Here is a 56,828-nt window from a genome sequence, read left to right on the forward strand (position 1 = left end):
TTTAATCACATTATCTTTTGTTCCCTACAATATCCAATTGCGGGGGCCCCCCCCCCCGGGGGGGGGGGGGCCGGGGGGGGGGGGGGGCGGGCGGGGGGGGGGGGGGCGGGGGCCCCCCCCCCTCCCGATGCATCGGGCTGGGATCAGCCGTGCGTGGCGGCCTTGCGGCGGCGGAGGACCAGGAGGGTCCCGGCGCCGGCGGCCAGGACGGCCGCGCCGCCGAGGGCGATCGGCAGGGTGTTCGAGTTGGCGCCGGTCTCGGCCAGGTGCGGGCCGCCGGAGGGGGAGGCGGAGGCGGCCGGGGCGGTGGCGGGCGCGGTGGCGGGCGTGGTCGGGGTGGCGGTCGGGGTGGCGCCGCCCGCACCGGCGATGTGGAACTCGCCCTGGTAGTCGTCGAGGAACTGGGTGCAGGCCTGCGGCTTGTTGTTGGCCGGGGTGGGCACCTTGTCGTTGTCGAAGGCGTCCGAGCCGGCCTCGTAGTTCGCGCCGTAGCGGCCGACCGGGGCCTTGGCGGTGGCCGCGATCCGGACCTTGTAGGTGACCTTCTCGCCCTTGGCCAGCTTGAAGTCGGGCACCCGGATGGCGCGGTCGTCGAGCTTGGCGGGCTTCCAGCCGGAGCCGGTGTCCAGCTGGACGTCGAAGAACTCGGTGCTCCACTGGACCGGGCGGTCCCCGTCGAACTCGTCGGTGACGTAGAGGCTGTTGTGGATGACCGGCAGGTCGACGCCGCTGTTGTTCTGCCAGGTCATGGTCATCTCGGCGGCCGGGCCGCCCTTGACCAGGGTGGTGCCGTACAGGCCGGTGCCGGTGACCTTGAGCAGGTTGCTCTGGTAGACGCCGCCGTGGCAGCGGTTGTCGGCCGTCGCGGTCGGGGCCGGCAGGCTCGGCAGGTTGGTCGGCTTGCCGGCGGCCGGGGTCGTCGGGGCCGGGGCGGGGGCCGACGGGGCGGTCGTGGCGGCGCTCGGGGTCGGGCTGACGGCGACGGCGCCGGCGGTGGCGGCGCCGATCGAGGCGCCGAGCGAGAGCGCCACCAGCGTGGACGCGGCCAGAAGGCGGGAAGAGCGCACGGTGAAAGGCTCCCAGTTCGGGTGAAAAGTGGCTGAAAACGGGCGACTTGGGCTGCTGGGCAAGCCATCTGCGCAGGTCGGGACGGCGTACCTTATCGCGCCGCAGTGGCTGGATTTCGACCAGGGGGCGGGCTGCCGCACTCCGGTTGCCGGGGGTGGGGGCCGGTCGGACCATGGGGGGCATGAAGCACCAGATGCGAGCCGAGTACGGCGCCGGCGGCGTGGCCGAGGGGGTGCGGCTGTGGCACGTGGTCCGGGGCGAGGAGAGCGTGGCGATGTGCGGGCGGGAGCTCGACCCGCAGGCGCGGCTGCGGGACGCGGTGGACTGGGGGAAGACCCCGGAGCTGTGCTGCCACACCTGCGGGGCGTACTTCCTGCGCGAGGCGCCGTACCTGGCGGCCGAGCACCCGTAACCCGGCCCGCCGCTCCCGGTACGGCTCCCGCTCCCGGTACGGCTACTGTGCCCGGTATGGATGAACCCCTCGTCCGGCCGCGGTCGTTGACCCGCGAGGCCGCCGGGCTGCGGGCCGGCGAACCGGCGCTGACCGAGTACGTCGACCGGCTCTGCGCGCTGGTCGAGCGGGTGGACCCGCTGATCCACGCCTTCGTGCCGGAGCCCGGGCGGCACCGGCGGCTGCGCGCGCAGGCGCTGGAGACGGCCGAGCGCCACCCGGTGCCGGACGGGCGGCCGCCGCTGTACGGGGTGGCGGTGGGCGTCAAGGACATCGTGCGGGTGGACGGACTGCCCACGCACGCCGGGTCGGCGCTGCCGCCGGGGGTGCTGGCCGGGCCGCAGGCCGTGCTGGTGGACCGGCTGCGGGCGGCGGGCGCCCTGGTCGCGGGCAAGACGGTGACCGCCGAGTTCGCGGCGAGCGCCCCCGGGCCGACCCGCAACCCGCACCACCCGGGCCACACCCCGGGCGGGTCCAGCAGCGGTTCGGCGGCGGCGGTCGCGGCCGGACTGGTCCCGCTGGCGGTCGGCGCCCAGACGGTCGGCTCGGTGATCCGCCCGGCCGCGTACTGCGGGGTGGTGGGATTCCGGCCGACGTACGGGCGGATCCCGACCGACGGCGTGCTCCCGAACGCGCCCAGCTTCGACACCGTGGGGGTGTTCACCGCCGACCTGGCGGGCGCGGCGCTGGCGGCCCCGCTGCTCTGCGACGGCTGGCGGCGCGTGGCGGACGGCCCGGAGCCGGTGCTCGGGGTGCCGGACGGGCCGTACCTGGAGCGGGCCGAACCGGCCGCGCTGCGCGCCTTCGAGGAGCAGGTGGAACGGCTGGCGGCGGCCGGGCTGACGGTACGCCGGGTCGGGCTGTTCCCGGGCTTCGCCGAGGTCGAGCGGCAGTTGCAGACCGTCAACCGGTTCGAGCTGGCCCGCAGCCACGCCGACTGGTTCGCCCGGTTCGGCGGCCTCTACCGGCCGGAGACGGCGGCGGGCATCCGGGCCGGCCAGGGCGTCGCGGCCGGGGATCGGGCGGCGGCGCTGCGGTTCCGGGAGCGGCTGCGCGAGCGGGTGGCCTCGACGGGCGCGGCGGCCGGGGTGGACCTGTGGCTGGCACCCGCGGCGACCGGCGGCGCGCCGGAGGGCCTGCACAGCACGGGCAACGCGGTGATGTCGCTGCCGTGGAGCTTCCTCGGGCGGCCGGCCCTGAGCCTGCCGGCCGGGCGCACCCCGGGCGGGCTGCCGCTGGGGCTCCAGGTGGTCGGTGCGGAGGGCGGGGACGAGTACCTGCTGGCCCGGGCCGCCCTGCTGGAACGGGTCCTGACAGGCCGTTAGGCCAGCGCCGGGTCGGCCGGGTCGGCGGCCTCGGCGCGGAGCAGGCGCAGCAGCAGGCGGCCGGCCCGGTCGTACGGGGCGGCCTCGTCGTGCAGCACGGCCTGCGAGTTGGCCGCCTCCAGGACGGCGATCAGGGCGAAGGCGAGGTCCCCGAGGTCGGTGTCCGGGTGCAGGGCGCCGGCGGCGCGGGCCCCGGCGAGGGCCTCGGTGACCGTGTCGGTCCACTCCCGGGCGCAGCCGGCCAGGGCGTCCCGGACGGCGCCGGGGCGGGCGTCGAACTCGGCGGTGACCTCGTAGAAGAAGCAGCCGCCGGGGAAGACCCGGGCCCGGGAGTAGGCGAGCCAGCTCTCGCAGAGGGCGCGGGCCCGGGCGAGGCCGGGCGGGGTGTCGGCGACCGGGGCGACGACGGCGTCGGCGAAGATCCGCCGGGCGGCGCGGACGGTGGCGAGCTGGAGCTCCTCCTTGGAGCCGAAGCCGGCGAAGACGCCGCTCTTGCTGAGGCCGAGGTCGGTGGCGAGGCGGCCGATGGAGAGGGCGTCCAGGCCCTCGACGGAGGCGATGCCGACGGCGCGGCGCAGGACTGCGCGGCGGGTCTCCTCGCCGCGCAGGACCCGTCCGTCGGTGGTCGGTCCGTCGGTGGTCGGTCCGGCCATCGCCGCTCCCCGGTCTCGTCGGTCTCGTCGCAGTGCGTGGCGTCCAGGGTAGTGCGTGGGGCCGTTCCCCGGTCCATGAAACTGCACGAACGGTCGTGCTAATATCTCGCCGCGAACGCACCCCACCCGGCCCCACCCCGCTCCAGGAACGCCCGTCCGCACCGACAGGGAGACCCGATGGACCCGGCCCAGGCACTGATCCGCACCGTCCTCAACCCCGCCGCCCGCATCGCCCCCGGAGCGGCCGGGCGGGCCGCCTTCGAGCTGTTCGCGCACCCGCTGCGGCGCAGCCGGGTCCGCCCGTCGGAACAGGAGGTCCACCGGCAGGCCGCCACCGAACGGCTCGCCGTGAACGGCAAACCGGTGGTCGGCTACCGCTGGGGCAGCGGCGAGCGGCCCGTCCTGTTGCTGCACGGCTGGCGCTCCCGGGCCTCCCGGTACGCGCCCTACGTGCCCCGGCTGCGCGAACTCGGCTTCAGCGCGATCTCCTTCGACGCCCCCGGCCACGGCGACTCCGGCGGCCGGACCACCAGCGTGCCGGAGTACCGCGAGCTGGCGCTGCGGCTCCAGGAGCGGTACGGGCCGTTCGAGGCCGTCGTCGCGCACTCGCTCGGCGTCTGCGCCGCGTTCGGGGCACTGGCGGACGGCCTGCGGGCGGACCGGCTGGCGGCGGTCTCCGGGGTGTCCTCGGTCGGCTTCTTCCCGGCCGCCTTCTGCGCCGGGCTCGGACTGGACGCCGGGGTCGAACGCGCGCTGCGGGCCAGGATCGAACGGGAGTTGTTCGACGGGGACGCCGGCGGCTGGGAGCGCTACGACGCCGCCCGCCGGACGGAGGCGGTCGACCTGCCGATCCTGGTGGTGCACGACGAGGACGACGACGTCGTCCCGCTCGGCCAGGCGCACCGGCTCCGGAAGGCCTACGGGGAACGGCTCGACCTGGTGGTCACCCGGGGGCTCGGCCACCGCAGGATCATCGCGGAACCGACCGTCGTTGATCAGGTGATCGGATTCCTGTCCGCAGGCCTGGAGGTCGCAGCCGCATGAAACTCATCGAACTGCACGCACGCGCACTGGAGTCGGCCACCGAGGTGGTCGGCGCCGTACGGCCGGAACACCTGGACCTCGCCACCCCGTGCGCGGACTGGACGCTGCGGCGACTGCTGGAGCACGAGACCGGACAGCGCCGGGGCTTCACGGCGGCGGCCCGCGGGGCCGGCCCGGACCTCGCGCTGTTCGCCGACGCCCCGGTCGGCGCGGACCCGGCGGACGCCTTCCGCCGGACCGGCGCCGAACTCACCGCCGCGTTCCGGGAGGCGGCCGAGGCCGAACGGGGGCTCTGGCTGCCCGAGATCCTCACCACCGCCCCGGTCCCGCTCGACCGGGCGGTCGGCTTCCACCTGGTCGACACCCTGGTGCACGGCTGGGACATCGCCGCCGCGCTCGGCACCCCGGACAGGCTGATCACGGCGGTGGAGGCCGACGGGGAACTACTGGCCGTCCTGGAGGCGGTGACCGAGGCCGTCCCGGACACGCCGGAGGCCCGGGCGCCGGGCAAGGCCTTCCGCCCGGGCCTGGTGCCCGGGGACGGCGGCGGCCGGTTCGCGCGCGTCCTGGCGCTGCTGGGCCGCGACCCGGCCTGGAAGGGGTAGTCGGGGGCCGGTCGGGCCGCTCGTCGACGGCCCCGGCCCGGAAGGGTCAGGGCCGGTCGGGCCGCTCGTCGGGGAAGCGCGGCCCGCCGATCATGAACAGCAGGGCGGCGGTCGGGAAGCCGAGCGAGGCGGCCAGCAACACGATGAACTGCCAGAACATCTTCCGCTCCTCGTCAGTCGCAAGCCGCCCGGACCCCGGGGGCGGACCCGAACCGGGCCGCCCCGACCGGCCGGTCCGTCCGGTCACCCTTCGAAGGTATGGCCGAAACGCCGCGGCTGCCACCGGGTGCCGGGCCCGGGCGGCGCCGTACCGGCGCACGGGTCTGTCCGCGGACCGGGGGCGGCGGCCACACTGTCGGGATGCAGCTACAGCTCGCAGGGGAAGCACGGCGGCCCGACCGCGACAGCGAGGACTTCGCGGCGGCCTCGCCGGAGGCACTGGTCCTGCTGGACGGCGCGAGTTCGCCGGCCGGCCTGGACTCCGGATGCCGGCACGGGACGGCCTGGTACGTGCGCCGGCTGGGCGTGCACCTGCTCGCCCGGCTCACCGACCGCGCGGACCGCTCGATCGCCGAGTGCCTCGCCGACGCCATCGTCGAGACGGCCGCGTTGCACGGCGGCCGCTGCGACCTGGCCCATCCCAACACGCCTGCCGCGATGGTGGTCGCGGCCCGGCGGCACGGCGAGGCGCTGGAGTACCTGGTGCTCGGCGACTCGCTGCTGGTGCTGGAGTTCCGGGACGGCCCGCCGAAGGTGATCGGGGACAACCAGCGCTTCCCCGGCGGGGAGGAGCTGCGCCGCCAGGTCTGGTCGACCGTCCCCGGCTCGGCCGAGCGGGCGGCGCTGCACCTGGAGTACGCACTGGCCGTGCGGGCCGCCCGCAACCGGGGCAGCGGCCCGTGGATCGCGGCCGCCAGCCCGCGCGCGGCCGAGCACGCCGAGACCGGCTTCGTCCCGCTGGACCGGCTGCACGCGCTGGCGGCCCTCACCGACGGCGCCTCGCGCTACACCGAGCGCTTCGGGCTGGGCAGTTGGGGCGACGTGCTGCGGCTGCTCGCCGAGTCCGGCCCGGGCGAGCTGATCGCCCAGGTCCGCGCGGTGGAGCGGGCGGACGTGACCTGCGAGCGCTGGCCGCGCGGCAAGACGCACGACGACGCCTCGGCCGTCTACGCGCTGATGTAGTCCAGCGCGCGGGCGGCCGGGGCGTCGTGCCGGGGCGTCGTACGGCGGTTGTCGTGCGGCGGTGCTGTGCGGCGGTTGTTGCACGGCGGTGCTGTGCGGCGGTGCCGCGCGGGGCCCGGCCCCGCGAGGAGGGCCCGGGCTCAGCCCGCGAGCGGGGTCGCCGCCCGGACGACCTCCTCCATCCGGCTGCCCCAGCGCATCCGCAGCCGCACCCGGGGGCCGCCGACACCGGTCGGCTCGACCTTCAGGGTGCGCTCGGCCGTCCAGCCCATGGCGCGGAACTCGCCCTCGCCGAGGTGGACCAGGGCGGCCCGGGGCTCGCCGTCCACGTCCAGCACCAGGCGGTCGCCGTCCACCCGGATCCGGCCCGCGCGGTCCTGGGAGGCGGAGACGGCGTCGGCGGTGTGCTGGTCGTCGGCCGCCGCCAGCTCCTCCGACTCGCCGTACAGGAAGGCGTCCGGAAGGTCGAACTCGCAGCCGAACGTCGGCAGTTCGGCCGGGACGAGCGGCAGTTCCGGGCGGTGGAGCAGCACGTCGGACCAGCGGACGGAGTCGTGGAACTCGGCCGGGAACAGCTCCAGCAGGCCGTGGTTGACGTAGGCGTCGATGACCATGTGGACGCGGCGCTCGGTGCCGTCGTTGCGCACCGAGTGCAGCCGGGAGAAGTCGCCGAACCAGAGCGTGCCGGGCTGCCAGGTGTGGTCCTCGCCGCCGACCGTCAGCACGGCCCGGTCGTTGGTGACCAGCGGGATGTGCAGTCGGACCCAGCCGGCCGGCAGGCCGTACGGGACGTCCCGGTGCTCGTCGACCTCGGCGCCGACGCCCAGCGACATCAGCCGCACCGCGCGCAGCTCGGTCGGCAGCGCGTCCAGGATGGCGGCCATGTACGGCGCCCGGGCCAGCCAGGAGGTGCCGGCGTAGCCGACCAGGCCGAGGCCGCCGGGGTCGGTGCGCTCGTCGCTGCCCTCGGGGCTGCGCAGCGGGAGCACCCGCCAGTCGAGCAGGGTGGCCTCGCCCGGTTCGAGGCTCTCGCCGTACGTGCGCTGGGCGGACCACTGGGTCTGCTCCAGGTCGTGCAGTTCGGCCAGCAGCCGATCGACGTCGTACTCACCCTTGAGCTGTACCGCAGCGAACGCGCCACTGGACATGGGAACCGTCTCTTTCGTGGGTCAGGGGTAGCCGGGGTCGGGTCTTCGAACTCTGCTGTCACGTTATGCGGCGAAATCCGCGTTATGCGGAGGTCCCGGGGGCAGTTTCGGCGGCAGTCGGGGCGGCTGCCGCCACCGCCGCGGGGGCCCGTCCGGCGTCCGACTGATCGTCAGGGGCCTTGTCGCGCACGGCGTCCGGGTCATCGGCCGGACGCCTGGCGTCCAGTTCGCGCCAGTGCGGGCGCAGTGCGGGCAGGACGGTGCTGGCCAGGTAGAGCCCGGCGCAGGCGAACAGCACCGGGACCAGGCCGGCCGCGGTGACGGCGGCACCGGCCAGCATCGGGCCGAGCGGGATGCCGGCCGAGCCGACCGAGTCGGTCAGCGCGGAGACCCGGCCGAGCAGCGGACGCGGGATCCGTTCCAGCATCACCGCGTTGAGGATCGGGTTGACGAAGCCGATCGCCAGGCCGTCGCCGAGCGCGACCACCAGGACCACCCAGAGCGGCAGGTGGAAGGCCATCACCAGGAACCTCGGCGGACCGGCGATCAGGAAGGCGATCACGTACGTCGGACGGCGCTTCAGCTTCGCCGCGAAGGCGGTGGCGAGTGCCGAGCCGCCGACCGCGGCGATGCCGAACACCGAGCCCAGGGCGCCGATCGCGGCCGGACCGCCGCCGATCTCCTTCGCCCAGACCGGGATCAGCAGCGAGCCGTACGCCGCGTCGACCAGGTTGGTGACGCTGAGCATCACCGCGATCGAGCGCAGCAGCCGGTCCTTGCGCAGGAACCGGACGCCCGTCCGGAGCTGGTCGAGGTAGCGCTCCGACCCGCCCTCCGCGTCTTGCTCCCGCGTGCTCTCCTCGGCGCGCCGCAGCCGGCCGCCGCCGCGCGGGCCGGTGAGCGCGATCAGGGCGGCGGAGGCCACGAAGCACAGGGCGTTGGCGGTCATCGCCCACAGCGGGCTGAGCACGGCGATCAGGGCGCCCGCCGCGGCCGGGCCGGCGGTGCCGGCGAGCCGCTCCAGGGTGCCGACCAGTCCGCTGGCCCGCTCCAGTGGGATCCCGGCCTGCTCGGCGACCTCGGGGGTCATGGTGCGCTTGGCGACGTCCCCCGGGCCGCGGGCGACGCCGATGGCCGCCGAGAGGACCAGCAGCACCCCGTACGGCAGGGCGTCCAGCCAGTAGCAGAGCGGGACCAGGCCCACCACGACCGCGCTGACCAGGTCGGCGAAGACCGCGAAGGGGCGGGAGCCGACCTTGTCGATCAGCGGGCCCGCGAGGGCCTTGCCGATCACCAGCGGCACCGCCTCGCAGAAGGCGACCAGCCCGGTCTGGGCGGCGCTGCCGCTGGTCACCAGGACCAGCCAGGGCAGCGCGATCATCGTCAGCCGGGTGCCGAACAGCGAGACGGTGTACGCGGCGAGCAGCCCGTGCAGCGAGGTGCGGCGGCCCTTGGGGGCCGAGGCGTCCGCGGGGGGCTTCCGGGAGGGCATGGCGGTCCTTTCGTCACTCGGGGTGGTGCGAGGAGGCCTGGGCGGACGCCTGGTCGGCGGGTCGGTCGGCCGACTGCTCCGCGCCCGGCTCCGCCGGCCGGTCGACACGGTGGTCGTCGGCACGGTGCTCGTCGGCACAGCGGTCGTCGGCGGGCCGGCCGGCGGGCGGCCCGGTGAGCGCGCCGGGGCGGGGGAAGGCCTGGAGCTGCAGGACGACCGGGGCGGTCTTCGGGTCCTCCTCGGCGGTCTCCGGGTCGGCGCGGTGGTAGCGGCCGATCACCTCGAAGAGGTCGGCGACCAGCGCGGCCAGTTCGTCGGAGGTCAGCCGCAGCGCGAAGTCGCTGGTGCTGCTGGCCTCCCGCCACTCGGCGGGCAGCAGGTGCATCTCGGCCACCGCCGCGCGGGTCTGCTCGGCGTAGTAGTCGGCGACGCTCTGCAGGTAGGCGCCGGCCAGTGCGGCGGACTCGACGTCGGCGAAGTCCTCGGTGTGCAGCCGGGTGGTCTGGTGCGCGGCCCGCCACCAGCGCTCGCGGCCGGACGGGCGCGGGTCGGGCTCGGCGAAGCCGTACGCGGCCAGCTGGCGGACGTGGTAGCTGGCCGAGGCCGTGCTGACCCCCGCGCTCTCCGCCAGCCGGGTGACGGTGGCGGGCCCGTCGCTCCGCAGCAGGCCGAGCAGCTTGACCCGCAGGGGGTGGGCCAGACCGCGCAGGCTGCGCGCGTCCAGGACCACCTCGCCGCCCGGGTTGGGGCCCAGGGGCCAGGGGCGGTCGGCGGGTGCGGGGTGTCGCGCGGCGTTGCTCATGACAGCAGCGTAGGTTCCCAAGACTTCTTTGCCAAGACTTCTTTGCCAAGGAGTCTTGGGAAAGCGTTCGGCTTGTTCCGGAGGGGTGGTACGGGCACGGCGCGCCGCCCCGGCCGCCGTGACGGGCGGGCGGGACGACGCGCCGTGGGGTGCCTTCTCAGGAGGCCAGCAGGGCCGCCTCCCGGGCCAGGTCGCGCAGCCGCGGGTGCTGGTAGACCAGCCGGCTCGGGATCACCACGCCGAGCTGCCGCTTGAGGTTCGCCACCACCCGCAGGGCCATCAGCGAGTGGCCGCCGAGCGCGAAGAAGTCGTCGGTGGCGAGCACCCGCTCGCGGCCCAGTACCTCCTGCCAGGCCTGGGCGACCGTCTCCTCGAACTCGCCCGTCGGCAGCGCCTCGGCGGACTCGCCGCCGTCGGGCACCGCCTCGACGGCCGGGTCCGGCAGCGCCGCCCGGTCCACCTTCCCGCCCACCGCCAGCGGCAGCTCCGCCAGCTCGGTCAGCGAGGGCAGCATGTACGCCGGGAGCCGGGCCGCCAGGTGCTCCCGGAGCCCGACGAGGTCCAGCGCGGCACCCGGGCGCGGGACGGCGTAGCCGGCCAGCGTGGCCCCGGTCGGGTCCGGACGCAGCACCACGACCGCCGCCGCGACCGCCGGGTGGTCCGTCAACGCCGCCTCGATCTCGCCGAGTTCGACCCGGAAGCCGTTCACCTTGACCTGGTGGTCCACCCGGCCGAGGTAGTCCAGGTTGCCGTCCGGGCGGCGGCGCACCCGGTCGCCGGTGCGGTACATCCGGCTGCCGGGCGGGCCGGACGGCGCGGCGACGAAGCGCTCGGCGGTGAGCCCCGGGCGGTTGCGGTAGCCCTGGGCGAGGCCCGCGCCGGTGAGGTACAGCTCGCCCTCCTCGGCGGGCCGCAGCCCGTCGTCCAGCACGTGGGCGCCCACGTTCGGCAGCGGGGTGCCGATGTGCGGGGTGCCGTCGGTGACCCAGCCGGCCGTGGCGTCCACGGTGCACTCGGTGGGGCCGTACAGGTTCACCGCCCGGACGGTGCCCCGCTCGGCGAGGGCCGCCAGGTCCGTCCACATCGCCGGCGGCACGGCCTCGCCGCCGATGAACAGCCGCAGCGGGCGGTCGGCGAGCCGCTCGGCGGCGGCCGCCACCTGGTCGCGCAGGGCGGTCCAGTGCGCCGGGGTGGTGTCCAGGTCGGTGGCGTCGTGCGCCAGCAGGTAGGCGGCCAGCGCCTCCGGCTCGGCGCGCAGCTCGTCGGTGAGCAGCAGCAGTGCGTCGCCGCGGCAGACCCGGGCCCACTGCTGGACGGAGGCGTCGAAGGAGACGCTCGCGTTCCAGGCGACCCGGCCGGGGGTGTCCCGGTAGATCCCGCGCGCCTCCAGGGCGCCCAGCAGCTGGGCGACGCCGCCGCGCGTCACCGTGACGCCCTTGGGGCGGCCGGTGGAGCCCGAGGTGTAGATGACGTACGCCGGGGCGGCGGGCGGCACCGGCACCGGCGGCACCGGGCGCGCGGCGGCGTCCGGCGCCACCACCCGTACCTCCGGCGCCCAGGAGTGCCCGCCCCCGGCGGCGATCACCACGGTGATACCGGCGTCCGCGACCACGTGGTCGAGCCGCTCGGCCGGGTGGGCCGGGTCGAGCGGGACGTACGCGGCGCCGGTGCGCCACACCGCGAGCAGCGCGGCGACCAGTTCGGTGCCGCGGGTCAGGCTGACGCCCACCGCGGTGCCGGGGCGGACCCCGGCGGCGGCCAGCGCGGCGGCCAACCCGCCTGCCCGGCTGTCGAGTTCGGCGAAGGACAGCCGGTCGCCGGCGGGCGTGGTGACCGCGGTGCGCGCCGGGTGGGCGGCGACCGCCTCCAGGAAGCGCAGCAGCGGATCGGTGGTGGCCTCGGGAGCCGGGGCTGCCGGGGCGGCCGCGGCGGCGTCGGTCAGGCCGGTCGAACTCGATTGCATCGAAGGCTCCTTGGACTACAGCGGGGTGGGCTGGAGGGACGCCGCGCCCGCCGGGACGGCCGGATCGCAGTCGGCCAGGGCGACCGGCTCGCCCATCGCGACGACGATCTTCCGGTCGCCGCGGAACGGGTCCCGGCCGTGCGCGGTCAGGATGTTGTCGACCAGCAGCAGGTCGCCCGGCTGCCAGGTCTCGCGCACGGTCGCGCGCTCGTAGGCGGCGTCCATCAGCGCGGCCTCCTCGGCGGTCAGCGGGGTGCCGTCGCCGAGCGAGGTGTTGAAGGGCAGGCCGTCCGGGCCGAACTCGCCGACCAGCACGTCCCGGATGTCCGGGTCCAGCGACCACTCGCTCCAGAACGCGACGTGGTTGAACCAGACCTCCTCGCCGGTGCCGGGGTGGCGGATCAGGGCCGGGCGCAGCTGGCGGGTGCGCAGCGTGCCGTCCTCGTCCCACCGGCAGCTGATCCCGTTGTCGGCGCAGTACTTCTCCACGTCCGCGCGGGAGTCGGTGGCGAAGGTGGTGCGCCAGTCGAGCGAGATGTGCTCGCCGTAGGTGCGGGTGAGCGCCCAGCCCTCGGCGCGGAAGCGGGCCACCAGCTCGGGCGGCAGCTCGGCGAGGACCTTGCGGACGTCGGCCACCGGGGTGGCGCCGCCCTGCTCGGGGGCGGTCAGGCAGCAGAACAGCAGCAGCCCCGGGAAGGTCAGGGTGTAGCTGTTCTCGTTGTGCATCCGGATCGCCTGGGACGGCGGCAGGTCGGTGGAGGAGAAGACGTCGTCGCCGAAGTCGCTGCGCGGGGTGGCCTTCTCCTGGTACTTGGCGCGGGCGGCGAACAGCGCGTCGCGGACGGCGGCGAAGTCGCCGGCGGCGGCGATCGGCAGCCCGTGCACGTACAGCGAACCGTGCCGGGCCAGCACCTCGCGCAGCTCGGCGTGGTGCTCGCGCACCCAGTCGGCGGCCTGCTCGGCGGTGGACAGCCCCTCGACCACGGTCCGCACCGGCCGGCCGGGCGCCTCGGTCCAGTGCAGCGTCATGACCTCTCCTCTCGGGACTCCTGCGATTCCTGCGACTCCTGTGGGACCTGCGACTCCTGCGGGACCTGCGACTCCTGCGGGCGCGGCGCGAACCGCTCGGGCAGCGCCTCCCAGAGCTCCTGGTGGTAGAAGTGGCCGCCGGGCAGCCGGTCCACCCGCAGCTCGCCGCGCACGCAGCGCGCCCACTGCTCGGCGACGGCCGGCTCGATCACCGCGTCGTCCTCGCCGTACAGCACCTGGACGGGCATGCCGACGGAGACGCCGGGGGCGGGCCGGTAGGAGTCCCGGACGACGATGTCGGCGCGCATCAGCTCGACCGCCATCTCGCTCAGGTCGGCGTCCGCCAGGACGTACTCGGGCAGCAGGCCGATCTCCCGCATCCAGTCGAGCAGCCGCCCGTCGGCGTCCTCGATCCGCGGGAAGCGGTCGCGCTCGGTGACGCCGCGGTCGGGGGCGTTGCAGGAGGAGACGATCAGCCGGGCCGGGGCGTGCGCGCCGCGCGCCTCCAGCCGGGCGGCCACGTCGTAGGCCATCCAGCCGCCCATGCTGTGCCCGAACAGGGTGTACGGGCGGCCGTCGGCGGCGCGCAGCACCGACTCGGCGGCGTCCTCGGCGAGTTCGTCCCAGGTGGCGGCGAAGGGCTCGGCGAAGCGGCCCTCCCGGCCCGGGTAGCAGACCAGGGCGAGCTCGGTGGAGCCGTCGACCAGGTCGAGCCAGTTGCGGTACGGTCCGGTCCCCCCGCCGCAGAAGGCGAGGCAGACCAGGGCGTGGCCGGCGTCCGGCAGCGGGGCCGGGCGGACCACCCTCGGGTCCTGCAACAGCTGTGCGCTCATGACTGGTTGGCCACCTCGTCCATCGCGCGGCGCAGGCTCGCCGGGCGCATGTCGGTCCAGGTCCGCTCGATGTACTCCAGGCACGCCGGGCGGCTGTCCACGCCGTGCACCGCGCGCCAGCCCGTCGGCACCGCGATCTGGGCGGGCCACAGGGAGTGCTGGTCCTCGTCGTTGGCGAGGACCAGGTACTGGCCCTCCTCGTTCTCGAAGGGGTTGGCCATCAGTCCGGTCCCTCTCTCGATGGGGTGTCTGGGGATGGGGTGGGCGGGGTGGTTCCGAGCGTAGGAGCGGGCGGCGGCCCGGCCCGGCAGTCGTCCCGGCGGGTGCCGGGCAGTTTCGGGGCCGCCCGGGAGGCCGGCGGGGCGCCGGCGGCGCGCGCCGCGGGCGGCGGGCTCAGGCATCGGCGGGCGGCGGGCGCCGGGGCCTCAGCGGGCGACGGGCTCCGGCAGCCGCTCGGCGCTCCACTGCGCGGCGTCCGGGTGCCAGAGGTCCTCCGGGCCCAGGTCGGCCGGCCGGTACTTGCCCAACGCGCTGGTGAGCAGCCGCAGTTCGAGCGCCATCGCCTGCACCAGCCGCTCCAGCCCGGCCTGCGGGTCCTCGTCCACGGCGAGCAGCGCGGCCCGGCCGAGGCCGACCGCGGTGGCCCCGGCGGCCAGCGCCTTGACGGCGCGCGAGCCCTCCCACATCCGGCCGCTGGCGAGCAGGCACTGCCCCGGTGCCGGGCGGACCCGGCGCAGGCACTCGGCGAGCGGCAGCCCGACCGAGCCGAGGAAGGAGACCGGCGCCCAGCCGGAGCCGCCCTCGGCGCCGTCCACCGTCACCGCGTCGGCGCCGGCAGCCCAGGCGGTCGCGGCGGCCTCCCGGACGTCCCGGGACGGCGGCAGCTTCACCCAGATCCGGGCCCGGGGGAAGTTGTTGCGCATCAGCCGGACCTGGTGGGCCAGGATCTCCTCGGTGAAGGTGCCCGGGCAGCTGGACCGCAGCACCGTGCGCTCGCCGTCCCCGCCGTCCGGCAGCAGGGGCTCCACCGCGTACTGCTGCTCCAGCCGGCGCGCGGACTCCCGGTCCACCAGGGTCATCCCGCCGAGCCCGGGCTTGGCACCCTGCCCGACCTTCAACTCGAAGGCCAGCCGCCCGGATTCGAGCAGCGGCTGGACCGAGGTGTCGCTGTAGATCAGGTTCCAGATCTCCGCGTCGGCGTCCTCGGTGGACTGCTGGACGACGATGCCCCCGCCCGGGCCGGCCAGCTCGTCCTGGTACGCCGCGATCCGGCCGAGCAGGGTCCGGCCCTCCTTCTCGCCGAGCCGCCCGGTGCCGTTGACCGGGCCGACGTTCTCCCCGATCACCATCGGGACGCCCAGCCGGGCGGCCTGCCGGCCGGCCGCGATCCCGAGGTCCCGGCTGGCCACCTGGGTCGAGCCGAACGCCGAGACGTACAGCGGCAGCGCGGAGGAGAACCCGCCGACCGGGGTGGCCAGTTCGACGTCCTGGTAGAGCGGCTCCCGGCCCAGCTCGATCAGCTTCTCCAGGCGCAGCGGCATGAACGCGGGCGGCACCAGCCGGGTGGCGTCCAGCACGTCCCCGCCCTCGCCCGGGGCCGGCTGCGCGGCGCCGAACAGCTCGTGCCCGTAGGCCGCCGCGGGCGGGAACACCTGCCCCGCGCCGTCCCGGGCCCGGGCCCGGACCTGCTCCTGCGGGTACCCGCCGGCGTGCAGCGAACTCATCGAAGTCATCTCCTCGTACGTGTCGCCGGCTACGCGCCGGCCTCGGCGAGCTGTCCCAGGTCCACCCGGGACACCACGTGGTGCAGGGCGTCCAGCAGCCCGCTGCTGGTCAGCGCGGCGGTCGGGCGCGGGGTCACCAGGTGTCCCAGGGGCATCGCCCCGATCGAGCTCCAGGCCAGCCGGCCGCGTTCGTCGATGTAGGTGGCGGTGTTCCCGGCGTTGTCCGGGTGCAGGCAGTACGGGACGTCCAGCCAGCCGCGCGCGAACGCCTCGACCAGCCCGGCCCCGATGTCCTCGCCCAGGCAGAGCACGGCCTCGACCAGCGCCCTGGCCTGCGCGTACACCTCGTTGTCGGTCTCGCCGCGCAGCGCTGGCCGGGGCCGGGTGAGCCGCGCGGTGCGGGCCGAGCCCTCCAGCGCCTCGACGTTGTGGGCGACGGTGGGGATCCGGTACGCCTCGACCGCCGTCTTGACGATCAGCCGCTCGGCGCCGGTGCGCACCGCCAGCCGCACCGCCCGGTCCTGGAGCGCCCGGGCACCGGTGGGGGTGCGCGGGTAGACGCCCATGTAGGTGTAGATGACGACGTGCCAGTCGATCCCGGGCAGCAGCTCGGCGGCCAGTGAGCGCAGCGCCCGCACCGCCTCCTCGTCCTGCTCCTCGTCGATCTGCTGGGCGTAGCTGAGCGAGACGCTGGTCAGCCCGTGCTGGGCGAAGAACAGGCATTCCAGGACGGACAGTGCCACCAGCATCGACGGCGGGCAGAGCTGGCCCATCATGCAGCCGCCGAAGGACTCCAGGTGCGGCCGCTGCCCGGGCGACCCGGCGGCGGCGAGCAGCCGGCAGGACTCCTCCCAGTTGCGGACCGACTCGGCGATCGGGGTGCGGCTGTACGGGAGGCAGTAGGAGACCGGGCCGCCCTCGGTGGCGTGCAGGCCGGAGGCGGCCAGGGCCCTGATGATCTCCTGCGGTGCGGCCGAACCGTGCCGCACCTGGACCGGGAAGTCGGTGGAGACCACGCCGTCCAGCATCTGCCGGGTGGCCTCGGGCCCGTGGGTGACGATGGGGTAGCCGTTGAGGTCCACCCCCTCCTCGACGGCGCGGCGGGCGGAGGCGAGGTCGCCCACCCGGGTGTAGCTGTCCAGGGTCAGGGTGCCCACGGTGGTGGCGTCGGCGCCGCGGGTGGCCAGCAGCCCGTGCCGCATCCTGGCGCGGGTGCCGAAGCCCATCCGCGGCTGGACGACCAGCTCGGGGGCGGCGCGCACGAACGACCCGAAGTCGACCGTCCAGGCCATCAGACCTGCACCCGCGCCGCGAGCCGGTCCACGAAGCCGCGGAACGGCAGGATGCCCTCGCTGTCCTCGAAGACCGCGTCGAAGCCCGCTTCGCGCAGCCGGGGAGCCCAGGCGGAGGCGCTGCCCGCGGTGCCGAGCTTGCCGCCGATCACCGCGGGCAGGGCGGCCAGCTCCGGGACGGCCCGGAACGCGCGGATCAGCCGCAGGCCGTCGTTGGCGCCGTGGCCGTTCACGCTGCTCACCACGAGGAGGTCGGGGCGCAGCCGGGAGCACTCGTCGACCACCAGCCGGTCGGGGACGCAGGCACCGAGGTTGGTCACCTCGTGGCCCCACTCCTTCAGCAGGTGCTCCAGGTAGATGAGGTTCCAGGTGTGCGAGTCGGACGAGGTCGTCGTCACCAGTGTGTGCATCGGGGTTTCCGAATCTCCCGTTGAGGGGGGTCAGTTAGGGGGCGGTGGCCAGGGCGGTGCCCCAGTCGGAGGTGGTGGCGCCGGCGGTCTCGCCGCCGTCGACCACCAGCTCCTGACCGGTGAGGAACCGGGCCTCCGGTGAGGCCAGGTAGTGGAAGGCGGCCGCGATCTCGGTCGGGTCGGCGTGCCGCCCGGCCGGGATCCTGGCGTTGGTGTCGGCGAGCATCTCCCCGGTGTACTCGGCCAGTTGCATCGGGGTGAGGACGGCGCCCGGGCTGACGCAGGCCACCCGGACCAGCGGGGCGAGCTCCATCGCGAAGGTCTGGGTGAGCGCGACGATCCCGGCCTTGGTGGCGTTGTAGTCGGCGTAGCGCGGGTAGCCGCGGCGGCCGTTGACCGAGGCGGTGGCGAGCAGCACGCCGCCGCCCTCGACGGCCATGATCCGGGCGGCGGCCTGCCACAGGCCCAGCACGCCGAGCAGGTTGACGTCGGTGATCCGCCGGGCGTCGGCCTCCTCGATGTCCAGGACGCCGTGCCGGACGCTGATCCCGGCGTTGGCGATCACCACGTCCAGCCGTCCGGTCTCCTCCCGGACCTGCCGCACGGCCGCCTGGACGGCGGCCCAGTCGGCGGTGTCCGCCTTGAGCCAGCGCACCTCGGAGGTCCCGGAGGCCTGCGGTGCCTCCGGCGTCCCCGGGGCCGCGGGGGCTTGCGGAGCGGCGATGTCCAGGTTGAAGACGCGGTCCCCGGAGCGGGCGAAGCGGGCGGCGGTGGCCTGGCCGATGCCGCTGGAGGCGCCGGAGACGATGACGGTACGCAAGCGGAACTCCTGTGTGAGGATGGGAGGTCGGTCGGGGCGGATCAGTACAGGACGCGGTTGCCGCCGGGCAGCAGGCCGGCCGCGCCGGACTGGGCGGCCTTGCGCAGGTCACGGCTGACGATCATGCGCTTGAGCCAGCGGTCGGTGCCGTCGTAGCGGGCCTCGAACGCCTTGCGGCCGTGCACCGCGAGGTAGTTGTCGACGACCAGCACGCTGCCCTGCTCGATCACCACCGAGTGCTGCACCCGCTCCAGCTCGGCCATCAGCGCGTGCAGCGCCTGCTCGGCGCCGGGCCGGTCGGCGGCGCAGCGCATGAACGGCAGGTCGACCCGCAGGTACGGGCGGTCGCGGTCGCCGAACAGCACCGGTACCGCGACCGGGTTGCGCTGCATCTCCTCGGCCCGGGCCAGCGCCGGGTGATCGGGGTGGCGCAGCTTGAGCTGCCGGACGTGCTCGTCGTCCGGCATGATCTGGAAGTCCGGGCGGAACAGCGCCTGCCAGTCCTCCTCGGCGAGCTTCACGTCCCGCACCGAGGCGAGGATGGTCGGCACCCGGTCGTGGTTGCGGACCCCGAACAGCAGCAGGTAGTCGCAGCGGCCCGGGTGGAAGCCGTCCTCGGTGTGGAACTCCAGCAGGGTCTGGCTGCCGTGGCCGCTCTGGCGCACCTCGTCGCCCTGGATCGGCAGGATGTTCTGGATCACGCGGCCGAGCTGGAGGGTGGAGAAGGTGAACGGGTCGCCCAGCGCGGTGCCGCACATGGCGAGGAAGAGCTCCTGCTCCAGGGTGGCCTGCTGGTCGGCCTCCTCCCAGTGCCCCGGGGTGGGGCCGGCGGCGGTGTCGTCCACCGGGAAGCCGTGGATGACCAGGCCGGCGGCGGACTCGGTGCGGCGGAACTCCTCCAGGAAGGTGCGCAGCCGGGGCGGCAGCCCGTGGTCGGCGAAGCGGTGCCGGAGGTCGTCGTAGGCGCGGGGGGCGGTCGGGTCGGTGAACGTGTCGGCGAGCCGGGCCGCGCCCGCTCTGATCTGCGCGACTTCGGCGGCGGACAACTCGTACTGGGCGATGGTTTCTTCGAACATGGTCGGCTCTCTTCGGAGTGAGGAGTCGGCTCTTCGGGATGGGGCGGGTCCGGGTCAGCTCAGGCGCGGGTCGTGGCCGAGCACTTCGGCGACGGCGGCCAGCGGGGCCGGCCTGGTCATGTCCAGGTGCTCGCAGTCGATCCGGTGGCCGTCGATCCGTCCGGTGAGGTACGGGTGCCAGTCGGCGGGGACGGGTGCGTCGGGGTCCCGGCCGGCGGTGGCGGTGAAGTGCAGCAGGTCTCCGTCGTACCGGCCCGGCTCGACGGCCTCGACCAGGGCGACGGTGTGGGCGGCCGCCTCGGCGAGCGAGGCGACGAACGCGGGTTCCAGCGCGGACCCGGCGCCCTCGGCGCCTTCCCGGGCGAGGAAGCCGGCGATCTCGGCGGGCTCGAAGGCGGAGTCGGGCCCGGTGGCGGTGGCGGGGTCGGATCCGGAGCCGGTGGCGTCGGGGCCGTCGCGGTGGTCCCGCGCCACGGGGTAGGAGTCGAGCAGGGCCAGCAGGCCGACCCGCTCGCCCCGTTCCTGGAGCCGGCAGGCCATCGCGTGGGCGAGGTTGCCGCCCAGCGACCAGCCGAGCAGGTGGTACGGGCCGGTCGGCTGGACGGCCCGGATCCGGGCCAGGTAGGCGTCGACCAGCGTGTCCAGGTCGGGGTGCCGGCCGGCCGGGTCGAGGTCCGCGTTCAGCCCGTACACCGGGCGGTCCGGCAGCGCTCCGGCCAGGCCGGCGTAGCACCAGCTGAGCCCGGTGACCGGGTGGACGCAGAACAGCGGCGGGCGGCTGCCGCGGGTGCTCAGCGGGACCAGCGGGTCGGCGCCGGGGGCGCTCCCGCCGGCCTCGGCGTGCGCCGCGAGCCCGGCCACGGTCGGCGTCCGGAAGAACGTCTGGAGGGTCAACTCGGAGAACAGGGCGGGCAGTTCGGTGCGGATCCGGCCGACCGCCCGGGCGGCCGGGAAGGAGTGCCCGCCGAGGTCGAAGAAGCTGTCGTCCACGCCGATCCGGGGCGCCTCCAGCACCTCGGCGAAGACCGAGGCCAGGGCCCGCTCCACGGCGGTGGCCGGAGCCCGGCCCAGTCCGCCGTACTCGGGCACCGGCAGCGCGCGCCGGTCGAGCTTGCCGTTGGAGGTGACCGGCAGCACCGCGAGCGGCACGAAGGCCGCCGGGACCATGTACTCGGGCAGGGCCGCCGCCAGGAAGCGGCGCAGCTCCGCCTGGTCCGGCACGGTGCCGGCGGCCGGGACGAGGTACCCGACCAGGCGCTTGTCGCCCGGCCGGTCCTCGCGGACCACCACCGCGCTCGTCGTGACGCCGGGGTGGCGGCCGAGCGCCGCCTCGATCTCGCCGAGTTCGATCCGGAAGCCCCGCAGCTTGACCTGGTCGTCGACCCGGCCGCAGAACTCCAGGCTGCCGTCGGCCTGCCAGCGGGCCAGGTCGCCGGAGCGGTACATCCGGGCGCCGTCGCCGTGCGGCCAGGCCACGAAGCGTTCGGCGGTCAGCCCGGGCCGGCCGGCGTAGCCGCGGGCCAGTCCGTCACCGGCGATGTACAGCTCGCCGATGACCCCGGCCGGGACCGGGCGCAGCGCCTCGTCCAGCACGTACACCCGGGCGTTGCCGATCGGCCGGCCGATCACCGGGGTGTCGGTGGCCTCCAGCGGGGTGGTGAGCGTCTCGACGGTGCACTCGGTCGGGCCGTAGAAGTTGTGGGCGGTGGTGGCGGGTTCGGCGAGCAGCCGGCGCCAGAGCGGCTCCGGGATCGCCTCGCCGCCGAAGGTCAGCGTGCGCGGGGTGAGCTCGGGTGTGCCGAGCAGCCCGTGTTCGAGCATCTCCAGGCCGTAGGTCGGGGTGGTGTCCAGGAAGTCCACGCCGTGCCGGCCCACGTAGTCGACCATCGCGGCCGGGTCGCGCCTGGTGGCGTCGTCCAGCAGGTGCAGCTCGTGCCCGGCGAAGAGGGCGAGCAGGCCCATCCAGGAGGCGTCGAAGGAGAGCGGCGCGGTCACCGCGACCTTGGCGGCCTCCCGTCCGGTCGCGGCGACGTGCTCGGCGAACAGCGTCTCCTGGTGGCTGTGGAAGAGGTTGGTGAGCGCCCGGTGCTCGACGGCCACGCCCTTGGGGCGGCCGGTCGACCCGGAGGTGTAGAGCAGGTAGGCGGGGTTGGCGGGGTGGGGCGGGGTGCGGCGGGCCCGGTCGGTGTCCTCGGCCGGTCCGGTGTCCTCGGCCGGGGCCTCCGGCAGCCGGTCCAGGAGCAGGACGGGGGCCTCCCCGGCGAGTGCCGGGTCGAGCTCCGAGCTGGTCAGGACCAGCTTGGGCGCCGCGTCCCCCAGGATGTACGCGATCCGGTCCGCCGGGTGCCCGGTGTCCACCGGGACGTACACCGCGCCGGCCTTCAGCACCGCGAGCAGGGCGACCACCGAGGCGGTCGAGCGCTTGAGCAGGACGGCGACCCGCTCCTCGGGCCCGGCGCCGTGCCGGACCAGCTCCCGGGCCAGCCGGTCGGCCCGCCGGTCGAGGTCGCGGAAGCCGATCCGCTCGTCGTCCAGGACCAGCGCGGTGGCGGTGGGCCGGGTGCGGGCCTGCTCCTCGAAGAACTCGTGGACGGGCCGTTCGGCGAGTGGCCCGGGCCGCTCGACGGTGTGGCCGCTCCACGCGCCGAGGATGCGGTCCCGCTCCTCGGCGGCGAGCAGGCCGGCCTGCCCGATGGGGGCGTCCGGGTCGGCGACCAGGGCGTCCAGGAGCCGGACGAGGCGCCGGCCCATCGTCTCGACGGTGCCGTGGTCGAACAGGTCGGTGGCGTACTCGATGGTCCAGCGCAGGCCGCCGGCCGGGTCCTCGGCGACGCCGAAGAGCAGGTCGAACTCGGCGATGTGCAGGTCCAGCGGGTGCTCGGCGGTGTCCAGCCCGGGCAGGGCCAGGCCGTCGCCGCTGCCGTTCTTGAGCAGCAGCATGGTCTGGAAGAGCGGGTGGCGGGCGGTGGAGCGGGTGGGGTTGACGGCCTCGACGATGCGCTCGAAGGGCAGTTCCTGGTGGGCGTAGGCGTCCAGGTCGGCGGTGCGCACGCGGTCCAGGAGTTCGCGGAAGGTCGGGTCCCCGGAGACGTCGGTGCGCAGGACGAGGGTGTTGACGAAGAAGCCGACCAGGTCGTCGAGCGCTTCGTCGGTCCGGCCCGCGATGGCGGTGCCGAGCGGGATGTCGGTCCCGGCGCCGAGGCGGGAGTAGAGGGTCGCCAGGGCGGCCTGGAGGACCATGAACAGGGTGGTGCCGGTCTCCCGGGCCAGGGCGGACAGCCGGAGGTGCGAGTCCGCGCCGAGGGCGGTGGTGACGGCGCCGGCCCGGTGCGAGGCCACGGCGGGCCGGGGGCGGTCCAGCGGGAGCTCCAGCTCCTCCGGCAGGCCGGCCAGTTGGCCCTTCCAGTAGGCGAGTTGGCGGTGGGCGACGCTGTCCGGGTCCTGGTCGGCGCCGAGCACCTCGCGCTGCCAGAGCGCGTAGTCGGCGTACTGGACGGGCAGCGGGGCCCAGCCGGGGGCGTGGCCGGCGGTGCGGGCGGCGTAGGCGGTGGTGAGGTCGTGGGCCAGCGGGGCCAGTGACCAGCCGTCACCGGCGATGTGGTGCAGCACCAGCACCAGGACGTGGTCGTCCTCGGCCAGCGCCAGCAGCTCGGCGCGGACGGGGATCTCGGCGGCGAGGTCGAACGGGTGGGCGGCGGCGCGGGCGACGGCGTCCGTCAGCTCCTCGGGCGTCGTGGAGCCGGTGGTCAGCGGGATCCCGGCGCCGGCCACGACCTGCTGGTACGGCTCGCCGTCCACCGCCGGGTAGCGGGTGCGCAGCGCCTCGTGCCGCCCGGCCAGGTCGTCGAGCGCGGCCTGGAGGGCCGGCCGGTCGAGGGCGCCGCGCAGCCGCAGGGCGAGCGGGATGCTGTACGCCGAGCCGCCCTGCTCCCACTGGCCCAGGAACCAGAGGCGCTGCTGGGCGTACGACAGTGGCAGCGGGTCGGGCCGTACGGCGGTGGCGGTCAGGGCCGGGCGCCGCGCCCCGCCGTCCCGCAGGGCGGTCGCGATGCCGGCCACCGTGGGGTTGGCGAAGAGGGTGCGGATGCCGATCTCGGCGCCGAGCACCGTGCGGATCCGGCTGGTCAGCCGGGTGGCCATCAGCGAATAGCCGCCCAGGGCGAAGAAGTTGTCGTGCACGCCGACCTCGGGCAGGTCGAGCGCCTCGGCGAACAGCGCGCACAGCACCTCCTCCACCGGGTTGCGCGGGCCGTTGCGGCGCGGGGGCTCGACCACGGTGGCGGGCGACGGCCCGGCGGGCTCGGCCGGGACGGCGGGCGCCCGCAGGTCCAGTCGGCCCTCCGCGTGCCAGCGGCCGAGCCGGCCGGTGCGGTACATCACCGCGCCGGGGCCGCCGTACGGGTCGGCCACGTAGCGGTCGGCGGTCCGGGGCGCGGCGGGGGCGGCCGTGGCGAGGTAGACGTCGCCGAGCACGCCCGCCGGGACCGGCCGCAGGGCCTCGTCCAGTACGTACGCGGTCCGGCCGTCCCGGGTGTCCGCCTCCGCCAGCTCCTGCCAGAGCCCGGCCGGGACGGCGGCGCTCCACTCGCCGAGGATGCGGTCGTACTCCTCGGGGCCGAGCAGCTCGGCCTGTCCGACGGGGGCGTCCGGGTCGGCGGTGACGGCTTCCAGCAGGCGCAGGAAGCTGCGGCTCATCGCCTCGACGGTGGCCCGGTCGAAGAGTTCGGTGGCGTACTCGAACTCGGCGGTGATGCCCGCCGGGAGGCCCTGCCCGTCCTGCGTCTCGGTGAGTCCGAGGGTCAGGTCGAACTTGGCGATCCGGTGCTCCAGCGGGTGCGGCTCGGCGGTGGCGCCGGCGAACTCGTAGACGCCCTCGCCGGTGTTCTGGAGCAGGATCATGCTCTGGAAGAGCGGGTGGCGGGCGGTGGAGCGGGTGGGGTTGACGGCTTCGACGATGCGCTCGAAGGGCAGTTCCTGGTGGGCGTAGGCGTCGAGGTCGGATCGGCGCACGCGGTCGAGGAGTTCGCGGAAGGTGGGGTCGCCGGAGACGTCGGTGCGCAGGACGAGGGTGTTGACGAAGAAGCCGACCAGGTCGTCGAGGGCTTCGTCGGTGCGTCCGGCGATGGCGGTGCCGAGCGGGATGTCGGTGCCGGCGCCGAGGCGGGAGTAGAGGGTCGCGAGGGCGGCCTGGAGGACCATGAAGAGCGTGGTGCCGCTCTCCCGGGCCAGTTCGGCCAGTCGGGCGTGCGAGTCCGCGGGGACGGTCACGGTGACGGCGTCGGCGTGGGTGCCGGCCACGGCGGGCCGGGGGCGGTCCAGCGGGAGCTCCAGCTCGTCCGGCAGACCGGCCAGCTGCTCGGCCCAGTAGGCGAGTTGGCGACGGCCGAGGGTGTCGGGGGCGTCGTCGCCGGTGCCGCCCGCGCCGGCGGTGCGGTGGTCGGCGCCGTCGAGGAGGGCGCGCTGCCACAGGGCGTAGTCGGCGTACTGGACGGGCAGCGGGGCCCAGTCGGGGGCGTGGCCGGCGGTGCGGGCGGCGTAGGCGGTGGAGAGGTCGCGGGCGAGCGGGGCCATGGACCAGCCGTCACCGGCGATGTGGTGCAGCACCAGCGCCAGCACGTGGTCGTCCGTGCCGATCCTGAACAGCGTTGCCCGTAGCGGCAGTTCGGTGACCAGGTCGAAAGAGTAGCGGGCCGCGTGGGTCAGGTGCCCGGCCAGCTCCACCCCCGGGCAGCCGATGACCCGCAGCGGGATCGTCACGTCCTCGGCGATCTGCTGGCGCGGCGTCCCGTCGGTCGCGGGGAAGCGGGTGCGCAGGGCCTCGTGGCGGCCGGCGACGTCGTCGAGGGCGGCCTGGAGGGCCTGCTGGTCGAGCGGGCCGCGCAGGCGCAGGGCGAGCGGGATGTTGTAGGTGGAGCCGCCCTGCTCCCATTCGCGCAGGAACCAGAGGCGGGCCTGGGCGTAGGAGAGGGGCAGCGGGTCGGGTCGTTCGGTGATGGTGGTGAGGGCGGGGCGGGTGCCGGTGTGGGGGGTGAGCTTGCCGGCGAGGCCGGCGGGGGTGGGGGTGGCGAAGAGGTCGCGGAGGGTGAGTTCGGTGTCGAGGGTGGTGCGGATGCGGCTGATCAGGCGGGTGGCGGAGAGGGAGTGCCCGCCGTGGTCGAAGAAGCTGTCGTCGGCGCCGATCCGGGGCAGGGAGAGGATCTCGGCGAAGACGGCGCAGAGGACTTCCTCTTCCGGGGTGCGCGGTGCGCGGCCGGTGGTGGTGGCGCCCACGGCGGGGGCGGGTAGGGCGCGGCGGTCGAGCTTGCCGTTGGGGGTCAGCGGCAGTTCGTCGAGGACGACGAACGCGGCCGGGACCATGTACTCGGGCAGCAGGGCGGCCAGGTGCTCGCGGACGGCGCCGGTGCTGACCGGGGCATCGGGAGCGGGCACGAGGTAGGCCACCAGCCGCTTGTCGCCGGGCTGGTCCTCGCGGGCCTGGACGGTGGTCTGGACGATGCCGGGGTAGGCGGCGATGGCGGCCTCGACCTCGCCGGGTTCGACCCGGAAGCCGCGGATCTTGATCTGGTGGTCGATGCGGCCGGTGTACGCGAGGGTGCCGTCCGGCAGCCAGTGGGCGAGGTCGCCGGTGCGGTACATCCGGGTGCCGGGGACGAAGGGGTTGGCGACGAACCGCTCGGCACTGAGCGCGGGCCGGCCCGCGTAGCCCCGGGCCAGGCCGGCACCGGCGACGTAGAGCTCGCCGGGCACGCCGACGGGGACCGGGCACAGGTGCGCGTCCAGCACGTAGGCGTGCTTGCCGGTGAGGGGCACACCGATGGGGATGGCGGTGGCCCCGGGGGCGATCCCGTGGACGGTGTGGGAGGTGGTGAAGCCCATGGATTCGACGGGGCCGTAGCCGTTGAGGATGCGTAGGTGGGGGTGGAGGTGGCGGGTGCGGGTGACGTGGGCGACGGAGGCTGCTTCGCCGGCGGTCATGACGGTGCGCAGGTTGGTGAAGAGTTCGGGGCGGTCGTCGGTGAGGACGTTGAAGAGGCTGGCGGAGAGCTGGAGGACGGTGACGCCGTGTTCGGTGACGAGGTGGGCCATCTCGTCGAGGTCGGTGCGGGGGCTGACGGGCAGGACGGTGGTTCCGCCGTGGTAGAGGGCGGAGAAGACTTCGAGGGCGAAGGCGTCCCAGGAGACGGGGGAGGACTGGAGGTAGACGTCGTCGGGTCGGAATTCGAGGTAGTCGGGTCCGACGAAGGTGGCGACGAGGGCGCGGTGGGGGGCGATGACGCCCTTGGGGCGGCCGGTGGAGCCGGAGGTGAACATGACGCAGGCGGCGTCGTCGGCTCCGGTGGTGATCTCGGTGAGGTTGCCGGTGTCGTGCTGGTCGATGTCGGGGGTGTGGGTGTCGAGGAGGACGTAGTCGGGTCCGTCGCCGAGTTCGTGGGCGAGGTCGTGGCGGGTGACGACGGTGTGGACGGCGGCGTCGTGGAGGACGGCGGTGAGTCGTTCGACGGGGAAGGCGGGGTCGAGGAGGGTGTAGGCGGCGCCGGCCTTGAGGACGGCGAGGAGTGAGGTGATGAGGGCGGTGCCGCGTTCGAGGTAGATGCCGACGGTCTCGCCGCGGGTGACGCCGTGTGTGCGCAGGTGGCGGGCGAGGCGGTTGGCGCGGGTGTTCAACTCCTGGTAGGAGACGCGTTCTTCGCCCTGGACCAGGGCGGTGGCCTGGGGGCTGAGCCGGACCTGCTCCTCGAACACGGCCTGCACCGAACGGCCGTCGAAGGTCTCGTGCGCGGCGCCGCTCCAGGTGGTGAGGACGAGGTCCCGCTCCTCGGCGGTGAGGAGTTCGGCCCGGCCGACGGGGGCGTCGGGGTCGGTGACCAGGGCGTCCAGGAGGCGGACCAGGCGCCGGCCCATCGTCTCCACGGTGGCGCGGTCGAACAGGTCGGTGGCGTACTCGATGGTCCAGAGCAGGCCGCCGGCCGCGTCCTCGTCCACGAAGAAGGTCAGGTCGAACTTGGCGATCCGGTGGTCGAGCGGGTGCGGTTCGGCGGTGGCACCGGCGAACTCGTAGACGCCGTCCGTGTTGTTCTGCAGTACGAGCATGCTCTGGAAGAGCGGGTGCCTGGCGGCGGACCGGGCCGGGTTGACGGCTTCGACGATGCGCTCGAAGGGCAGTTCCTGGTGGGCGTAGGCGTCGAGGTCGGATCGGCGGACGCGGTCGAGGAGTTCGCGGAAGGTGGGGTCGCCGGAGACGTCGGTGCGCAGGACGAGGGTGTTGACGAAGAAGCCGACCAGGTCGTCGAGGGCTTCGTCGGTGCGTCCGGCGATGGCGGTGCCGAGCGGGATGTCGCTGCCGGCGCCGAGGCGGGAGTAGAGGGTCGCGAGGGCGGCCTGGAGGACCATGAAGAGGGTGGTGCCGCTCTCCCGGGCCAGGGCGGACAGTCCGGCGTTCAGTTCCGGGGTGACCAGGGCGGTCACGACCTCGCCCCGGTGCGAGGCGACGGCCGGCCGGGGGTGGTCCAGCGGAAGCGCCAACTCCTCGGGGAGGCCGTCGAGTTGCTTCGACCAGAAGGCGATCTGGCGGTGGGCGAGGCTGTCGCTGTCGTCCTCCGCGCCGAGCAGCTCGCGCTGCCAGAGCGTGTAGTCGGCGTACTGGACGGGCAGCGGGGCCCAGTCGGGGGCGTGGCCGGCGGTGCGGGCGGCGTAGGCGGTGGAGAGGTCGCGGGCGAGCGGGGCCATGGACCAGCCGTCGCCGGCGATGTGGTGCAGCACCAGGACCAGGACGTGGTCGTCCTCGGCCAGGGTCAGCAGCTCGGCGCGGACGGGGATGTCGGCGGCGAGGTCGAAGGCGTGGGTCGCGGCGCGGGCGACGGCGTCCGCCAGCTCCTCGGGCGTCGTGGAACCGGTGATCAGCGGGATCCCGGCGCCGGCCACGACCTGCTGGTGCGGCTCACCGTCCACCGCCGGATAGCGGGTGCGCAGGGCCTCGTGCCGGCCGGCCACATCGGTCAGTGCCGCCCGCAGCGCGTCCTCGTGCAGCGGGCCGCGCAGCCGCAGCGCCAGCGGGATGTTGTACGTCGCACCGCCCTGCTCCCACTCCCGCAGGAACCACAGCCGCTGCTGCGCGTACGACAGCGGCAGCGGCTCCGGCCGGACGGCGATGGTGGTGAGGGCGGGTCGGGTGCCGGTGTGGGGGGTGAGTTTGCCGGCGAGGCCGGCGGGGGTGGGGGTGGCGAAGAGGTCGCGGAGGGTGAGTTCGGTGTCGAGGGTGGTGCGGATGCGGCTGATCAGGCGGGTCGCGGAGAGGGAGTGCCCGCCGTGGTCGAAGAAGCTGTCGTCGGCGCCGACACGCGAAGCGCCGAGGATCTCGGCGAAGACCGCGCAGAGCACTTCCTCCTCCGGGGTGCGCGGTGCGCGGCCGGTGGTGGTGGCGCCGGTGGCGGGGGCGGGCAGGGCGCGGCGGTCGAGCTTGCCGTTGGGGGTCAGGGGCAGTTCGTCGAGGACGACGAACGCGGCCGGGACCATGTACTCGGGCAGCAGCGCCGCGACGTGGCCGCGCAGCGCGGCGACGTCCAGGGTGGCGCCGTCGGCCGGGACGGCGTAGCCGACCAGCCGCTTCTCCCCGGGCTGGTCCTCGCGGGCCTGGACGGTGGTCTGGACGATGCCGGGGTAGGCGGCGATGGCGGCTTCGACCTCGCCGGGTTCCACTCGGAAGCCCCGGATCTTGATCTGCTGGTCGGCCCGGCCGATGTACTCCAGGGTGCCGTCCGGCAGCCAGCGCACCAGGTCACCGGTGCGGTACAGCCGGGACCCTGCGGTGAACGGGCCGGCCACGAACCGCTCGGCGGTCAGGCCCGGGCGGCCCGTGTAGCCGCGTGCGAGCCCGTCGCCGCCCAGGTACAGCTCACCGGTGACACCCGGCGGGACCGGGCGCAGCCCGTCGTCCAGGACGTAGGCGTGCTTGCCCGCGAGCGGGGTGCCGACCGGGATGGACGTGGCGCCGGGCTCGACCTCCCCGATCGTGAAGGAGGTGGTGAAGCCCATGGATTCGACGGGGCCGTAGCCGTTGAGGATGCGTAGGTGGGGGTGGAGGTGGCGGGTGCGGGTGACGTGGGCGACGGAGGCGGCTTCGCCGGCGGTCATGACGGTACGGAGGTTGGTGAAGAGTTCGGGGCGGTCGTCGGTGAGGACGTTGAAGAGGCTGGCGGAGAGCTGGAGGACGGTGACGCCGTGTTCGGTGACGAGGTGGGCCATCTCGTCGAGGTCGGTGCGGGGGCTGACGGGCAGGACGGTGGTTCCGCCGTGGTAGAGGGCGGAGAAGACTTCGAGGGCGAAGGCGTCCCAGGAGACGGGGGAGGACTGGAGGTAGACGTCGTCGGGTCGGAATTCGAGGTAGTCGGGTCCGACGAAGGTGGCGACGAGGGCGCGGTGGGGGGCGATGACGCCCTTGGGGCGGCCGGTGGAGCCGGAGGTGAACATGACGCAGGCGGCGTCGTCGGCTCCGGTGGTGAGGTCGGTGAGGTCGGTGTCGTCGTGCTGGTCGATGTCGGGGGTGTGGGTGTCGAGGAGGACGTAGTCGGGTCCGTCGCCGAGTTCGTGGGCGAGGTCGTGGCGGGTGACGACGGTGTGGACGGCGGCGTCGTGGAGGACGGCGGTGAGTCGTTCGACGGGGAAGGCGGGGTCGAGGAGGGTGTAGGCGGCGCCTGCCTTGAGGACGGCGAGGAGTGAGGTGATGAGGGCGGTGCCGCGTTCGAGGTAGATGCCGACGGTCTCGCCGCGGGTGACGCCGTGTGCGCGCAGGTGGCGGGCGAGGCGGTTGGCGCGGGTGTTCAACTCCTCGTAGGGGACGCGTTCTTCGCCCTGGACCAGCGCGGTGGCCTGCGGGCTGACCCGGGCCTGCTCCTCGAACACGGCCTGCACCGAACGGCCGTCGAAGGTCTCGTGCGCGGCGCCGCTCCAGGTGGTGAGGACGAGGTCCCGCTCCTCGGCGTCCAGCAGGTCGATGCCGGCCACCGCCGCGTCCGGGTCCGCGACCACGGCCGCCAGCAGCCGGAGCAGTCGCGCGGTCATCGCCGCGACGGTCGACCGGTCGTACAGGTCGGTGGCGAACTCGACGTCCCAGCGCAGGCCGCCGGCCGCGTCCTCCTCCACGAAGAACGTCAGGTCGAACTTGGCGGCGCGCTTCTCCAGCGGGTACTGCTCGGCCGCGGCGCCCGGGAACTCGTAGACGCCGTCGATGTTGTTCTGCAGTACGAGCATGGTCTGGAAGAGCGGGTGCCGGGCGGTGGAACGGGCCGGGTTGACGGCCTCGACGATGCGCTCGAACGGGAGTTCCTGGTGCGCGAACGCGTCGAGGTCGACGGCCCGGACGCGGTCCAGGAGTTCGCGGAAGGTGGGGTCGCCGGAGACGTCGGTGCGCAGGACGAGGGTGTTGACGAAGAAGCCGACCAGGTCGTCCAGGGCCTCGTCGTTCCGGCCCGCGATGGCGCTGCCGAGCGGGATGTCCGTCCCGGCGCCGAGCCGCGACAGCAGCGTGGCCACCGCCGCGTGCAGGACCATGAACAGGGTCGTGCCGCTCTCCCGGGCCAGGGCGGACAGTCCGGCGTTCAGTTCCGGGGTGACCAGGGCGGTCACGACCTCGCCCCGGTGCGAGGCGACGGCCGGCCGGGGGTGGTCCAGCGGAAGCGCCAACTCCTCGGGGAGACCGTCGAGTTGCTTCGACCAGAAGGCGATCTGGCGGGCGGCCGGCCCGTCGGCGTCGTCCTCCGCGCCCAGCAGCTCCCGCTGCCACAGCGTGTAGTCGGCGTACTGGACGGGCAGCGGGGCCCAGTCGGGGGCGAGGCCGTCGACCCGGGCGGCGTAGGCGGTGGAGAGGTCACGGGCCAGCGGGGCCAGCGACCAGCCGTCACCGGCGATGTGGTGCAGCACCAGCACCAGCACGTGGTCGTCCTCGGCCGACGCCAACAGCTCGGCCCGGAACGGGAATTCGGTGGCCAGGTCGAAGGCGTGGGCGGTGGCGAGGGCGACCCGGCCGGCCAGCTCCGCCGCCGTCACGGCCGCCGTGACCAGCGGGATCTCCGCACGCGGTGCGATCTCCTGGTGCGGCTCGCCGTCCACCGCCGGGTAGCGGGTGCGCAGGGCCTCGTGCCGGCCCGCCACATCGGCCAGTGCCGCCCGCAGCGCGTCCTCGTCCAGCGGGCCGCGCAGCCGCAGCGCCAGCGGGATGTTGTACGTCGCCCCGCCCTGCTCCCACTCCCGCAGGAACCACAGCCGCTGCTGCGCGTACGACAGCGGCAGCGGCTCCGGCCGGACGGCCGCGGCGGTCAGCGCCGGGCGCCGGCGGTCGGCCGTGCCGCCGTCCCGCAGCAGGGCGGCGAGGCCGGCCACGGTCGGGTCGCGGAAGAACACCGCGAACGGCACCTCGGCGCCCAGGGCGGCCCGGATCCGGCTGACCAGCTTCATGCCGAGCAGCGAACTGCCGCCCAGGTCGAAGAAGTTCTGGTCGATGCCGACCCGCTCCCGGCCCACCAGCTGGGCGAACAGCGCGCACAGCACCTCCTCCTCGGCCGTGCGCGGGCCGCGCAGCCCGGCGGTCGGCTCGGCGGCCGGCGCGGGCAGCGCGTTGCGGTCGACCTTGCCGTTGGAGTTGAGCGGCAGTGCGTCGAGCACCACGAAGGCGGACGGGACCATGTACTCGGGCAGCGACGCGGCGGCGTGCACCCGCAGTTCGGCGGTGTCGAGGGTGGCGCCGTCGGTGGGGACGAGGTAGGCGACCAGCCGCTGGTCGCCGGGCCGGTCCTCCCGGACGACGACGGTGTGCAGACCGACGCCCGGGAACCCGGCCAGCGCGGCGGTGATCTCGCCGAGTTCGATCCGGAAGCCGCGGATCTTCACCTGGTGGTCGGCGCGGCCGACGAACTCCAGGGTGCCGTCGGGGAGCCAGCGCACCAGGTCACCGGTGCGGTACAGCCGGGCGCCGGGCTCGAACGGGCTGGCCACGAAGCGCTCGGCGGTCAGCACCGGACGGGCGGCGTAGCCGCGGGCCTGTCCGTCGCCGCCCAGGTACAGCTCACCGGTCACGGCCGGCGGGACCGGGCGCAGGGCGTCGTCCAGGACGTACGCGCGCGTGTTGTCCATCGGGCGGCCGATCGGCACGGTGGCGCCGAGCCGGTCCGAGGCGCGGATCGGCAGGAAGGTCGCGAAGGTGGTGGTCTCGGTGGGGCCGTAGCCGTTGACCAGCTCGATGTCCGGGCAGGCGTCGAGGACGCGCCGGACGGCGGTCGGCGAGCCGGCCTCGCCGCCGCTCCACACCTGGCGCAGGGTGCGGAAGGCGGTCGGGTCCTCCTCGGCGATCAGGTTGAACAGCGCGGTGGTGATGAAGGCGCCGGTGATGCCGTGCTCCTCGGCCAGCCGGCGCAGCAGCGGGGCGTCGAGTTGCCCGGCGGGGGCGAGGACGGTCTGCCCGCCGGTGAGCAGCGGCACCCAGAGCTCGTAGGTCAGCGCGTCGAAGGCGTGCGAGGAGTGCATCAGCACCCGGTCCTGGGCCTCGTCGTCGAACGCGCGGTCGGCGGCGAGGGCGATGACGTCGCGGTGGCTGACGGCCACGCCCTTGGGCGCGCCGGTGGAGCCGGAGGTGAACATCACGTACGCCAGCCGGGCGGGCTCGATGGGCGCGGTCCCGGGCGCGGTGTCGGGGTACCCGGCGACGGTCGGGTCGGCGTCGACCACCAGGGTGCGGACCAGGTCGTCGAAGGTGCCGCCGGGGGTGGTGGCCAGGTCGGTCAGCAGGACGGGGGCGCCGGTCTGCTCGACGACCGAACGGATCCGGGCCTCGGGGTAGGTGGCGTGCAGCGGGACGTACACGCCGCCCGCCTTGAGCACGGCCAGCAGGGCGACGACCAGGTCGGCGGAGCGCTCCATCAGCACCGCGACGGCGGTCTCCGGGCCGACGCCCAGGTCGAGCAGGCGGTGCGCGAGCCGGTTGGCGCGGCGGTCGAGCTCGGCGTAGCCGATCGGGCCGTCCTCGGTGCGCAGGGCGACGGCCTCGGGGGCGCGGCGCACCTGGCGGGCGAAACCGGCCACGATGTTCGCGGCGCGGTCGTCCGTGGCCACGGCGGTGTCGTTCCACTCTGTGACCACGGTGTGTCGCAACTGCCCGTCCAGCAGGTCGACTTCGTCGGCGGTGCGGTCGGCGTCGCCCTGGCCGGCGGACTCCAGGAAGGCGAGCAACGAGCGGTGCAGCAGGGCGAGTTCGGGCGCGGAGACGGCGGCGGGGGCGGCCCGCAGGGTGAGCCGGCGGCTGGTCGGCTCCAGCGCGACGGTCAGGCCCTCGGCGCCCTCGGGGCCCTCGGGACTCTCGGCGCCGGGCGCGGTGCCGGTCGCGGTGCCGGCTACCGGGTCGGGCCGGTCGAGGAGGACCAGCGGTCCCGCCGCCCCGTACCCGGAGCGCCGCTGCGGGAGCAGCGCGGACAGCGCCTCCGGGGAGACGCCGCCGTGCTCCAGCGCCTCGGCGATCCCGGCCGCGGCCTGCCCGACCAGGTCCGGGAGGGCGGTGCCGGGCGCGGTGTCGAGCCGGACGGGCAGGGCGCGGTGGCCGGGGGCCGGAACGGCGACGAGCTGGTCGGACTCGGGCTGGATCCGGCTGAGGAAGGCGGCGGTGAGGGCCGCCAGTACCGCGTGCGGGCCGGTTCCGGCCCGGGCGGCCAGCCGGTGCAGTCCGGCCACCGAACCGTCCGTCAACTTCCCTGTCACGGAGGCCGGTTCACGGTCCACCCCGGTGACGGGCAGCAGCGGTCCGGCCTGCTCGGTGCGTCCGGCAAGCCGCTCCTGCCACCACTGCTGCTCGTCACGATCGGCCGACATCTCGCTCACTCCGCCTTCTCTGCTGCTGACTCGGGGAATCGGGGGTTCGGTTCGTGGGAATGCTGGGGTCTCCGGGATTCCGGAGGATTTCCGGGGCCGGCGGTTCCGGTGCCGGGCGGTACGCGACGACCGGCCCGGAACGCCGTGCATTCGGAACGCCGTATTCGGAACGCCGTCATCGGAGACGCCCCGAACCGGAAACGTCCGAACCGGAAAATACCGGCACGGAACGGCCGAAGCGGAAACGGAACGGCCGAATCGGAATCCCCGGTACGGGATTTCCGGCGGACCGTCACGGACCGGGGCCGCGGCCCCGGAACGACCGGCTCAGGCGGAGTGGACGCCCGGGATCTTGGGGTAGGCGCTGGCCTGCCAGATGTACTCGACGCCGGTGATGTACCGGGTGAGCCGCTCGAATCCGATGCCGAATCCGGCGCTGCCCGGAATTCCCTCCCGGACCATGTCCAGGTACCAGCCGTACTTCGCCGGGTTCTCCCCGGTCTCCCGCATGCGGGTCACGATGCGGGCGTACTCGTACTCGCGCTCGCTGCCGCTGGCCAGCTCGCCGAAGCCCTCGGGGGCCAGCAGGTCGAAGTTGCGCAGCACGCCGGGCTGCTCGCGGTCCTCGCGGTCGTAGAAGCCGCGCGAGCCCTTGGGGTAGTCGGTGACGAAGAACGGACGGGAGGCCTCGCGGGAGATCTTGGCCTCGGACGCCCAGTCGATCTCGGCGTGCGGGTCGCCGTCGACCCGGGCGATCGCGTCGGTGTGGGTGATCATGTCGAAGGGGTTTTCCAGCAGGTCGGCGAAGGCCTCGGGGTCCCGGCCGAGCTCCTTGAGTTCGCCCGGCATCGTGGTGGTGATCTCGCGGACCGCGGCCACCACGACGCCCTGGGCGACCGCCATGATCTGCTCGCGGGTGAACCCGGCCACCTCGACGTCGATCTGGTGGAACTCCGCGAGGTGCCGGCTGGTGTTCGCCGTCTCCGGCGGCTCCAGGCGGATGTTCGGGGCGATGCAGAAGATCTTGTCGAAGGCGTGCAGCGCGGCCTGCTTGTAGAGGATGGCGCTGGTCATGAGCTTGTACCGGCGCCCGTAGTAGTCGATGTCCACCTGCTTGGCGCCCCGGCAGCCCGGGTCGGTCACCGGGCCGATGACCGGCGCGTGCAGCTCGGTGAATCCGGACTCGTCGAGATGGCGGCGGATCGCCATCAGCATGCGGTGCTGAATTCGCAGCACGGTGCGGGTGGTTTCGGAGGAGAGGTGTTCCCGGGGAGTTCCGGGAAGTGGCCGCTCCGCCGTCCCGATCGGTGATTCCTGCTGCTCGTGCTCGGACATGCCGCGGCCCTCGCTTCTTTGTGGGGCTTCTTTGTGGGAATTCCTGCTGGAATGAACCTAGGGGCTGGAATTCCGGTGGAGCGGCAGTTGCGGGCGGCAGCTTCCCGGTGCGTTTAGCGATCGGGTGGGGGCGGGTACGGTCGGTCGGGACGGGTACGGGTGGGGGCGGCCGGGGCGGGCTCAGGCCTGGTCGAGCCGGCGCTCCAGGAACGCGACGCCCCGGTCGACGGTGACCAGCCGCCAGTTCTGCTTGGCCATGTCGTTGAGCGCCTCGGCCCAGTCGCCGTCCCCGGAGTCGGTGGACAGCGCTTCGAGGAGCATCGTGGCGTACTCGTACTCGGATTCCCTTGGCACGAGCCTGAGGTCCATCAGTTCGGAGCGGTCGATGTCGGGGCACGGTCGGGCGGCCCGCTCGAAGACCTCGCGGCGTTCGGCCTTGAGCCGCAGGGCGTCGGCGAGCATGCGTACGGTGTCGCGTCTGGGTCGTTCGGCACGACCGCGTTCTAGGTCCCGGATGGCGCGGACGCTCATCGCGGAGAAGTCGGCGAGCTGCTGCTGGGTCATCCCTTCCTCGGCGCGGTAGAGCTGGAGAAGGGATCCGAAACGGTTCACCTTGTGCGGCGTTTGCACTGCCCCTCCACAGGATGGCTGGTACGAGGTGTCGGTGGTGGCGGGCTGCCCGGTGGTCCGGGTGGGCCCGGTGGTCCGGGGTGGGTCCGGGCGGCCCGGGATGTCCGGGCGGCTCGGATCCGTGCGGTGGCCGCGCCGGACGCGCGGGGCGCGGGCCGCCCGGTCGGGGGCCGCGCGCGGACATGCCTGCGCCGCCCCGGGGCGAGGCCGGTTGCGGCCTGCACCACCCGGGGCGTCGCGGGCCGGGTGACGGCGGAATGCGGACGGACCGCTACCGGGCGCACCGCGTGGGCGGGTGCACCGCGGGGCCGGGCGCACCGCGCCGGCGGGGCGGATCGGGGGCGGTCACACGGTCGGCAGGAACAACGTGGACAGCGGAAACGACATTGTGAAGGACGTGACAGATGTGAACTGTGGGACCAGTGGGACCCATGGGACCCATGGGACCGGCGCGAGGCCTCGTCGGGCGTCGCCGGGTGGCGTTCGCTTCGGCACATGGCCGGTTCACGCCTACGGTTGTCCGCACACCATGTGGTAGACGAGGTTCCGGATCACCGGTCGGATCCGGCCGTCCGGGGCGGTCGGGAGGGTAAGGGCGAGGCAAAGGTGACGGGCGGGGTCCGGTCAGTCCCAGCCGGTGGTCTTGGTGGGGTCGCCGGTCGGCGTCGGGGCGGGCGCCGGGACCTGCGGAACGCTGGTGGTGGCGGTCTCCCCGGTGGCCGCGGCCACGTTGCCGGCGGTGGCCCCGGAGTCGGGGGAGTCCGCGGAGGCGGCGATGGTGAGTCCGAGAACCGGGGTGGCGACAAGGGCGAGCACGACGGCGGACGTGGCAAGCGACAGGCGACGGAACACGGCGGACCTCTCCTGAAACGTGGTGTGGGTCTGACAGGCGGGAGCACGTGCGGTGGTGCTTGGGCGGTCTCGGCCGAAGGGCTGCTCGGCGCTTCGGCCCCGGCCCGGGCCCCGCTCTCGCGGGGGCTGCTCCCCGGCCGGTGACATCAGATTCCCGTGCCTGCGGGGCTCTTCGCTAGCTCTGGTCCGTGTCCTGAACCGGCAGTCGCATAGTCCGTCCATCGCGACCGGGGAGTTCGAGGAGGCGGTTGAAGTACTCGGCCACCAGAGCGGCCGAACAGCCCAGGAGGAAGGCGTGCCGGAAGACCGGTTCGGCTGCCAGCGCGCACTCGGAGACCCGCTGCGCGATGCACTCGGCGGCGACCAGCGAGGGAGCGGTGACGTACAGGCTGACCGTGACCGATCCGGCGCCCAGAAGGTGCACGCAAAGGTGTTCGACCCCCGTTCGCGGACTGGCGTGACGGAGTAACGCGTCCGTCAACTGCTGTGGCTCGGTGGGCTCTGCGGGGAGTTGTATCCGCACGTGAACAAGATGCACCCGTCGAGCTTGCGACCGTGGTCGGTGAGGGACAACCCGAGCCCGAGGCCGCTGTATGCAGGGTCATAAACCGGCCAGTGTCACCCAGGGCCCGGCCATTACGCCCCGGTTCGAGGAGGTTGGCCGCTACCGAAGCGTTGTTCGACATGTTTTGATGCGAAGCTCGTGGCGAAAGCGTGACGCAAGGGGGTGAGCTTCGTGCTGGATGCACTGGGCCTGGATGACGTCTGCACGAACGTCTACCGGGCACTTCTCGCGAATCCGGACGCCGGTCCGGGGGAGCTCTGCATCCTCCTTGGAATGGCCGAGATCGATCTGCGCGCCGCACTGGACAAGCTCGGTGCGCTGGCGCTGATCCGTCCGTCCTTCGACGAGCAGCGGGTCTACCGCGCGGTCGACCCGGAGCTCGGGCTCCAGGCGCTGATCGACCGTCAGCAGCAGCGACTGGCCGCCGAGCAGCAGCGGGTCGAGCAACTGCGCCTGGCGGCGGTCCGGCTGGCGGCCGACCTGGCGGCGCACCGGCCGCGGCACAGCGTGCCGGACATCGAGCGGCTGGACGGGATCACCGAGATCCGCGACCGGATCCGGGTCCTGGTGCAGGCGGTGCAGGGCGAGGTGATGACGCTGGCCCCCGGCGGCGCCCAGAGCGCGGCCAGCATGGAGGCCGCCAAGCCGCAGGACGAGGAACTGCTGTGCCGCGGCGTGCGGATGCGGACCCTCTACCTGGACAGCGTGCGCAACAGCCCGGCCACGGTGGGGTACGCGAAGTGGCTGTCGGAGCTGGGCGGTGAGGTCCGGACGGCGCCCTCGCTGCCGATCCGGCTCATGATCATGGACCGCAGCGTGGCGATCGTGCCCACCGACGGCGAGAACAGCGCCGCCGGCGCGCTGGTGCTGACCGGGAACGGTACGCTGACCGCGCTCTGCGCACTGTTCGACTCCATCTGGGACCAGGGCGTCCCGCTGGGCTCGGCCACCCGGGACCGCGACGGGCGCGGACTGACCTCGCAGGAGGCCGAGGCGCTGCGGATGCTCGGCCAGGGGCTGACCGACGAGGCGGTGGCCAAGCGCCTGGGCGTCTCACCGCGCACCGCCCGGCGGATCGCCGCCGACCTGATGGAACTGCTCGGCGCCCGCAGCCGCTTCCAGGCGGGCACCCGCGCGGTGGCCCGGGGCTGGCTGACCGGCGAGGAGTGAGCCGGCGGCCGGGCGGCACCGGCACCACTGTCGTACCCGAACCGGTGCGGCGCCGCTCCGGAGGCCGGTACGACTGCCGTACCCGGACCGCTGCGATTGCGCACCGGTGGTCCGCAACCGTCACACCGGCACCGGCAGGGCGCAACTGCCCCCGCGAACTGCCGCTGCCACGGCCCGGACCTCCCTAGAGTTTGCGGCCGGCCAAGGACGGGGGGCGCCCGCTCCTGTTGCCTGCGCCCGAAGTCCCGGTCGTCCGACCCTTCCGACTCTGGAGAGGCTTCATGAAGCACACCCGACTCACCGCCACCGGCGCGGCCGCACTCATCGCGGCCGGTCTCGCCGTCGCCGGCGCCGCCCCGGCGAGCGCCGCCCCCGCCAAGGCCGAGCGCATCACCTCGGCCCAGCAGCTGCAGCAGAGCCTCCAGCAGGCGATCGCGCTGGAGCAGACCCAGTCCGGCCGGCTGAGCACGGGCCCGGTGGGCCGCGCCGCGCAGCTGAGCTCCAACCCCGTCGGCCGGGTCGCCCAGGAGAGCGTGGCGGCCGGTCCCGAGCTCCCCGCCTGCTGACCCGGAGGTGAGCACCGTGGGAACCGACGAGTCCACTCCCTCCTGGTGTCCGAGCGGCGATCCGAACGCCCCCGAGGCGGTCGTCCTCGGAGTGCGTTCCGGTGCGGACGGCCAGGTCGCCTACCTGGCCGAGCCGGTGCCGGCGGGCGACGTGCTCGGTGCCGTCCCGGCGGGGATCTCCCCGACCCGGGTCCTGCGGTTCGCGTCGCACTGCGTCTCGGACTGCATCAACCGTTCGGGGAACGACTGCACCCTGGTCGACCGGGTGCTGACCCTCCCGTCGGCGGGCGAGTCCCGCGCGGTTCCCCGGTGCCACCTGCGGACGGACTGCCAGTGGTGGCGTCAGCGGGGCGTGGACGCCTGCCACCGGTGTCCGGCCGTCTCCACCCAGCACTACCAGGGCGACGAACTGAACGAGCTGGTGGCCGATCCGGCCACCACGCCCGAGCAGCTGGCGGCCTGGATCGCGGAGGCCGACTGACCGGAGCGGCTCCCCGCACCCGGTCCGGACGACACGACGGCGGGGCGGACCCGGATCACCACCCGGGCCCGCCCCGCCGTCGCGCTGTCGTGCCGTTGCGGCGCCCTGCCCGGCGCCTCAGTGCCCGTCGGCGGGGACGGTGCCGAGGCGGCCGGCCTGGAAGTCCTCCATGGCCTGCTGGAGCTCCCGGTGGCTGTTCATCACGAACGGGCCGTAGTGGGCGACGGGTTCACGGATCGGGAGGCCGCCGAGGAGGACGACCTCGAAGTTGTTGTCACGGGAGTCCTGCTTCTCGTCGGCGCGCAGGGTGATCGAGTCGCCGTCGCCGAAGACGACGGCCTGGCCCCGGTGGAAGGGGCGGTGCTCGGTGCCGGCCGAGCCGTTGCCGGCGAGGCCGTAGGCGAGGGCGTTGAAGTCGGTGCGCCAGGGCAGGGTGACCTGGGCGCCGGGGCTGACCGAGGCGTGGATCATGGTGATCGGGGTGAAGGTGGTGCCCGGGCCCTGGTGGCCGTCCAGCTCACCGGCGATGACGCGCAGCAGCGCGCCGCCGTCCTCGGTGCTGAGCAGCTTGACGCTGCCGCCGCGGATGTCCTGGTACTTCGGGGCGATCATCTTGTCCGAGGCGGGCAGGTTCACCCACAGCTGGAGGCCGTGGAAGAGGCCGCCGGACTTCACCAGGGACTCCGGCGGGGTCTCGATGTGCAGGAGGCCGGAGCCGGCGGTCATCCACTGGGTGTCGCCGTCGGTGATGGTGCCGCCGCCGCCGTGCGAGTCCCGGTGGATGAACGTTCCGTCGATGATGTACGTGACGGTCTCGAAGCCGCGGTGCGGGTGCCAGGGGGTGCCCTTGGGCTCGCCGGCCGCGTAGTCCACCTCGCCCATCTGGTCCATCATGATGAACGGGTCGAGGTACTTCTGGTTGATCTTGGCGAAGGCGCGGCGGACGGGGAAGCCCTCGCCCTCGTAGCCCTCGGGGGCGGTGGCCACGGTGAGGACCGGCCGCGCGCTCGTGACGGCGGGGTCCGGCGCGGTGACGCGCGGGAGGGTCAGCGGGTTGTCGACGGTCACGGCGGGCATGTCGGCCTCCTTCGAGGGGGGTACTGCGGCCTGTGTCCAACAGATTAGTTCAATCCTCAACAACAAGCAAGTTGAAAATTGAACTATGTAGTGACGAAGGAGCGCCGGGCTCCTCCCCTCCAGAGTGGACTAGCCGTACATCCGGCGCATGGTGAAGTCGACCATCTGCTCGACGGCCTTGGCGTCGAACACCATCCGGTGCTCGCCCTCCATGTCCAGCGCGAAGCCGTAGCCGGTCGGCAGCAGGTCCAGCACCTCGGCGCCCGAGACGGTGAAGTGCTTGGAGTCCTTGCCGGCGTAGCGGCGCAGCTCCTTCAGCGAGCTGAACATCGGGATCACCGGCGTCGGCGTGTTGTGCAGCGCGAGGAAGCCGGGGCGCTCGCCGCGCGGGCAGTGCACCTTCGAGGTGATGAAGATCGCCTGGAAGTCCTCGACCGCCATCGAGCCGGTGGTGAAGGCCCGGACGGCGTCCGCCAGCGAGGGCGGGGACGGCTCGGGGTAGAGGGACTGCTGGTCGGCCTGCGGCTGAGCGCCGTAGGCGTCCGGTCCGGGCATGCCGTTCATGCCCGGCTGCGGTCCCGCCTGCTGCTGGTAGGGGTCGCCCGGGTATGCGTTCTGGTCATATCCGTACACACGGACAGGCTAGCGGGAGCGCACCCGCCCGCGCTGGCGCCGATCCTGACAAGGAGTGGTCGCCCGGACTGTGGGACGTGACCACGTTCATAGCGGATTCACCGTCGAGGGCTTGCCCAAGTTACCGCTGGGTAGCATCATGATGCCTACTGGTGGGTATCGGGACGCCGGAACGCGGCGGTCTCCCGGAAGCGACGAACCGGAGAAAACGGCCATGGGTCACTACAAGTCCAACCTGCGTGACGTGGAGTTCAACCTCTTCGAGGTGTTCGGCCGCGAGCAGGTCTACGGCACCGGACCGTTCGCGGACATGGACGTCGAGACCGCGAAGAACATCCTCAGCGAGATCGCGCGCCTGGCCGAGAACGACCTCGCGGCGTCCTTCACCGACACCGACCGCAACCCGCCGGTCTTCGACCCGGAGACCAACACCGCGCCGATCCCGGCCGCGTTCAAGAAGAGCTACCAGACCTTCATGGACGCCGAGTGGTGGCGCCTGGGCATCCCGGAGTCGATCGGCGGCCAGGTCACCCCGAACTCGCTGATCTGGGCCTTCGCCGAGCAGATCCTGGGCTCCAACCCGGCCATCTGGATGTACTCCTCCGGCCCGGCCTTCGCCGGCGTCATCGCCGACGAGGGCACCGAGGAGCAGCTGGAGGTCGCCAAGCGGATGACCGACCGCCTCTGGGGCTCCACCATGGTCCTCACCGAGCCCGACGCTGGCTCGGACGTGGGCGCCGGCCGCACCAAGGCGATCCGCCAGGAGGACGGCTCCTGGCACATCGAGGGCGTGAAGCGCTTCATCACCTCGGGCGAGCACGACATGTCCGAGAACATCATCCACATGGTGCTGGCCCGCCCCGAGGGCGGCAAGCCCGGCACCAAGGGCCTGGGCCTGTTCATCGTCCCGAAGTTCGACTTCGACTGGGAGACCGGCGAGCTCGGCGAGCGCAACGGCGCCTACGCCACCAACGTCGAGCACAAGATGGGCCTCAAGGCCTCGAACACCTGCGAGATGACCTTCGGCGCCAAGCACCCGGCCAAGGGCTGGCTGCTCGGCGAGAAGGTCGACGGCATCCGCCAGATGTTCAAGATCATCGAGTTCGCCCGCATGATGGTCGGCACGAAGGCCATCGCCACGCTCTCCACCGGCTACCTGAACGCCCTGGAGTACGCCAAGGAGCGCGTGCAGGGCGCCGACATCTCGCAGTTCCTGGACAAGACCGCCCCGCGCGTCACCATCACCCACCACCCCGACGTGCGCCGCTCGCTGCTCACCCAGAAGGCCTACGCCGAGGGCATGCGCGCGCTGGTCCTGTTCACCGCGTCCACCCAGGACGACATGATGGCCGCCAAGCTGCGCGGCGAGACCGACGAGGCCGCCGAGCGCCTCAACGACCTGCTCCTGCCGATCGTCAAGGGCTACGGCTCGGAGAAGTCCTACGAGCAGCTCGCCCAGTCCCTGCAGACCTTCGGTGGCTCCGGCTACCTGCAGGAGTACCCGATCGAGCAGTACATCCGCGACGCCAAGATCGACACCCTGTACGAGGGCACCACCGCGATCCAGGGCCAGGACTTCTTCTTCCGCAAGATCGTCAAGGACGGCGGCCAGGCGCTCACCGCGCTGTCCGAGCAGATCCAGAAGTTCATCGGCTCCGCCGCCGGCGGCGACGCCCTCGCCACCGAGCGCGAGCTCCTCGCCAAGGCCGCCGGTGACCTGGAGGCCATCATCGGCAAGCTGCTGGCCGACCTGTCCTCGGTCGAGCAGGACGTCAAGAACATGTACAAGGTGGGCCTCAACACCACCCGCCTGCTGATGGTCTCCGGCGACGTCGTGGTCGGCTGGCTGCTGCTGCGCCAGGCCGCGGTGGCCCTGGCCAAGCTGGAGGCCGGCGCCTCCGAGAAGGACATCCCCTTCTACCAGGGCAAGGTCGCGGCGGCCCGCTTCTTCGCCAAGAACGTCCTGCCGACCGTCGCCCCGCAGCGCGTGATCGCCGAGGCCATCGACAACGAGATCATGGAGCTCGCGGAGGAGGCCTTCTAGGCCTGCCACCCTTCCGACCGCCTGACACACCCTCACACCGAAGGGCCCGGCTGCCACCGGGCCCTTCGGTGTTGTGCGGGGGCGGTGCCCGTGCGCTGCGGTCCTTCGGCCGGGGGGAGTTGGCGCGCGGCGGTCCACGGCCGTGTCCGGGTTCCGCACCCGTCGCCGGGTACCGAATGCCGTGTCCGTGTACGGGCATATGCTCAAGGTGCGAAGCCGATCCCCCATCCGGCTTCGGCCCTCCCTCGACCCTGGAGCAGTATGTCGACCGCCGCCCGCCGGGCATTCTTCGACCGGACGCACACCGACGATCTGATGGCGTTCCTCGGCACCTCGCCGTCCCCGTACCACGCGGTGGCGAGCGCCGCCGAGCGGCTGGAGAAGGCAGGCTTCCGACAGGTCGCCGAGACGGATGCCTGGGACGGCTCCGTCGGTGGGCGCTACCTGATCCGCGGCGGCGCGCTGATCGCCTGGTACCTGCCGGAGGGGGCCGGGCCCGAGACCCCGTTCCGGATCGTCGGCACCCACACGGACTCGCCCAACCTGCGGGTCAAGCCGCTGCCGGACACCGGCTCGGCCGGCTGGCGGCAGGTCGCGGTGGAGATCTACGGCGGCGTCCCGCTGAACACCTGGCTGGACCGGGACCTCGGCCTCTCCGGCAGGCTCGCGCTCAAGGACGGCACGGTCCGGCTGGTCCAGCTGGACGAGCCGCTGCTGCGCGTGCCGCAGCTCGCCATCCACCTGGACCGCCAGGTCAACGAGGGCATGAAGCTCGACAAGCAGCGCCACCTCACCCCGATCTGGGGCCTCGGCCCGGTCGACGAGGGCGGGCTGATCTCCTACGTCGCCGAGCGGGCCGGCCTGGCCGCCGACGACGTGGTCGGCTGGGACCTCATGACGCACGACGTCCAGCCCGCCTCCTACCTCGGCCGGGACCGCGAGCTGCTGGCCGGCCCGCGCCTGGACAACCTGCTCTCCGTGCACGCGGCCACCGCCGCGCTGGTCGCCGTCGCCTCCGCGGACGGCGCCGCCGAGCTGCCGTACATCCCGGTGCTGGCCGCCTTCGACCACGAGGAGACCGGCAGCGAGTCCGACACCGGCGCGCAGAGCCCGCTGCTCGGCAACGTCCTGGACCGCACGATCCACGCGCGCGGCGGCACCACCGAGGACCGCGCCCGGGCGCTGGCCGGCACCGTCTGCCTCTCCTCGGACATGGGCCACGCCGTCCACCCGAACTACAGCGAGCGGCACGAGCCGGGCCACCACCCGGTGCCGAACGGCGGGCCGATCCTCAAGGTCAACGTCAACAACCGCTACGCGACCGACGGCGTCGGCCGGGCGGTGTTCGCGGCCGCCTGCGAGCGGGCGGGGGTGCCGTGGCAGTCCTTCGTCTCCAACAACGCCATGCCCTGCGGTACGACGATCGGTCCGATCACGGCGGCGCGGCTGGGCATCAAGACGGTGGACTGCGGCATCGCGGCGCTGTCCATGCACTCGGCGCGCGAGCTGTGCGGCGCCGAGGACCCGTACCTGCTGGCGAGCGCGATCAAGGCCTTCCTGGAGGGCTGAGCGCGCCGACCGCGAGGGGCCCGGTGGAAGGACGACCGTCCTTCCACCGGGCCCCTCCCGGTTCCGCAGGGGGTGTCCCGGGCCCGGTCGCTCCACGCCCGGGTGCTTTCGCGCCCGGATGCTCCGCGCCCCGATGCTTCCGCGCCCGGTTACTCCATGCCCGGTTACTCCATGCCCGCCAGGACCAGCGGGAGGCGGCGGGCGCCGTCGGCGACCAGCTTCACCGGCACGCCCCAGTCCTGCTGGTGCACGTGGCAGGCGGGGTACTCGATCTCCGGGTCGTCGTCGCAGGAGGCCGCCATCGCGGACACGTGCAGCACGCCCTCGGCGACCTCGTCGGAGAGCACCAGCTCGCGGGAGAGGTCGCTGTCCGCGCCCGCACCGGAGACCAGCAGTTCGGGCGGGGTCGCGCTGACCAGCAGCCGGGTGGACGGGCCGTAGCGCTCGTCCAGCTTCTGGCCGCTCGGCGCCGAGAAGACCACGTCCAGCCGGAAGGCGCCCGGCGCGACCTCGGTGGCGGCGCGCCGGGTGCGGTGCGCCACCGGCTCGACCCGCACCGCCTCCTCCGGCAGCCGCAGCCTGGTCAGCCGGTGCCGGGCCGACTCGACCACCACGATGTCGCCGTCCACCAGCACCGCCCCGGAGGGCTCGCGCAGGTCGGTGGCCAGCGTGCTGACCTCGCCGCTCGCCGGGTCGAAGCGGCGCAGCGCGTGGTTGTAGGTGTCGCTGACGGCCACCGAGCCGTCCGGCAGCACGGTGACGCCCAGCGGGTGCTGGAGCAGGGCCTGGCCGGCCGCGCCGTCCCGGTGCCCGAAGTCGAACAGCCCGGTGCCGACGGCGGTCTCGACCGTCCCTGTTTCACGTGAAACCCAGCGCAGCGAGGAGGTCTCCGAGTCGGCGACCCACAGCCTCCCGCCGTCCGCCGAGACCGCCAGCCCGGACGGCTGGGCGAACCAGGCCTCGGCGAGGGGCCCGTCCACCAGGCCCTCGTTGGTGGTGCCCGCCGCGACCCCGACCGTGCCGGCCGCCGGGTCGTACGCCCACAGCTGGTGCACGCCGGCCATCGCGATCCACACCCGGCCGTCGAACCAGGCGACGTCCCACGGCGAGGAGAGGTCCACCTCGCGCGCCGGGCCCTCGGTGGCCGAGCCCTGCCACCACTGCCGGCCGGTCCCGGCCAGCGTCGTCACGCTGCCGTCGGCCAGCCGCAGCCCGCGCAGGGCGTGGTTGACGGTGTCGGCGACGACCACGTCGTAGTCGTACGGGTGGCCCTCCGGCAGCAGCGCCAGCCCCTGCGGCTCGCTGAACCGCGGACTGGTGCCGTCCACCAGGCCGCGCTGCCCGTCACCGATCCGGCGCACCACCGTCTCGCCGTCCTCGGCCAGCTCGACCAGCGAGTGGTGGCCGGAGTCGGCGACCAGGAAGTGGCCGTTCGGCAGCCGCACCGCCTTGCCCGGGAACTTGAGGTCCCCGGCCGTCGCCTCCGGCGCCACGTACGGGCCGTCGCCGCGCCGCAGCGTGCCCTTCGCGGCGTGCTCGGCCTCCAACTCCTCGACCAGCCGGGCGATCGCGTGCGCGTGCCCCTCCCCGGCGTGCTGCGCGACCACGTAGCCCTCCGGGTCGATCACCACCAGCGTGGGCCACGCCCGGACGGCGTACTGCTTCCAGGTCACCAGCGCCGGGTCGTCCAGCACCGGGTGGTGCACCTCGTACCGGGCGACGGCGTCCACCACGGCCTGGTGGTCCGCCTCGTGCACGAACTTCGGCGAGTGCACCCCGACGATCACCACGGTGTCGCGGTGCTTCTCCTCCAGCTCCCGCAGCTCGTCCAGGACGTGCAGACAGTTGATGCAGCAGAAGGTCCAGAAGTCCAGGATGGTGATCTTGCCCCGGAAGTCGGCGAGCGTGAGCTCCTTGCCGCCGGTGTTGAGCCATCCACCGGCGCCGACGAGTTCGGGGGCGCGTACACGTGCACGAGAAGCCATGCCCCAATCAAACCCCACGCCGCCCGTCCGCATTCCGGCGCTGGGGTGGTCACCGGTGCCGGCTGAGGTTCGGGCCGCCGGTCTAACCGAGGTAGGGAGAGGTCCGCTGCTCCAGGAAGTGCCTGAGCCGTAGGCGCTGGGTGTGGTGCATCGGCAGGTCGGCGATCTCCTCGGGGAGGACGAAGCGGAGGTCGGTGGACTCGTCGGAGATGCGCAGGGTGCCGCCGGTCACCCGGGCGGTAAAGCAGACGTTGAACTGCTGCCGCACCTCGCCGTCCGAGTAGGCGATGACGTGACGCGGGTCGGTGTAGGTGCCGACAAGGCCGGTGATCTCGACTTCCAGGCCGGTCTCCTCGAAGACCTCGCGCACGGCCGTACCCGGAAGCGACTCGCCGAGATCCATCGTCCCGCCGGGCAGGGCGTACAGGTCGTTGTCGACGCGTCGCTGGAGCAGGATGCGCCCGGCCTCGTCCGTCACGACGGCGGAGGCGGCGACCACCAGCCGGTTGGGCTTGGGGGCGTCGGGATCGTCGTAGTACTCGGTCCGTGCCACGGATCAGCTCTCCTCGACCGGCCGGGCGGTGCTCCACACCGCATCGAAGCTCGAAGCGTAGGTGTCGAAGAGCGTTCCCGCACCTGTCCGTCGAAGGTGCCAGACCGGCGCTCCGAAGGCGTTCACGCCCCACACGTGGGCGTTCACGAGCAACTGGTCGTCGGCCCGGTAGAGGCTGTTGTAGAGCGTGGTTCCGTGCGTGCGGATTTCGACGCCGGGCGTGCCGACGAGCGGCCGGCAGTGCATGAGGGCGAGCCTGCACCGGGACTCGATGCCGTGGCCGAACTTCTCCTCCTCCCCGCGCTGCCGCACGTTCTCGCTGTCGGGGTCGCCGATGGCGATCCGGACCGCACAGCCCTCGGCGGCGCGCTCCCGGAGCAGATCGTTGAGCCGTGGGTAGGCCTCGTGGAGGAAGACGGCGGCGTAGACCAGCACGTCGATGCGATCAGTGGCCTTCTCCAGCAAATCCACGATGACGGACACCGGTAGGTCGGCCCGCTGCTCGTACAGGGCCACCAGCTCAGGGCTTATCGCCCGCGCGGCGCGTGGCTGCCGCAGGCTCGGCCACAGCGCGAACATGTCTTCTCCCAGTACTTCGGCAGCCGCACGGGCCGTCCCCAGCCGGGGCGTCCGGTTCTGGTTGGCCCAGCGCTCAACCGACTTGGTGTCGACGCCGGCCTTGTCCGCCAGAGCGGCGCACGTCCAACCACCGGACGCCATGACGGCTTTCAGTCTCTCGTTCGGCATTTCGCGTGTCTCCCCGCAAAGCCCGGACCCTTGTAGGGACGTTGTACCGCGCGAGGGACGTTCTCAAGTGTCCCTTGCGCGAGGTTTCACCGTCCCGGGTCGCTGCCGGATCTTGGTGTGGACTCGCCGGGAGGAGGCCAATGATGGTGGACGACAGAGACACGCGGACGTTCTCCGAGCACAAGGCGGCACCTAGCGTGACGCTGGCCTCCTTCAACCCCCTCGACGACTACGACGCCGAGGTGTCGAGCCGGGTGGTTGCGCAGGGGACTTCTCGCGAGTGGCCTGCCTGTGCCTGTGGCGCGGATCTGTGTCCCGACACGGGGAATGCGGGGTCGTCCTGTGGCGGGGCGTAGCCGAATGAATCTGGTCGGCCGCATTCTGCCGCTCACGGCTGAGAGCGCCGCGGACGCCGGCCAGTGCCCCGGATGTGAACTCTTCGACGGCATGGCCGCGCAGTACCCGGACAACCCGACGATCCTGCGCAAGGTCGCCAAGTGGCGTGCCCAGCACGCGGACGACGGAGAGTGCCTGGCGGTGCGCGATGACGGATGAGTCCCTGGAGGTCCCGCAGGACTCAATGAAGCGCCCCAACGGAGCCGCTGAGCCTGTGGACCCGTTCAGGTGGATGAAGGCCCACCCGTGGCCTCCTCAGAACCCCGTCGAGCACCGGCGGGTTCTCACCCCGGAGGAGTCAGCGAGGCTCCGTTGACGGCCGAGCAGCGCGACCGGCGCACTGAGCTTCTGGCCCGGCTGCGCGAGGCGAACCACCCGTGGCGCTGAGCGCCTCACAGACCCCCGTGCCGTCCGTCTGGGGAAGGACCCGGCCGGTACGGGCAGCAAGGTGCACGACAGGCAGAGGAACGCCTCAGCCTGACCGACAGAGAGGGGAAGACCATGGGCAAGCGCGGCGGCGGGTCCGGCGACGGCAAGGGCGGCGGGCAGCAGGACGACAGCAACAAGGGCGCCGGGCACGGCGGCGGCGGGTCCGACGAGGGCGGCAACACGTCCGACGGCTCGTCCCCGGCGGGCGGCAGCGGCAAGTGACGGGCGAAACGCACAAGGAGGCGGGCCCCCAGGGGCTCGCCTCCGCGCTGATGGCCGGCGGCGCACTCTCTACGGACTGGCTCCCCTCCTTCAAGGCTGTACCCCGTGAGCTGTTCGTTCCGGACCGCATCTGGCCGGGCATCGCGGACGGCACCGAACAGAACCCCGTGGTGTACCGGTCGCAGGACCCCGAGGCATGGCGGAGGGCGGTCTACTCCGACATCCCGTTGACCACGCAGTGGGATGACGGGCAGCACCACGGAGACGGGCTCGGAACCACCCCGACATCGTCCAACTCCATGCCCACGATGGTCTTCTCGATGCTGCAAGATCTCGACGTGCGCCCGGGTGACAGGGTGCTGGAGATCGGCGCTGGCACAGGGTGGAACGCCGGTCTGCTGGCTCACCGCCTCGGCGACCCGAACGTCGTGACCGTCGAGTACGACCCGGACGTCGCACACGGTGCCCGGGAGCACCTGGACCGGGCCGGGTTCGCACCGACTGTCGTTGAGGGCGACGGGCGGCAGGGTTGGCCGGCCGGTGCTCCCTACGACCGGATCATCGCGACGTGCTCTCTGCTGGAGATCCCTCCGGCGTGGTTGGAGCAGTCGGCGCCCGGCGGAATCATCGTGGCGCCGTTCGGCACCGAGTACGGCGGCGAGCAAGTCGTCCGGCTGACCGTGAACGACGACGGGGCCGGCGCGAGCGGCAGGTTCACCCGCAGTTCTGCGTTCATGCGGCTGCGCCAGCAGCGTACGGACCGGCCCCCCTTCGAGGACTACCTCCGGGGGAAGGAGTGGCCCGCAGACGGGGCGAGAAGCACTACCGCGCTGGCGCCTCCGGACACGGGCGGGTGGTTCGAGCAGTTCGTCATCGGGGCGGCAGTGCCCGGGGCGTTCTGGCGGGCGGAGCGCTACGAAGACAGCGCGTACACGCTCTGGATCTACAGCCGGGACACCCGGTCGTGGGCCTCCGCCGACTACGAGCGGGGCCGCACGGAGTACGAGGTGTACCAGTCAGGTCCCCGGAACCTCTGGGACGAGGTGGAGGCCGCCTGGCATTGGTGGGACGACCAGAGCCGCCCCGGCTTCGACCGCTTCGGCGTCACGGTCACCCCGACCGGTCACACCGTGTGGCTCGACTCCCCGGAGAACCCGGTACCCGTCCGAGATTGATCACGTACCACCCGGGCCGTTCAATCCGATTCGAATGACAGGCGGCCGGATCTGAGCACGACGAAGCCCCCGGGGCCCTCACTCGGAGGGACTCCCGGGGGCACGGGTACTGCTGCGGACCTGTCGCAGTGCTCTCCCCGCCTCAGCCGGATCGGCTGGTGTCAGATGCAGATGATCACGGCGTCTGACCTCAGTGTCCGGCGCTGGTGAATCCGCGCGCCTTCGAGGACGGGCGAGCCGTCGTCCGGTGTCGTGCCAGCACCCGTGACACGACGCGTGGACGTTGATCTGTTCGCGCCTGCCACCGCTGCGGATCGGCTTCCTCCAGGCCGGTACAAGGGCAGACGCATGGCCTTTGCCGTCGCACCGCTGACGGCGCGACAGCACGTTCCCGAGCCCGATCTCGGCGACTCGCGCGGCGGTCTCGATCAGCAGTGGCGCGCGGTGCGGCGGTCGACCGTGCCACCGCCACAGGCCAGCGAGACAGCCGCCCCCCTTCGTCAGCACTTCCATGTCCAGCGCACCCCTACCCCCGACAGTCGCGGCCACTGCTGGGCAGAAGATCCGTGAACTGTCTGCTACCGCAGCGGTGTTGGCGGGGAGGAACTGGGAGACGGCCGGGATCGGCATTCCGGGCGTACCGGGTTCGGGGGGGCCGGGGCTCAGGTAGTGGGGGTGGGGCGGGGGAGGGTGGCTTGCCAGCGGGTCTCGCCGTCGTGGGTGTGGGGGGTGGGGTGCAGGCCGAGGGCGCGGGCGATGGCGGCGGAGGCGTGGTGGTCGGGGTGGATGTGGGCGACGGCCGTGGTGGTGCCGGTGGCGGCGAGGTGGGCGAGCAGGGTGCGGGCGGCTTCGGTGGCCAGGCCTCGGCGCTGCCAGGGGGTGCCGACCACCCAGGCGAGTTCGGCCTCGTCGGGGCCGACGGTGGCCTGGACGTAGCCGGTGAGGGCGCCGTCGGCGCGTAGTCGCAGGACCCAGTTGCCCCACTGCTCGGCCGGGTCGGGGGAGCCGGCGGCGAGCCGGGCGCAGCGGGCGCGCATCTCCTCGGGGGTGGCCGGGTGGCCGCCGGTGAAGGTGTGCAGGGCCGGGTCGGCGAGCGCGGCGGCCAGTTCCCCGGCGTGCTCGGGGGCGATCGGGAGCAGGTCGAGGCGTTCGCTGCGCAGCGGGACGGTGGTGGGGCTGGTGGTGGGGCTGGTGGTGGGGCCGGGGGCGGGGTCGGGGTGCATGACGGTATTGAAGGCGATCCGGGCGGGGCGGGGCGAGGGGGTTTTCCGAGCGCGCGTTTTCGGGGGTGCGTTTCCGCGGGTGCTTCGTGGCGGTGCTTTCCGGCGGGCGGGGGCTCGGGGTCGAATGGGGGCGACGTCAACACGGAGGAGGTCCCACGGTGCGGTATCTGGTCAGGGAGAAGCTGTTCGCGGTCGGCGACGACTACTGGATCGAGGACGACCGGGGCCACAAGGCGTACCTGGTGGACGGCAAGGTGCTGCGGCTGCGGCACACCTTCGAACTCAGGGACGCGCACGACCGGGTGGTCGCGGTGGTGAAGGAGAAGATGCTCACCGTCCGGGACGCGATGAAGATCGAGGACGCCGACGGCGAGGTGATCGCGACCGTCCGGGAGAAGCTGTTCACCCCGTTCCGCGACAAGTACCTGGTGGACCTGGCCTCCGGCGGCGAGCTGAAGATCCACGGGAACCTGATCGACAAGGACTACCGGATCGAGAACGGCCACGGCGACGAGCTGGCCCGGATCAGCCGCAAGTGGTTCCGGGTCCGGGACACCTACGGGGTGGAGATCGCCGACGGCGCGGACACCGGCCTGCTGCTGGCGGTCGCGGCCTGCGTCGACCACCTGGTGCACGAGGAGCACTGACCGGGGGGGAGCCGACGCGAGGAGCCCTGACCTCGGGGCCGCCGGCCCGTCCGCGGCTTCCGGTCGCCCGGCCCGTCTCTCACCCGCGTGGGGTATGTTTTGCCAACCCTTGACCAAGTGCGGCGAGGGGCCCGGCCGGTCGGCCGGGGGCGTACGGCGAGAGCGGACCGGGGGCTGGAACCACGATGAACGACATCCTGCACGGGCTCGGCGCGGCAGCGGCCTACGGCGCCCTCGGGGTGGTGCTGCTGCTCCTGGGCATCGGTCTGGTGGACCTGCTGACGACCGGCAGGCTCGGCCACCAGATCTGGGTCGAGCGCAACCGCAACGCCGCCGTCCTGCTCAGCTCCGCGCTGCTCGGCATCGGCGGCATCGTCTTCACGGCGATCGTGTACACCTATGCCGACTTCGCCAAGGGCCTTGCCTCGACGGCCTGTTACGGGCTGCTCGGGCTGGTGCTGATGGCCGTCGCGTTCTGGCTGGTGGACCTGCTGACCCCCGGCAGGCTCGGCGAGATCCTGGTCGAGCCGGAGCCGCACCCGGCGGTGTGGGTGTCGGCCAGCTGCAACATCGCGGTGGCGGCCGTGGTGTCGGCCGCGATCGCGTAGCGGGCGGGGCCGGGCGGAGGGCCGCCGGCTACGCCGGGTGCGGTGCCCCGCCCAGGAGGTGCTCCCGCCCCCAGTCCCCCAGCGGCCTCAGCGCGGTGTTGAGCCGCACCCCCACTTCGGTCAGCGCGTACTCGACCCGGGGCGGCACCTCGTCGTACGCCTGCCGGTGCACGATCCCGTCCGCCTCCAGCTCGCGCAGGTGCGCGGTCAGTACCTTCTCGGTGATCCCCGGCAGCAGGCGGCGCAGCTCGCCGAAGCGGCAGTGCGGGCGCTCGCCCAGGGCCCAGAGGATCGACACCTTCCACTTGCCGCCGATCACGTTCATCGCGGCGTCGGTCCCGCAGGTGTACGTCCCCGGCCTCGGTGCGGTCGCCATGCCCGCTCTCCTTCCGACCCGTCCGGCCTCGATGCTCACCCCAGGGTAACCACCCACTTCGAAGTGCGTACTTGAGCGTTCCGGCGGGTGGCACGGAGGCTGACTCCCATGACGGACAACCCTGTTGAGAACGCGTCCACGACCACGCCCGCCCCCCTCACCCCCCTCACCCCCCTCACCCTGCTCGGCCTCGGCGCGATGGGCACCGCGCTGGCCGGCGCCTGGCTCGCCGCCGGGCACCCGCTGACCGTCTGGAACCGGACCGCCGCCCGCGCCGGGACGCCCGCCGCACGCGGCGCCACCGTCGCCGGGAGCGCCGCCGAGGCCGTCGCGGCGAACCGCCTGGTCGTCGTCTGCCTGCTCGACGACGACTCCGTGGAGGAGGCCCTGGCCGACACCGACCTGGCGGGCAAGGACCTGGTCAACCTGGTCACCGGCACCCCCGGCCAGGCCCGGGCCCGCGCGGCCTGGGCCGAACGGCGCGGCGCCCGCTACCTGGACGGCGGGATCATGGCCGTCCCGCCGATGATCGGCGTCCCGGCGGCCGGGCCGTACGTGTTCTACAGCGGCTCGTCCGAGCTGTTCGAGGAGCACCGGACGGTCCTTGCGGTGCCCGCCGGCACCCGGTACGTGGGCGGCGACGCCGGGCACGCGGCCCTGCACGACGTGGCGCTGCTCAGCGCGATGTACGGCATGTTCGCCGGGGTCGCGCACGCCTTCGCGCTGGTCCGCGGCGAGGCGGTCGCGCCGGGGGAGCTCGCGCCGATGCTGGCGGGCTGGCTGACCGCGATGTCCGGTTCGGTGGCGACGACCGCGTCGCAGCTGGAGGCCGGCGACTACACCGGGGGCGTGGTGTCCAGCCTGGCGATGCAGGTCGCGGGCAAGGGAACGCTGCTGCGCACCGCAGCGGAGCAGGGCGTGAGCGCGGAACTGCTGGAGCCCTACTTCCGGCTGATGGAGCGGCGGTTGGCGGCCGGCGGCGGGGAGGAGGACCTGACCGGGGTCGTCGACCTGCTGCGACGGTGAGGGGCGGCCGGTAACGTACCGGCATGGCAGACCTCGAAGAACGCGCCAATGTCGTCGCGTCCGGCTCACGGCAGGCCGGGGCGGTGGCGTCGGTCCGACCGCGCCGCGCCGACGACCTCGCCGACTGCGTCCGGGTGCTGGGCGATGTGCACAGTACCGACGGCTACCCGGCGGACTGGCCCGACCGCCCCGCCTCCTGGCTCACCCCGGACGGCCTCCTCGCCGCCTGGGTCGCGGAGTCCGACGGCCGGCTCGCCGGACACGTCGGCCTCGCCCGCAGCTCCCCGGGCGACCTCGCCCCGGTCCTGTGGAGCGGCCGCACCGGCGGACGCCCGGAACTCACCGCCGTGATCGGCCGGTTCTACGTCGCCCCGGGGGAGCGCGGGCACCATCTCGGCGCGCGCCTGCTGGCCTGCGCCGTGGCGCACGCGCGGGCGCTCGGGCTCCACCCGGTCCTCGACGTCCTCGCCACCGACACCGCGGCGGTGGCGCTCTACCGCCGCCTCGGCTGGACGCACCTCGGCAGCGGCGAGCAGCGGTGGGCCTCCGGCCGTACGGTCACCGTCCACTGCTTCGCCGCACCGAGGGGGTAGCCCCGGCCGGCAGCCGGGCGGGGGCTCGCCGGGCGGACGGCAGCCAGGCGGGCCCTCCAGGCGGACGGCAGCCGGGTGGGCCCTCCGGGCGGGCGGCAGCCGGGCAGACAGCCGGGCGGACGGCGGACCGGTTTGCTGAGGTGGCAACAAAGCTTGCCGACATGCCGGGGCCGGTCGCAGCCTGGCGGTGGAGGTGAGCGCCATGAGCGAGACGACGAAGGCAGCAACCGGGGAGCGCTACGACGTAGTGGTGGTCGGCGCGGGAGCGGCGGGGCTGAACGCCGCGCTGGTCCTGGGCCGGGCCCGGCGCAGGGTCGCGGTGGTGGACGCCGGTGAGCCGCGCAACGCCCCGGCCGCCCACATGCACGGGTTCCTGAGCCGGGACGGCATGCCCCCGGCGGCGCTGCTGGCGGTCGGGCGGGAGGAGGTCGCCCGGTACGGGGTCGACCTGATCGACGCCCGGGTCGAGCACATCGAGCAGGTCGAGCCAGCCGAGCAGGCCGAGCACATCGAGCCGGTCGGGCAGGCCGAGCACAGTGCCGAGCGGGCCGGGACGCCCGGGACCGCCGGGCCGGGCTTCACGGTCCACCTGGCCGGCGGCCCGGTGCTGCACGCGCGCCGGGTGGTGGTCGCCACCGGGCTGCGGGACGGGCTGCCCGAGCTGCCGGGCCTGGTCGAGCGCTGGGGCCGCGACGTGCTGCACTGCCCGTACTGCCACGGCTGGGAGGTCCGGGACCGGCCGCTCGGGGTGCTCGGCACCCACCCGATGGCGGTCAACCAGGCGCTGCTGCTGCGGCAGTGGTCGGCGGACGTCGTCCTGCTCGCGCACGACCTGGTGCTGACGGAGGCCGAGCGGGAGCGGCTGGCCGCCCGTGGCGTGCGCGTGGTCGAGGGCCGGATCGTCCGGCTGGTGTCGGACGACGGGCGGCTGCGCGGCGTCGAGCTGGCCGACGGGCAGGTGGTGCCGCGCGAGGCGGTGTTCGTCTTCCCGCAGCCGGTGCCCCGGGACGCGCTGCTGTTCGGCCTCGACTGCGCCCGGGACGACAGCGGCTGGGTCACCACCGACCGTACGGGCCGTACCAGCCTGCCCGGCGTCTGGGCGGTCGGCAACGTCGCGGACCCGCGCGCCCAGGTCGTCGTCGCCGCCGGGATGGGCGCGGCGGCGGCCTTCGCACTCGACCATGACCTCGCGGAGGAGGACATCCGCCGGGCCGTCGCGGCCCACCGCGCGTCCGGCGCCGCGGTGCCCGCCTGAGCAGGGACGCTTTCGTCACCCACGAACGGAGAGACCGGACATGACCTCGAACCACCACCACGGCCACGGGACCGGCCACGGCCACCACCACAACCATGGGGACGTCCCCGCCGCCGACTTCGACTGGGACGCGCTCGCCGCGCACCTGGAGCACGAGGCCGACCTGCGGGCCGGCGCCGTCACCGAGGCCGCCCGCTGGCTGGCCGGTCTGCACGGGGACGGCGCCGTACGGCGGGTCCTCGACGTCGGCAGCGGCCCGGGGGTGATCGCCGGGCTGCTGGCGGACGTCTTCCCGGCGGCCGAGGTGGTGGCCGTCGACCAGTCGGCCGCCCTGCTGGACCGGGCCCGGACCCGCTCGGGCGGCCGGCTCGGCGTGCGACAGGCCGACCTGCCGGCCGAGTTCGACAAGCTCGGCGAAGCCGACCTGGTCTGGTCCGGCAACGCGATCCACCACCTGGGCGACCAGCAGGCCGCGCTCACCTCGCTCGCCGGGGTGCTGCGACCCGGCGGCCTGCTCGCGGTCGCCGAACGCGGCCTGGCGGCGCGCTACCTGCCCCGCGACTTCGGCCTCGGCCGGCCCGGGTTCCAGGCCCGGCTGGACGCGGCCCACGAGGACGGCTTCAGCAGCATGCGGGCCGAACTGCCGGACGCCACCGAGGAGATCGAGGACTGGCCGGCCATGCTGGAGCGGGCCGGCCTGACCCCCAGCGGCACCCGCACCTTCCTGGTCGACCACCCCGCACCGCTCGCCCGGCCGACCCGCGAGTACCTGCACACCCAGCTCACCCGCCTGCACGACCAGCTCGCCGAGCACCTCCTCCCCGAGGACCGCGGCACCCTGGAAGCGCTCCTCGCGAAGGACGCCCCCACCGGGATCCTGAACCGCCCGGACGCCTTCTACCTC

45 protein-coding genes (1 of these 45 running past the window's edge) are annotated in these 56,828 nt (G+C 73.7%); 19 read left to right on the top strand and 26 right to left on the bottom strand.

Annotation, left to right across the window (positions count from 1 at the left end):
* Window positions 1-143 precede the first annotated feature (143 nt).
* Entirely contained in the window at window positions 144-1,067 is a 924-nt protein-coding gene (locus ACFQ6N_RS03005; RefSeq protein ID WP_380646465.1) for an LAETG motif-containing sortase-dependent surface protein, read from the bottom strand.
* A gap of 182 nt (window positions 1,068-1,249) precedes the next feature.
* On the opposite strand from ACFQ6N_RS03005, the gene ACFQ6N_RS03010 reads away from it, so the two are divergent.
* Entirely contained in the window at window positions 1,250-1,480 is a 231-nt protein-coding gene (locus ACFQ6N_RS03010; protein WP_380646466.1) for a hypothetical protein, read from the top strand.
* A 56-nt stretch (window positions 1,481-1,536) separates the two neighbouring features.
* Window positions 1,537-2,844, top strand: coding sequence for an amidase (locus ACFQ6N_RS03015; RefSeq protein WP_380646467.1), 1,308 nt, complete (start codon window positions 1,537-1,539; stop codon window positions 2,842-2,844).
* Here the strand turns inward: ACFQ6N_RS03015 and ACFQ6N_RS03020 are convergent.
* A complete protein-coding gene (locus tag ACFQ6N_RS03020) occupies window positions 2,841-3,497 on the bottom strand; it encodes a TetR/AcrR family transcriptional regulator (protein ID WP_380646468.1) in 657 nt (218 codons plus the stop codon). The genes ACFQ6N_RS03015 and ACFQ6N_RS03020 overlap by 4 nt on opposite strands.
* Before the next feature lie 177 nt (window positions 3,498-3,674).
* On the opposite strand from ACFQ6N_RS03020, the gene ACFQ6N_RS03025 reads away from it, so the two are divergent.
* The 3 genes from ACFQ6N_RS03025 (at window position 3,675) to ACFQ6N_RS03035 (ending at window position 6,328) form a co-directional block, all read left to right on the top strand.
* Window positions 3,675-4,541, top strand: a complete 867-nt coding sequence (locus tag ACFQ6N_RS03025; protein WP_380646470.1) for an alpha/beta hydrolase — start codon at window positions 3,675-3,677, stop codon at window positions 4,539-4,541.
* A complete protein-coding gene (locus tag ACFQ6N_RS03030; protein WP_380646471.1) occupies window positions 4,538-5,146 on the top strand; it encodes a TIGR03086 family metal-binding protein in 609 nt (202 codons plus the stop codon). The genes ACFQ6N_RS03025 and ACFQ6N_RS03030 overlap by 4 nt, the downstream gene beginning before the upstream one ends.
* 360 nt (window positions 5,147-5,506) lie before the next feature.
* Window positions 5,507-6,328: a protein phosphatase 2C domain-containing protein gene (locus ACFQ6N_RS03035; protein ID WP_380646472.1), complete on the top strand. Its 822-nt coding sequence runs from the start codon at window positions 5,507-5,509 to the stop codon at window positions 6,326-6,328.
* Window positions 6,329-6,468: 140 nt separating this feature from the next.
* Here ACFQ6N_RS03035 and ACFQ6N_RS03040 read toward each other — a convergent pair whose 3' ends face one another.
* The 17 genes from ACFQ6N_RS03040 to ACFQ6N_RS03120 form a co-directional block, all read right to left on the bottom strand.
* A complete protein-coding gene (locus tag ACFQ6N_RS03040; RefSeq protein ID WP_380646474.1) occupies window positions 6,469-7,476 on the bottom strand; it encodes an aspartyl/asparaginyl beta-hydroxylase domain-containing protein in 1,008 nt (335 codons plus the stop codon).
* Window positions 7,477-7,558: 82 nt separating this feature from the next.
* Window positions 7,559-8,968, bottom strand: a complete 1,410-nt coding sequence (locus ACFQ6N_RS03045) for an MFS transporter (protein ID WP_380646476.1) — start codon at window positions 8,966-8,968, stop codon at window positions 7,559-7,561.
* 13 nt (window positions 8,969-8,981) lie between these two features.
* Window positions 8,982-9,770: an ArsR/SmtB family transcription factor gene (locus ACFQ6N_RS03050; RefSeq protein WP_380646477.1), complete on the bottom strand. Its 789-nt coding sequence runs from the start codon at window positions 9,768-9,770 to the stop codon at window positions 8,982-8,984.
* 157 nt (window positions 9,771-9,927) lie between these two features.
* The gene (locus ACFQ6N_RS03055; protein WP_380646478.1) at window positions 9,928-11,733 is read right to left on the bottom strand and encodes a non-ribosomal peptide synthetase; all 1,806 of its coding nucleotides are present in this window, start codon (window positions 11,731-11,733) and stop codon (window positions 9,928-9,930) included.
* A gap of 15 nt (window positions 11,734-11,748) precedes the next feature.
* Window positions 11,749-12,762, bottom strand: a complete 1,014-nt coding sequence (locus ACFQ6N_RS03060; RefSeq protein WP_380646480.1) for a TauD/TfdA family dioxygenase — start codon at window positions 12,760-12,762, stop codon at window positions 11,749-11,751.
* A complete protein-coding gene (locus ACFQ6N_RS03065) occupies window positions 12,759-13,595 on the bottom strand; it encodes a thioesterase II family protein (protein WP_380646481.1) in 837 nt (278 codons plus the stop codon). Before ACFQ6N_RS03065 ends, ACFQ6N_RS03060 begins: the two co-directional genes overlap by 4 nt.
* A complete protein-coding gene (locus ACFQ6N_RS03070; RefSeq protein WP_380646482.1) occupies window positions 13,592-13,816 on the bottom strand; it encodes an MbtH family protein in 225 nt (74 codons plus the stop codon). The genes ACFQ6N_RS03065 and ACFQ6N_RS03070 overlap by 4 nt, the downstream gene beginning before the upstream one ends.
* Before the next feature lie 204 nt (window positions 13,817-14,020).
* The gene (locus tag ACFQ6N_RS03075; protein ID WP_380646484.1) at window positions 14,021-15,319 is read right to left on the bottom strand and encodes a glutamate synthase-related protein; all 1,299 of its coding nucleotides are present in this window, start codon (window positions 15,317-15,319) and stop codon (window positions 14,021-14,023) included.
* Between the two features lie 29 nt (window positions 15,320-15,348).
* Window positions 15,349-16,611, bottom strand: coding sequence for a methylaspartate mutase (locus ACFQ6N_RS03080; protein ID WP_380646485.1), 1,263 nt, complete (start codon window positions 16,609-16,611; stop codon window positions 15,349-15,351).
* Window positions 16,611-17,021 carry a cobalamin B12-binding domain-containing protein gene (locus ACFQ6N_RS03085; protein WP_380646486.1) on the bottom strand — a complete coding sequence of 137 codons (411 nt, stop codon included), beginning with the start codon at window positions 17,019-17,021 and terminating at the stop codon, window positions 16,611-16,613. The genes ACFQ6N_RS03080 and ACFQ6N_RS03085 overlap by 1 nt, the downstream gene beginning before the upstream one ends.
* 34 nt (window positions 17,022-17,055) lie before the next feature.
* Window positions 17,056-17,841: an SDR family NAD(P)-dependent oxidoreductase gene (locus tag ACFQ6N_RS03090; RefSeq protein ID WP_380646487.1), complete on the bottom strand. Its 786-nt coding sequence runs from the start codon at window positions 17,839-17,841 to the stop codon at window positions 17,056-17,058.
* Window positions 17,842-17,882: 41 nt separating this feature from the next.
* The gene (gene gntD / locus ACFQ6N_RS03095; protein ID WP_380646489.1) at window positions 17,883-18,917 is read right to left on the bottom strand and encodes a guanitoxin biosynthesis L-enduracididine beta-hydroxylase GntD; all 1,035 of its coding nucleotides are present in this window, start codon (window positions 18,915-18,917) and stop codon (window positions 17,883-17,885) included.
* 54 nt (window positions 18,918-18,971) lie between these two features.
* A complete protein-coding gene (locus tag ACFQ6N_RS03100; RefSeq protein WP_380646625.1) occupies window positions 18,972-33,767 on the bottom strand; it encodes an amino acid adenylation domain-containing protein in 14,796 nt (4,931 codons plus the stop codon).
* Window positions 33,768-34,094: 327 nt separating this feature from the next.
* The gene (locus tag ACFQ6N_RS03105) at window positions 34,095-35,102 is read right to left on the bottom strand and encodes an asparagine synthetase A (protein WP_380646490.1); all 1,008 of its coding nucleotides are present in this window, start codon (window positions 35,100-35,102) and stop codon (window positions 34,095-34,097) included.
* 180 nt (window positions 35,103-35,282) lie between these two features.
* Window positions 35,283-35,714 (bottom strand): helix-turn-helix domain-containing protein, encoded by a 432-nt coding sequence (locus tag ACFQ6N_RS03110; protein WP_380646491.1) that lies wholly within the window; start codon window positions 35,712-35,714, stop codon window positions 35,283-35,285.
* 642 nt (window positions 35,715-36,356) lie between these two features.
* Window positions 36,357-36,584 (bottom strand): hypothetical protein, encoded by a 228-nt coding sequence (locus ACFQ6N_RS03115; RefSeq protein WP_380646492.1) that lies wholly within the window; start codon window positions 36,582-36,584, stop codon window positions 36,357-36,359.
* Between the two features lie 175 nt (window positions 36,585-36,759).
* Window positions 36,760-37,008 carry a hypothetical protein gene (locus ACFQ6N_RS03120; RefSeq protein WP_380646495.1) on the bottom strand — a complete coding sequence of 83 codons (249 nt, stop codon included), beginning with the start codon at window positions 37,006-37,008 and terminating at the stop codon, window positions 36,760-36,762.
* A gap of 414 nt (window positions 37,009-37,422) precedes the next feature.
* Here ACFQ6N_RS03120 and ACFQ6N_RS03125 point away from each other — a divergent pair, with 414 nt between their 5' ends.
* From ACFQ6N_RS03125 to ACFQ6N_RS03135, 3 genes are all read left to right on the top strand, one after another.
* Window positions 37,423-38,319: a helix-turn-helix domain-containing protein gene (locus ACFQ6N_RS03125; RefSeq protein ID WP_380646497.1), complete on the top strand. Its 897-nt coding sequence runs from the start codon at window positions 37,423-37,425 to the stop codon at window positions 38,317-38,319.
* A 281-nt stretch (window positions 38,320-38,600) separates the two neighbouring features.
* The gene (locus tag ACFQ6N_RS03130) at window positions 38,601-38,885 is read left to right on the top strand and encodes a hypothetical protein (RefSeq protein WP_380646498.1); all 285 of its coding nucleotides are present in this window, start codon (window positions 38,601-38,603) and stop codon (window positions 38,883-38,885) included.
* A gap of 16 nt (window positions 38,886-38,901) precedes the next feature.
* Complete coding sequence (locus tag ACFQ6N_RS03135; RefSeq protein WP_380646499.1) at window positions 38,902-39,366, top strand: hypothetical protein; 465 nt, start codon at window positions 38,902-38,904, stop codon at window positions 39,364-39,366.
* A gap of 117 nt (window positions 39,367-39,483) precedes the next feature.
* Here ACFQ6N_RS03135 and ACFQ6N_RS03140 read toward each other — a convergent pair whose 3' ends face one another.
* Together ACFQ6N_RS03140 and ACFQ6N_RS03145 are read right to left on the bottom strand one after the other, a co-directional pair.
* Entirely contained in the window at window positions 39,484-40,443 is a 960-nt protein-coding gene (locus ACFQ6N_RS03140) for a pirin family protein (RefSeq protein WP_380646500.1), read from the bottom strand.
* 129 nt (window positions 40,444-40,572) lie between these two features.
* A complete protein-coding gene (locus ACFQ6N_RS03145) occupies window positions 40,573-41,076 on the bottom strand; it encodes an SseB family protein (protein WP_380646502.1) in 504 nt (167 codons plus the stop codon).
* Between the two features lie 214 nt (window positions 41,077-41,290).
* Between ACFQ6N_RS03145 and ACFQ6N_RS03150 the strand changes: the two genes are divergently transcribed.
* Both ACFQ6N_RS03150 and ACFQ6N_RS03155 read left to right on the top strand, forming a co-directional pair.
* Window positions 41,291-43,120 (top strand): acyl-CoA dehydrogenase, encoded by a 1,830-nt coding sequence (locus ACFQ6N_RS03150; protein WP_380646504.1) that lies wholly within the window; start codon window positions 41,291-41,293, stop codon window positions 43,118-43,120.
* A gap of 261 nt (window positions 43,121-43,381) precedes the next feature.
* Window positions 43,382-44,689, top strand: coding sequence for a M18 family aminopeptidase (locus ACFQ6N_RS03155; RefSeq protein ID WP_380646506.1), 1,308 nt, complete (start codon window positions 43,382-43,384; stop codon window positions 44,687-44,689).
* Window positions 44,690-44,853: 164 nt separating this feature from the next.
* On the opposite strand, the gene ACFQ6N_RS03160 is transcribed toward ACFQ6N_RS03155, so the two are convergent.
* The 3 genes from ACFQ6N_RS03160 to ACFQ6N_RS03170 form a co-directional block, all read right to left on the bottom strand.
* Complete coding sequence (locus ACFQ6N_RS03160; RefSeq protein WP_380646508.1) at window positions 44,854-46,674, bottom strand: NHL domain-containing thioredoxin family protein; 1,821 nt, start codon at window positions 46,672-46,674, stop codon at window positions 44,854-44,856.
* An 82-nt stretch (window positions 46,675-46,756) separates the two neighbouring features.
* Complete coding sequence (locus ACFQ6N_RS03165) at window positions 46,757-47,227, bottom strand: NUDIX domain-containing protein (RefSeq protein ID WP_380646509.1); 471 nt, start codon at window positions 47,225-47,227, stop codon at window positions 46,757-46,759.
* A gap of 3 nt (window positions 47,228-47,230) precedes the next feature.
* On the bottom strand, window positions 47,231-47,974 hold the full coding sequence (locus tag ACFQ6N_RS03170; RefSeq protein ID WP_380646510.1) for an XRE family transcriptional regulator: 744 nt from the start codon (window positions 47,972-47,974) through the stop codon (window positions 47,231-47,233).
* Between the two features lie 360 nt (window positions 47,975-48,334).
* Between ACFQ6N_RS03170 and ACFQ6N_RS03175 the strand changes: the two genes are divergently transcribed.
* The 3 genes from ACFQ6N_RS03175 (at window position 48,335) to ACFQ6N_RS03185 (ending at window position 50,196) form a co-directional block, all read left to right on the top strand.
* Window positions 48,335-48,529, top strand: a complete 195-nt coding sequence (locus ACFQ6N_RS03175) for a hypothetical protein (RefSeq protein ID WP_380646511.1) — start codon at window positions 48,335-48,337, stop codon at window positions 48,527-48,529.
* A gap of 342 nt (window positions 48,530-48,871) precedes the next feature.
* A complete protein-coding gene (locus tag ACFQ6N_RS03180) occupies window positions 48,872-49,021 on the top strand; it encodes a hypothetical protein (protein WP_199922064.1) in 150 nt (49 codons plus the stop codon).
* Between the two features lie 50 nt (window positions 49,022-49,071).
* The gene (locus ACFQ6N_RS03185) at window positions 49,072-50,196 is read left to right on the top strand and encodes a methyltransferase domain-containing protein (RefSeq protein WP_380646512.1); all 1,125 of its coding nucleotides are present in this window, start codon (window positions 49,072-49,074) and stop codon (window positions 50,194-50,196) included.
* A gap of 662 nt (window positions 50,197-50,858) precedes the next feature.
* On the opposite strand, the gene ACFQ6N_RS03190 is transcribed toward ACFQ6N_RS03185, so the two are convergent.
* The gene (locus ACFQ6N_RS03190) at window positions 50,859-51,419 is read right to left on the bottom strand and encodes a GNAT family N-acetyltransferase (protein ID WP_380646513.1); all 561 of its coding nucleotides are present in this window, start codon (window positions 51,417-51,419) and stop codon (window positions 50,859-50,861) included.
* A gap of 158 nt (window positions 51,420-51,577) precedes the next feature.
* Between ACFQ6N_RS03190 and ACFQ6N_RS03195 the strand changes: the two genes are divergently transcribed.
* Window positions 51,578-52,066 (top strand): LURP-one-related/scramblase family protein, encoded by a 489-nt coding sequence (locus ACFQ6N_RS03195; protein ID WP_380646514.1) that lies wholly within the window; start codon window positions 51,578-51,580, stop codon window positions 52,064-52,066.
* 185 nt (window positions 52,067-52,251) lie between these two features.
* The gene (locus tag ACFQ6N_RS03200) at window positions 52,252-52,674 is read left to right on the top strand and encodes a DUF350 domain-containing protein (protein ID WP_380646515.1); all 423 of its coding nucleotides are present in this window, start codon (window positions 52,252-52,254) and stop codon (window positions 52,672-52,674) included.
* Between the two features lie 28 nt (window positions 52,675-52,702).
* Here the strand turns inward: ACFQ6N_RS03200 and ACFQ6N_RS03205 are convergent, their stop codons facing one another.
* Complete coding sequence (locus ACFQ6N_RS03205; RefSeq protein WP_380646516.1) at window positions 52,703-53,050, bottom strand: winged helix-turn-helix transcriptional regulator; 348 nt, start codon at window positions 53,048-53,050, stop codon at window positions 52,703-52,705.
* A 108-nt stretch (window positions 53,051-53,158) separates the two neighbouring features.
* Here ACFQ6N_RS03205 and ACFQ6N_RS03210 point away from each other — a divergent pair, with 108 nt between their 5' ends.
* The 4 genes from ACFQ6N_RS03210 to ACFQ6N_RS03225 form a co-directional block, all read left to right on the top strand.
* The gene (locus ACFQ6N_RS03210) at window positions 53,159-54,076 is read left to right on the top strand and encodes an NAD(P)-dependent oxidoreductase (RefSeq protein WP_380646517.1); all 918 of its coding nucleotides are present in this window, start codon (window positions 53,159-53,161) and stop codon (window positions 54,074-54,076) included.
* A 23-nt stretch (window positions 54,077-54,099) separates the two neighbouring features.
* Window positions 54,100-54,669 carry a GNAT family N-acetyltransferase gene (locus ACFQ6N_RS03215; protein WP_380646518.1) on the top strand — a complete coding sequence of 190 codons (570 nt, stop codon included), beginning with the start codon at window positions 54,100-54,102 and terminating at the stop codon, window positions 54,667-54,669.
* 202 nt (window positions 54,670-54,871) lie between these two features.
* On the top strand, window positions 54,872-55,924 hold the full coding sequence (locus ACFQ6N_RS03220; protein ID WP_380646519.1) for an NAD(P)/FAD-dependent oxidoreductase: 1,053 nt from the start codon (window positions 54,872-54,874) through the stop codon (window positions 55,922-55,924).
* 40 nt (window positions 55,925-55,964) lie between these two features.
* Window positions 55,965-56,828 carry the 5' portion of a class I SAM-dependent methyltransferase gene (locus ACFQ6N_RS03225; RefSeq protein WP_380646520.1) on the top strand. The gene runs 36 nt beyond the window's last position, so only the first 864 of its 900 coding nucleotides appear in the window; it begins with the start codon at window positions 55,965-55,967; the stop codon falls past the right edge of the window.

It is taken from the genome of Kitasatospora sp. NPDC056446, assembly GCF_042796115.1.
Classification (GTDB): Bacteria; Actinomycetota; Actinomycetes; order Streptomycetales; family Streptomycetaceae; genus Kitasatospora.

Coding starts and splice junctions, on each gene's coding strand:
- ACFQ6N_RS03010 (WP_380646466.1), top strand. CDS start 1,250: ATGAAGCACCAGATGCGAGCCGAGTACGGCGCCGGCGGCGTGGCCGAG.
- ACFQ6N_RS03015 (WP_380646467.1), top strand. CDS start 1,537: ATGGATGAACCCCTCGTCCGGCCGCGGTCGTTGACCCGCGAGGCCGCC.
- ACFQ6N_RS03020 (WP_380646468.1), bottom strand. CDS start 3,497: ATGGCCGGACCGACCACCGACGGACCGACCACCGACGGACGGGTCCTG.
- ACFQ6N_RS03025 (WP_380646470.1), top strand. CDS start 3,675: ATGGACCCGGCCCAGGCACTGATCCGCACCGTCCTCAACCCCGCCGCC.
- ACFQ6N_RS03030 (WP_380646471.1), top strand. CDS start 4,538: ATGAAACTCATCGAACTGCACGCACGCGCACTGGAGTCGGCCACCGAG.
- ACFQ6N_RS03035 (WP_380646472.1), top strand. CDS start 5,507: ATGCAGCTACAGCTCGCAGGGGAAGCACGGCGGCCCGACCGCGACAGC.
- ACFQ6N_RS03040 (WP_380646474.1), bottom strand. CDS start 7,476: ATGTCCAGTGGCGCGTTCGCTGCGGTACAGCTCAAGGGTGAGTACGAC.
- ACFQ6N_RS03045 (WP_380646476.1), bottom strand. CDS start 8,968: ATGCCCTCCCGGAAGCCCCCCGCGGACGCCTCGGCCCCCAAGGGCCGC.
- ACFQ6N_RS03050 (WP_380646477.1), bottom strand. CDS start 9,770: ATGAGCAACGCCGCGCGACACCCCGCACCCGCCGACCGCCCCTGGCCC.
- ACFQ6N_RS03055 (WP_380646478.1), bottom strand. CDS start 11,733: ATGCAATCGAGTTCGACCGGCCTGACCGACGCCGCCGCGGCCGCCCCG.
- ACFQ6N_RS03060 (WP_380646480.1), bottom strand. CDS start 12,762: ATGACGCTGCACTGGACCGAGGCGCCCGGCCGGCCGGTGCGGACCGTG.
- ACFQ6N_RS03065 (WP_380646481.1), bottom strand. CDS start 13,595: ATGAGCGCACAGCTGTTGCAGGACCCGAGGGTGGTCCGCCCGGCCCCG.
- ACFQ6N_RS03070 (WP_380646482.1), bottom strand. CDS start 13,816: ATGGCCAACCCCTTCGAGAACGAGGAGGGCCAGTACCTGGTCCTCGCC.
- ACFQ6N_RS03075 (WP_380646484.1), bottom strand. CDS start 15,319: ATGAGTTCGCTGCACGCCGGCGGGTACCCGCAGGAGCAGGTCCGGGCC.
- ACFQ6N_RS03080 (WP_380646485.1), bottom strand. CDS start 16,611: ATGGCCTGGACGGTCGACTTCGGGTCGTTCGTGCGCGCCGCCCCCGAG.
- ACFQ6N_RS03085 (WP_380646486.1), bottom strand. CDS start 17,021: ATGCACACACTGGTGACGACGACCTCGTCCGACTCGCACACCTGGAAC.
- gntD (WP_380646489.1), bottom strand. CDS start 18,917: ATGTTCGAAGAAACCATCGCCCAGTACGAGTTGTCCGCCGCCGAAGTC.
- ACFQ6N_RS03100 (WP_380646625.1), bottom strand. CDS start 33,767: ATGTCGGCCGATCGTGACGAGCAGCAGTGGTGGCAGGAGCGGCTTGCC.
- ACFQ6N_RS03105 (WP_380646490.1), bottom strand. CDS start 35,102: ATGTCCGAGCACGAGCAGCAGGAATCACCGATCGGGACGGCGGAGCGG.
- ACFQ6N_RS03125 (WP_380646497.1), top strand. CDS start 37,423: ATGGCCGAGATCGATCTGCGCGCCGCACTGGACAAGCTCGGTGCGCTG.
- ACFQ6N_RS03130 (WP_380646498.1), top strand. CDS start 38,601: ATGAAGCACACCCGACTCACCGCCACCGGCGCGGCCGCACTCATCGCG.
- ACFQ6N_RS03140 (WP_380646500.1), bottom strand. CDS start 40,443: ATGCCCGCCGTGACCGTCGACAACCCGCTGACCCTCCCGCGCGTCACC.
- ACFQ6N_RS03150 (WP_380646504.1), top strand. CDS start 41,291: ATGGGTCACTACAAGTCCAACCTGCGTGACGTGGAGTTCAACCTCTTC.
- ACFQ6N_RS03155 (WP_380646506.1), top strand. CDS start 43,382: ATGTCGACCGCCGCCCGCCGGGCATTCTTCGACCGGACGCACACCGAC.
- ACFQ6N_RS03160 (WP_380646508.1), bottom strand. CDS start 46,674: ATGGCTTCTCGTGCACGTGTACGCGCCCCCGAACTCGTCGGCGCCGGT.
- ACFQ6N_RS03170 (WP_380646510.1), bottom strand. CDS start 47,974: ATGCCGAACGAGAGACTGAAAGCCGTCATGGCGTCCGGTGGTTGGACG.
- ACFQ6N_RS03175 (WP_380646511.1), top strand. CDS start 48,335: ATGAATCTGGTCGGCCGCATTCTGCCGCTCACGGCTGAGAGCGCCGCG.
- ACFQ6N_RS03180 (WP_199922064.1), top strand. CDS start 48,872: ATGGGCAAGCGCGGCGGCGGGTCCGGCGACGGCAAGGGCGGCGGGCAG.
- ACFQ6N_RS03185 (WP_380646512.1), top strand. CDS start 49,072: ATGGCCGGCGGCGCACTCTCTACGGACTGGCTCCCCTCCTTCAAGGCT.
- ACFQ6N_RS03190 (WP_380646513.1), bottom strand. CDS start 51,419: ATGCACCCCGACCCCGCCCCCGGCCCCACCACCAGCCCCACCACCAGC.
- ACFQ6N_RS03200 (WP_380646515.1), top strand. CDS start 52,252: ATGAACGACATCCTGCACGGGCTCGGCGCGGCAGCGGCCTACGGCGCC.
- ACFQ6N_RS03205 (WP_380646516.1), bottom strand. CDS start 53,050: ATGGCGACCGCACCGAGGCCGGGGACGTACACCTGCGGGACCGACGCC.
- ACFQ6N_RS03210 (WP_380646517.1), top strand. CDS start 53,159: ATGACGGACAACCCTGTTGAGAACGCGTCCACGACCACGCCCGCCCCC.
- ACFQ6N_RS03215 (WP_380646518.1), top strand. CDS start 54,100: ATGGCAGACCTCGAAGAACGCGCCAATGTCGTCGCGTCCGGCTCACGG.
- ACFQ6N_RS03220 (WP_380646519.1), top strand. CDS start 54,872: ATGAGCGAGACGACGAAGGCAGCAACCGGGGAGCGCTACGACGTAGTG.